We start from the raw sequence: 54234 nt of genomic DNA, 5'->3' as shown, positions 1-54234 counted from the left end.
CGGCAGCACCCAGTCCGGCTCCTCGTACAACCTCACCGACGCCGGACGCGGCAACCACCGCACCAACAATCTGAACCGCGGCACCTCCGGCACCGGCACCCTCTTCTCCGGCACGGACGACGTCTGGGGCAACGGCCTGCCGGCCAACACCGAGACCGCGGGCGCGGACGCCGCCTACGGAGCCGGGGCCACCTGGGACTACTTCAAGAACGTCCTGGGACGCAACGGCATCCGGAACGACGGGATCGGCGCGTACTCCCGGGTCCACTACGGCAACAACTACTCCAACGCCTTCTGGACCGACAGCTGCTTCTGCATGACCTACGGCGACGGCGCGGGCAACGCCAAGCCGCTCACCTCGATCGACGTGGCCGCGCACGAGATGACGCACGGCATCACCTCGGCGACGGCGGGCCTGGTCTACAGCGGCGAGTCCGGCGGCCTCAACGAGGCGACCTCCGACATCTTCGCGGCGGCCGTGGAGTTCCACGCCAACAACACGCAGGACCTGGGCGACTACCTCGTCGGCGAGAAGATCGACATCCGGGGCAACGGCACCCCGCTGCGCTACATGGACAAGCCCAGCCGCGACGGCTCCTCCAAGGACGCCTGGTACTCAGGCATCGGCAGCATCGACGTGCACTACTCCTCGGGCCCGGCGAACCACTGGTTCTACCTCGCCTCCGAGGGCAGCGGCGCGAAGACCCTCAACGGCGTGAGCTACGACTCGCCCACCTCCGACGGGCTCCCGGTCACCGCCATCGGCCGTGAGAAGGCCGCGCTGATCTGGTACAAAGCGCTGACCACGAAGTTCACCTCGACCACCAACTACGCCGCCGCGCGCACCGGCACCATCGCGGTGGCGACGGAGCTGTACGGGGCGAACAGCGCCGAGGTCGCGGGCGTCACCAACGCCTGGGCCGGCGTCAATGTGGGCGCCCGTCCCGGCGGCGGCAACCCCGACCCGGGCACCAGCTTCGAGAACACCACGGACGTCTCCATCCCGGACAACGGCGCGGCCGTCACCTCCTCGGTGACCGTCACCGGCGTCGCGGGCAACGCCCCGTCGAACCTGCGCGCGGCCGTGGACATCGTCCACACCTGGCGCGGTGACCTGGTGGTGGATCTGGTCGCACCGGACGGCAGCGTCTACTCGCTGAAGCCGTTCAACTCCTCGGACTCGGCCGACAACGTCCAGGAGACGTATGTCGTCAACGCCTCCTCGGAGGTCGCGAACGGCGTCTGGCAACTGCGGGTCCAGGACCGGGCCTCGCAGGACACCGGCTATGTGAACAACTTCAAGCTCACCTTCTGACCCTCCTCTCTTCTCCTCCGGTTTCCCCGGCTCCGCCCGGGAGGAGCTTCGGCTCCTCCCGGGCGGAATTGCCATGCGGGCGGCGGGCCTTGTCGGGCAGACTCCCGGGGGTGAGCCACGATCCCGATCCCGTATCCCCGGCGAACCCGGCCGCCGAGCACTACGCGTACCGCGTCAGGAGGACCCCGGCGGAGCTGACCCTGATCTGGCGGGGCGGGGAGGGGGACGGCCCCGACGAGTTCGCCGTCGACGGCTCGGGACGGCTGCTCACCTTCCGTGAGACGGCCGCCGCGCGGAAGTACTGCGAGCGCGCCGGACTCGCCCTGGCCCACGAGGACGAGTCCGAGGACACCGCCGCCCTCGATCTGGACCCGGCCGCCGAGTGGGCCGCCCATGGCGGCCCCGTGGCGGAAGGTCTGCTGCTCGACGCCTGGAACCTCTTCACGGATCTCGCCCAGGCCCTGCCGGACGGCCCCCCGCTCCCTCCTCGGGACCCGGTCCAGGACAGCGCCTACGAGAAGTTCTTCGGCCTCGCGGCGCTCGACCCGGACGGCGGGGACGGCGCCTGGGACCAGCGGGAGACGGAGTCCGTACGCGAGGTCCTGAACGCGGGGCTGCGCCTCTGGGAGACGGCCCTGGCCGACGCGGTGATCCAGTAGCACCGGCCCCCGGCGTCAGGCGGGCAGATAGCCCCGCTCCCGGACCACGTCCTCGACGAGCCGGGTGAAGGCGCGCGCGGCGGCGCTGCGGTAACCGCTCTCCCGGCGCAGCAGCGCGACCGTGCGGGCCGGCAGCGCCGGTTCGAGGGGGATCGGGCTCAGCCGGGGGTGGTCGTGGGTGACGGCGTCCGGCAGCACCGTGGCGAGCGGGGTGCGGCGGACGATCTCGATGAGCGCCTGGATCGAGTTCGCCTCGACCATGATGCGCGGGGTGACCCGGTGCCGGGCGAAGTAGGCGTCCGTATGCCCCCGGGTGGCGAAGTCGCCGCTGAGCAGCGCCAGTTCCCGGTCGGCCACCTCCGCCACGGGCAGCGCCCGCTCCGCCGCCGCTTCGGGGCGGTGCGCGCCGACGACCAGGCTGAGGGTCTCGGTGAACAGGGCGGTGGCGGTGATGCCGGGCAGATGGGAGCCCGCGAAGGCGATCCCGATGTCCAGCTCGTCGGCGAGCAGCCCCGCTTCGACGCGGTCCTGGGTCATCTCCTCCACGTCCAGGGTGATGCCGGGGTGGCGGGTGTGCAGCTCGGCGATGAGCGGCCCGATGAGATAGGCGGTGAAGGTCGGGGTCACCGCGAGCCGCAGACTGCCCCGGGAGAGATCGGCGACATCGAGCACCGCCCGCTCGGCGGCGGCCAGATCCCGCAGGGCGCGCCGGGCGTACTGCACATACGTCTCCCCCGCGTCGGTCAGCCGTACGCTGCGGCCCGTGCGGTCCAGCAGTTGCACGCCCACCGCCCGCTCCAGCTGCTTGATCTGCTGGGACAGGGTGGGCTGGGAGATCCGCAGGTCCTCGGCCGCGCGGGTGAAGTTGCCGTGTTCGGCGACGGCGAGCAGATAGCGCAGATGACGCAGTTCCAGGGCCATGGAACCAACCATAGATCAGATCAATAGAAGTCATGGGTATTGCGTCTTGGACTCTATAGATACAGCTCATGCATGGTGGATTTCGTCAGCCCAGCGGGGCCGGCCCCATCGAGAGGAGTGACCCATGCATGACCTCGCCCACGGTCTCGCGCGTTTCCGGCGGGAGGTCTTTCCGGCCAAGGCCGAGCTCTTCGCCCGGCTGGCCGCCGTCCACCGGCCGACCACCCTCTTCATCGGCTGCTCCGACGCCCGGGTGGTGCCGGAGCTGATCACCCAGAGCGAGCCGGGCGAGCTGTTCGTCATCCGTACGCCCGGCAATCTGGTCCCCGCCCACTCCCCCGGCGTGGACGGCATCGCCGCCGGTGTGGAGTACGCGGTCGCCGTGCTCGGCGTCTCCGACATCATCGTCTGCGGGCACTCCGCCTGCGGCGCGATGACCGCCCTGGCCGAGAACCACGACCTCAGCGGCGCCCCCGCGACCGCCGACTGGCTGCGCCACGCGGACACCTCCCGCGCCCTCGCCGCCACCGCCACCGCCACCGCCGAAGACCCGGTGGCCGCCCTCGTACGGCAGAACGTGCTCGCCCAGCTGACCAACCTCACCACCCACCCCTCCGTGGCCCGCGCCCTGGCCAACGCCTCGCTCACCCTCCACGGCTGGGTCTTCGACATCCCCTCCGGCACCGTCGACCCCCTCGACCGCACCGGCCGCCCCGCCTGACCCTCCCCCACCGAGAACAAGGACCCCTCATGATCCACTCCCAGTTCGACCCCACCGCCCGCCAGACCCTCGCCATCACCGTCGTCGACGCCAAAACCCGCAAAGACCTGACCTGGCAGCAGATCGCCGACGCCACCGGCCTCTCCGTCGCCTTCGTCACCGCCGCCCTCCTCGGCCAACACCCCCTCCCCAAGCCCGCCGCCCTCGCCGTCACCGACCTCCTCGACCTCTCCCCCGACGCCGCCCTCCTCCTCCAGACCATCCCCACCCGCGGCCCCGCCACCGGCAACGCCCTCCCCACCGACCCCACCATCTACCGCTTCCACGAGATGCTCCTCGTCTACGGCACCACCCTCAAAGCCCTCATCCACGAGCAGTTCGGCGACGGCATCATCAGCGCCATCAACTTCAAGCTGGACGTGAAGAAGGTCTCCGACCCCGACGGCGGCGAGCGCGCCGTCATCACCCTCGACGGCAAGTACCTGCCGACCAGACCTTTCTGACCGAGCCCGCCGGGGGTGAGGGCCGGGGGCGCGCTCGCCGGCCCTCAATGTCTTCTCCACTCATGAGTTGGCGACATCAAGGTGACCCATCCGGCAGGTCCGGACGTGCCGACCGTGATCGTCGCCACGTTCGAGACGCGCGGCCTGCACACCGAGGTCGTGTCGATGCCGACTGGCAACCGTGCGACGCTCCGGGTGGGCGACGGGCTCGTACGGATGAGCCGCAACCGGTGGGCGCCGACACACTGGGGCCGTTCCCTTCATATGACCTATCTGGGCGACGCGTACAGACTCACCGCGATCAACCGCCGGGCCTACCGGCTGTCCCGGCAGCCCGATGCCGAAGACCCCGGTTCCGTCATCACGATGCGGCGGTCCGGCCTCGGAAGCGGCAAGAGGGTGACAGTGCAGGCGGCGGGCAGCCGGGTACTGCCCTCCGATGTCTCCCTCGCCGTCCTCTTCTGCGGAGTCGACCGAGCCGTGCTCACGCGACGGGGTGCCGTGCGGGCGGGCTTCTCAAGGATCTTCAACTTCTGGGCCGAGGCCCGGGCGGGTAGAGGAATACCAGTGACCTGATGGGTTAACCGGGTTCGGCAGTGTTACCCACGCGCCAGTGCCCTACGAGATCACGGTAGAGCGGCGAGGAGACCAGCAATTCCTCATGGCCTCCGAGCTCCGCGCGAGTGCCGTCGAGAACGAGGATTCGGCGGGCGCGCAGTGCGGAGCTGACCCGATGCGCAATAACCACCAGTGAACCTGGTCGGTGGGCGAACGCTTCCTCGGCGAGAGCCTCGGCGACCGGGTCCATATGACAAGTTGCTTCATCAAGGATCACGAGCCGGGCAGCCGACAGATGGGCGCGGGCCAGGGCGATCTGCTGCCGCTCACCGGCAGAGAGTTCGGATGGCCGCACAAGGGCCCTGTACCCACCAAGCCGCTCCATCAACGGGTGTAGTCCCAGCGCTTCGACAGTGGCTTCCATCTCGGCCCTGGAGGCCTCAGGACGGAGATAGCCGAGATTCTCCTCAACTGTTCCGGAGAAGATGTACGCCTCCTGGGGGATCAATACTCGGCGCTGGGCCACCAGGTGCGGGTCCAGTCTCTTCAGGAGAACCCCGCCGAGCCATATGTCTCCCCTCATGGGTTCGATGAGACCGGACACCAGGCCCGCCAGTGTGGACTTGCCGATGCCACTGGGACCGACGATGGCCAGATGGTCGTCCTGCGGGATCTCCAGATCAAGTCCGCGAATCACCGGCACGGCGTGTTCCCCATACCCGAAGGTGATGTTTCGCAAGACGACGCCGTATCCGTCTGGCAGCCGGGCCGACTTCGGTCCGGACAGGAGCGCGGGGCACGATGTATGGGATCCGGACGTCTCGTTGATCCGTTGCAGGGCGACCGAAAGTCTGATCCCGCTGCCGCCCAGACCCTGGATGAGCGTCTGCAGAGCAGGCAGCAAAGCCTGGGTGATGTAGACCAGCGCGCCCATAACAGTTCCAGGAGTGGCCCCGTTGCGGAGCAGCCAAGGTGCGGCAGCGATCACCATCAGGAGCGGCGTCCAGCCGCCGATCGCAACGGCGCAGAAACGAGCGGTGCCGATACTCGCCAACCTGGCTCCTGCCAAGGCCTGTTCATCCACCCGACGGCCCAATGCGTCGGCGGCCCTGCCCTCCGCGCCGAAGGCGACGATGTCTCGTAGCCCGCCCGCAGCGGTACTCGCGCCCTCGGCAAGTCGCTCATCAGCCATGATCAGCTCTCGCTGCCGGTCCTTCATCCTGCCGACGAACAGGAAGAAGAAAACCAGACCGACAGCGAGCGGGGGCAGCACGAGAACAAGGAGAAGCGAGTCAAGCCAGAGCATCCCCAGGAGAGCCCCACCGACGGTGAACACGAAGCCGCGTACAACCATGAGGAGGCCCGCGTAGGCTTCCCGCGCGATCTCGACCTGTTGGGTAAGCCGTGCGACCCCGGAGGCGTCGTCGCCGAGATGCTCTCCGGAGGCGGACCGGGCAAGGGCCCCCCGCACCACCCGTCGCAGCAGATCGTCCCGAAAGGGCTCGACGATCGCAGCCAGCCGTGGGTAGACCTCCCGGGTCCCCCACGCACCCACGAAGACAGTGATACCCAGCAGTAGCAGCCAGGCCAGGCCGGCCAGGGGACGGTCGACCGCGAATCCGGCGTCCACAGCGTGCGTGACCAGCAGCCCACCGAGGAAGGCCGGCAACGCCTCGACCAGGGACCAGAGTCCCAGGAGAACGAGGACACCGCGCTTCCCTCGCAGCGACTCCCGTACTTCGCGCAGCGCACTGCGGGAGGCTGGTTGGGCGTCGTTCATGACGTTTCCTCAGCAGCGATCCGGTCAACCGGACTGGCAGAACCCGCTGGGGGGACTCCTGGGGTGAAGTTGGCCCGGTAAGCAGGATTCCGCCACAGATCGCGATGGGGACCGATCGCTCTGATCCTTCCCTCATCCAGCCAGACTACGAGGTTGGCCAGAGCGGCCGTCGACGCGCGGTGGGCAACGATGATCCGGGTACGGTCGCTCAGCTGACCGGTAAGAATGGAGCTGATCTGCAGCTCGGTCGCGGTGTCGAGACTGGAAGTGGCGTCGTCGAGAATGAGTACCCGGCCGTTGTGCGCGAACGCACGGGCCAGGCCGAGCCGCTGAGCCTCACCGCCTGACAGCGGAGCCTTCTGGAGCCTGGTGCGATAGCCCTGCGGCAGACGCTCGATAAAAGCGTCCGCCTGCGCCGCGCGGGCCGCTTGTTCGATCAGGTCGGCGGACGGCTGGTGCAGGCCGAGGCCAATCACGTCCGCCAGAGTCTCTCCGACCAAGGCCGGACGCTCGAAGGCATAGCCGATCGCGTCTCGGATCTCCTTGCGGTTCAATGTGCTCAGTGGTACGCCGTCGAGTACTACGTCCCCGACGTCCGGGTCGAGGAGTCTGCCGGCGATCGCCGCGAGCAGCGACTTCCCTGTGCCGGACCTTCCCACCACGGCGAGCGACGAACCTGCGGGCACCACCAGATTCAGCCCGTCGAACACCTGCTCCTGAGCGACCACGAGGGATATATTCCGGAACTCCAGCTCGCCGGGCCCCGCCGGCAGTGAGGCGGTTCCATAGCGCATAGCCGGCTCGGTAAGCACCTCGTGGACTCGTCGACCGCCGCCCCGTGCCCGAGCGAGGCGGGCCAGCAGCATCGCGGGCATACCGAATCCGGTGCCAAGCGCGACGTACCGCCAAGCCGCGATCATCTCACCGTGAGAGATATGGCCGGCGGAGAGCGCGAATCCCGCCACGGAAAGTACAGCGACTTCGAGCAGGGGGACGATAAGGGCTCCCTGCGCGGAGATCCTGGTCTGGGCCCGCCATGTTCCGTGTCCCAGCTCGCTCAGCGCGGGCAGTTCCCGCAGAACCCGACCCTGTTCACGATCGAGAGTCGCTGCGGCCCTGATCGTACGAATACCACCCAGCGCATCCATCAGAGCGGCGGCGATACGGCCCTGGCTCCTCTGATAGCGGGTGATCAGGTCGGTTGTGTCTCGGGCGAAGGAACGGAGCAGTACAACGAGAATGGGCAGTCCGGTGACAAAGGCAACGGCGAGCCACGGATAAATGAGCCAGAGGGCGACGAGGCTGCCGATCGAGGGAACGAAGGAGAGCGTTGCCCAGACCACGACAGCGGCCGCGTTACCGGCTTCCGCAGCACTGCTCACCAGGCGGCTGACGAGATCTCCGCGGGAGAACCGCTGGGTCGCTCGGTCGCCCAGCGCCAGCATGTGCTGAATCATGGTATGCCGAAGCCATGCGGTACCAGCGGCCGAGCCGCGCCCCGCCGCCAGCCCTCCGAGGGTGTCGCAGAGCACCAGCAGGACGACGACGGCGACGCACCCGATCACCCAAACCAGGGACGACTGGGCGAAGACCAGCGAGTCCACGGTGCGGCCGAGCAGCGCGGGCAGGGCAATCTCCGCGACAGTTCCAAGAACCGCGGTGACGGCCAGGAGCAGGGTCCATACCCTCCCGTGTCGGGAAGCTTGTAATAGCAGGTGATCCGCACCCCGGACATCGGATACAGCGGTGGCCTGGTCAGCGGTCGATTGCGTGACCATGCTCACTTCCCTCCGGGTAAACGAGTACGGGACTGGCATCACAAGTGGATTCGTGCTGCTCTTGGACGGTGGCTCGGCTGGACGAACTGAGACTTCGTCCAGCCGAGCCACGTCTATGCGATGAAGCTCATTTCACCAGCGGCTGTCTGTGGTGTCAGTTACAGAAGATCCAGCTGGAGTTCGAGCAGTCGGTGCTGCGACCACTCGCGAACGGAACGGCCTCCTGGGCCTCTGCGGGGAGCTCCATCGACTGAAGGTCAAGCAGGAACATAGAAATTCACCTTTTCTTTGTGTGTGGGTTGATATGCAGTGCCCTTGCGGGCCCCCTTCATCTCTGAAGGGGAGTCTGGGGATGCGACTGGCTGGTGTCGCCAGGTCTGCCGGACCGTTGGGGCAGGATCACCAGGGACACAACCGCTGGTGGAATACACCGCGCCAAGGCCGTGGCGACCAACCGGGTAACCGTCAGGCAGCGCCGTCCGCCCCGGCAAGCCGGGCCGCGTATGGCCAGGCCGGCCCCAGGAAGGGCAACGATGCCGGGGAGTCGTGCAACGCGGCTCCCAGGGCCAGCAGAACGCCTGCGGAACCGGTGGCCAGGTCCATGGAGAGCCGAACCAACTGGTCTCCGGGGAAGGCGAGATGTCCTTGGTAGGAGAGGGCGTGCCAGGACAGAGCCTGGAGGTGGGCCCTCACCTCGGGGTCCTCGCCCGGGGAGCGGAACTGTGAGATGGAAGCCGCGTGGGCGATGATCCCAGCACGCCCGTTGAAGAGTCCGGACTGCACGTAATAGGACGAGGCGGAGGAACGTCGGACCCCCTCGGCCGCCGTGGTGAAGCGTTCATCGGTGCGATGGCGCAGATACGCCTGAAGAGCAAGTGCCACTCCCGCGCTACCGGTGGCGAGATACGGCATGGAACGCCAGCCTTCGTTGACGTGAAGGGCTCCACTCTCACGGGTGAGGCAGCGGCGCAGATCCTGTCGTAGGGCTGTCTCCGCGAGATCGAGAAAAGCCGTGTCAGTGGTGTCTTCGTAGAGTCGCACGAAAAAGAGCGCGGGCCCCGAAGACCCCTGCAAGAGCCCTGAGTGCGGATGATCGCCGCCGCTGATCGTGCCGACATCGCTCTCGCCGCCCAACCGGCCCGCAACCAGCTCGGCCGCTCGCAGAGCGGTGTCACGCAGAGTGGTGCTACCTGTCTGGCGGGCGAAGTGGAGCAGATTCAGGCCGATACCGGAGAGCCCGGAAAGGAGATCCGTTCCCAGCGACTGCCACTTCTCCTTCAGCAGCAGGTCCAGTAGCTCCAAGGCACTTGAGTGGTGACCCAGTTGGTCAAGGGTGTAGGCCACGCCGTGCAAGCCGTCGTAGAAACCGAGTCGAGCACGCTGATCCCTGCGCATGGCGTGATTCGCAAGCCACTCCTCATGTTCGGGAAAGCGGCCCGCACCAGTGACATCGAGCGCGTACAACACACCGGCCGCCCCATGAGCGAGGTTCAGCCCACCGCTTCTGAACTGAGCGATGTCGCCGGGAAAGAGCCGATCGTCGCGGTCCGGTGTGGCACTGGCCAGAATGGCGTCGGCCATCGAGCGTCGTACCAACTCCCAGGCCGCCGGGTCCACACCGAGAAGAGGCAGCCGGGCGAGGTGCTCTTCGTTCGCCGGGGCAGTGTGGCGCGGGCGCTGATCCGCCCTCGACTTCGCAGGTGAGGCATTCCCTGCTTCACCAGCAGATTCATTCCCCTCTATGTCCCGAACCGCCACATCCAGAAATTTCTGCGGCAGTTGCGGAAAGAGCCTGGAAATCTCACGAGCGAGATGACGAGCCTTGCCCGTACCGTGTCGCAGAAGAACAGTCATCGGCAGGAACATGAACAGGCGCAGACAACCGAGTGCATATCTGTCGATATCGAATCCGGTGCGATCACGGGGGGCCGCGAACGCGGGATTACCCAATGGCGGCCTGAGCCCTTCCTGCACCAGGGTGGCGACCTCGAAGTCAATCAGCGTAACATTATCATCGGCGCGGACCAGCACGTTGTACGGATGAAGGTCCCCAAAGATTACATCCCGCTCATGCAGGGCAGCCACTGCATTTTCCACTTGCCGGCATATCTTCAGCGCCCATTCGACGTAATCAGATATCTCCTGCGGATCCGGATCGGGCTCATTAAATGGATAACGCTCACCGAAGTACTTATTGAGCGGGCGCCCCTCGATGAACTCCTCAACAAGAAAGTGGTGTTCGCCGAGCTTGAAGGAGCCTCGAACCTCGGGAACGCTGGCAACGCCGGCGAGTTGCTCCAGTATTTTTCGTTCCCGAGCGAGCCTGGCCACCGCATCGGCACCGTCCGTCGACAAACCTGCATGCGGACGCGCTTCCTTCAATATCACCTGCTCGCCAGATCGAGTATCCGTCCCGGCATATATGCCACCGCCGTTCGAAAAATGCAGCACCCGCTCGACCCGATAGGGCAGATCAGCGAGGGGCGCGGTATTGCGGGCCTCCCAGTGAGGCTTCAAGAACTCCGGCAGCGTCACCCACGGCGGCAGGTAGAAGGCGGGATCCCTGCGATCGGGGACAAGGTTTCCAGCCGGATCCTCAATCGCCTGCTCTTGCGTCCCCTTCACCGACACCACGTGGCGCTCCACGAATCCGCCGTACCGCACATAGAGGGGGCCAGCGTTCCAACGCAGGTCACTGAGAATGTACGGACCCGGCTCACCGCCGATGCGCTGCTCCAGCGCTTGAAGGATCTCGTGGAACTGAGTCTCGTCAACCGGGTATATAGTGACGAGCTTTCCGCTGCTCCCGCGATCCGCGTACTTCATGTTCTGCGTGTGGTGAATCTGCTGACCCCGCAGGTACTTGAACGGAATCCGTAGCGGCGTACAGTAGTCCCATACTGCGCTGATTACCTTATCAGCGTTATCACGGCTGGCCGATACATGGATCTTCCAGCCCTGCAGGGGAAGCGTAACGCCGTCCGGGCGATAGACAAGCCAGATGTCCTGAGTGTGCCGCGTCCACCCATCAGGCATCGGGTAGCCGGAAGCCGTAAAATCCAGATCTTCCTCGTCCAGCTCGGTAGGAGAATCGTAAAAATCTGGATCCGCCATACAGTACGCATCGTAGCGCTGGTCCACCGCGCACTCCCCCTCAGGATTCTACTTTCTGTCGGCGACTCGACAGGACCGCCGTTGCGAATTTCCGCTGGACCTATCGTTCACATGCCACCCGCCAGTCCGGCAAGGCGATTCGCATCGCATGGCCGAAATCATCCCGCCTTCCACAGCGGCCACTCCTTGGGTGAAGCTCCCATCACCTCGACTTGTTCGAATTATCAACCGTGCAGGTGGACGGCGATATCACTCGCGTGAAACGAAGGCATGGCGACACGGGTCCACTAAGTCAGAAATCGGGCATAGTGTTGCAAAATTTCACCCTGAAATCCCTGGCACTGGCGCGATGAAACAGCCACTGCCACCAAAGCTTCGCGACCCTAACCACTCCCGCATCACTCGCACCATCCTTACCGGATAAGTTCCCGCGCTCACGCGACACGGGAAATGCTGACCCTCACGATCACAACCGGATGTTGATAGCTGACGTCACACGAACCACGAGTCAACAACGACTGCCCGGCGGACGGTGCGCTCCGATGCCGGGGGCCTGGATATGGACTGGCCAACTACGCGGGATTTCGAGCCATTACCGGGTTGGACAGACGGAGCTCGCGGGCTCCGCTCCGACCGTATGAACACTGCGCGACCAGTGGCCTTTGCTCCGCAGACGGCCGATGGACGCATGCTGATCACCGCACACAACGGTGATCGCGGGAGTCGCGTTGTGAGAATCTCAGCGTGACCATCAGGCTGCCGACAGCTCCGCAACGGGCCCTGGCAGCCGAAGCTTTGAGCCTGGTCCACAGTGCCGCGTCACATCCCTGGAGGAGGACGGCCGCCTGCGGCCGACAGGCGTAGAGCGACGTGCGGACAGGGAGAACCAAGTGCCGATGGAAGACCCGGGATCATCGCCCGGTCACAGCGCGGTGGGCGGGGCGGGGCAGGAGGGGCCGGCTGTCAGGTTGGAGGGGGTGAGCAGGGTCTATGGGAAGGGGCCGGGGGCCGTGCATGCGCTGCGGGAGGTGTCTGTCGCTTTCGGGAGGGGGGGTTTCACGGCGGTGATGGGCCCTTCGGGGTCGGGGAAGAGTACGTTTCTGCACTGTGCGGCGGGGCTGGACCGGCCGACGTCGGGGCGGGTGCTGCTGGCGGGGGCGGACATCGGCCGGCTGGGTGAGAACGCGCTGACGGTGTTACGGCGGGAGCGGATCGGTTTTGTCTTCCAGGCGTTCAATCTGCTTCCGTCGCTCACGGTCGAGCAGAACATCACGCTTCCCCTGCGGCTCTCGCGCCGCAGGACCGACCGTGAGTGGCTGGCCCGGGTGCTGGAGCGGACCGGGCTCGGGGAGCGGACCCGGCATCGGCCGTCCGAGCTGTCGGGGGGACAGCAGCAGCGGGTCGCCATAGCCCGGGCGCTGATCACGAGGCCGGAGGTGGTCTTCGCGGACGAGCCGACCGGGGCGCTGGACAGCACCACGGGTGCGGAGATCCTGGGGCTGCTGGGTGAGTCGGTACGGGCCCTGGGGCAGACGGTCGTGATGGTCACGCACGATCCGGTGGCCGCCGCGCACGCGGATCTGGTGCTGTTCCTGGCGGACGGCAGGCTGGTGGACACTCTCCCGGCCCCGACGGCGGACACCGTCGCGGAGCGCATGGCGCGCCTCGGGAAGAGGTGACCGGGATGCTCCGACTGGCATGGCTGACGGTCCGTGCCCGCACCGCGGGATTCGCCGGTTCCCTCACCGCCCTGGCCTTCGCGCTGACGCTTCTCACGGCCTGCGGGGTGCTGATGGAGTCGGCGCTGCGGGTGGAGAATCCCACCGAGCGTTACGCGGCGGCCGATGTGGTGATCGCGGGGCAGCAGCGCGTCTCCCCGGCGCAGCCGCTGCTGGAGCGGCTGCGCGCCCTCCCCGGGGCCGCCGCGGTGACCCCCGAGGTCTCCTTCCCCGCGTCGGTGGTCACCGCCGGGGGCGAGGTGCTCGGCGGCCCGGAGGGGGGTGCGTCGCTGGGTCACTCCTGGGAGAGCGCGGTGCTGGCCCCCTACATCCTTCGGACCGGCCGGCCGCCGGCCGCCGACGACGAGGTACTGCTCGACACCGGGCTCGCCCGCCGGGCGGGTGTGGGGCCCGGGGACCGGGTCGTACTGGCGACCGCGGAGACTCCCCGGCCCTACACGGTGACCGGTCTGGCGGAGTCCCCGCTCTCCCCGGCGCGCCAGTCGGCGCTGTTCTTCTCGGCGACGCGGGCCGCGCGGCTGGCGGGCGGCGGCGGGCGGCCCGTCGACGCCATCGGCCTGCGGGCCGGGCCCGGAGTCTCCCCCGGTGAGCTGGCGGGCCGGGTGGAGGAGGTCATCGAGGCGCTTCACCCGGAAACCGACACCGACACCCAGGTGCTGTACGCGTCCGACGTCCTGACCGGTGACCGGATCGCGGAGTCCGAGTTCGCCCACGTCCGGGGCCCCGGCGACTCGCTGAGCTCCTTCGCCGGGACCTTCGGCGCGTTCGCCCTGTTCGTCGCGGTCTTCGTGGTCGCGGGGACGCTGGCGCTCTCCGTGCAGCAGCGAATGAGGGAGATCGGGCTGCTGCGGGCCGTCGCCGCCACTCCCCGGCAGATACGGCGCATGATCGCGTCCGAGACGCTGATCGTGACGCTGGCGGCCGCGCTCATCGGCGGCCCGCTCGGGATCGGGCTGGCCGCACTGCTGCGGGCGGAGCTGGCCCGCCGGGGCGTGATCCCCGACGCCTTCCCGCTGCGGGTCGGGCCGACGGCCCTGCTGTCGGTGCTGGCTCTGGGCATCGTGGCCGCCCAGCTCGCGGTCCTGGTCTCCGCCCGGCGGGCCTCCCGGATCCACCCCACCCAGGTGCTGCGCGAGGCCGCGGCCCCGTCCCCGCGCCCCGGGTACGCGCGCGTGCTCGCGGGGGTCGCCGTCGTGGCCGCCGCCGGGGTTCCCCTGTTCTCGATCGCGCGCGACCGGGACCAGGACGGAGCGGGCGACGTGGAGAGCATGCTGATGCTTCTGATGATCGGTGTCGCTCTGCTGGGTCCCGTCCTGGGCCGCGTCGGCAGCGTCGTCCTCGGCGCACCGATCGCCCGGCTCTTCCCCGTCGGCGGTTTTCTCGCGGGCACGGGCACCCGCGCGCAGTACCGCCGGCTGGCCGCCGCGGTGACACCCTTCGTCCTGGCCATCTCCTTCACGGTCACCCTCACGGCCGTCCCCACGCTCAAGGCGGAGGCCGCCGAGACCAGGAACAGCCAGCGGCTCCGGGCCGACCATGTGGTCGAGAGCTCCGGCATCGGACTGCCCGGGCGGTACGCCGCCGAGGCCCGCCGCCTCCCCGGGATCACGGCGGCCACGGGGCTGATGCCCCTGCACGCGGCCCTCTCGGCGAACAGCGAGGACGGCGGCGACGGCGACGGCGGGACACGGACTCACGACGGCCCCGGGTACGCGGTGGCCGAGCGGGATCTGCCGGCCCTGCTGGACCTGGATGTGCGCGCCGGGTCGCTGGACCGTCTGCGCGGCCCGTCGATCGCCCTGGGCGAGGAATCCGCCGGTGAGCTCGGCGCGGCCGTGGGGGACCGGATCACCGTCTCCTGGGAGGACGGCACCCGGTCGCGCCTGCGGGTCGCGGCCGTCTACGCCCGCGACCGGGGATTCGCCGATGTCCTGCTGCCGCGCGGTCTCGCCGCGCCGCACACCCCGGCGCCCCTGGACGACACCGTACTGCTGCGTACCGCGCCGACCGAGGACCCCGGGGCCGTACGGGAGCGGCTCGACGCCCTCACCGACCGGTATCCCATGGCCCGGGTGACCGACCGGGCCTCCTACGACCGGGCCGTCGAGGACCGGCGGAAGTCCTCGGGCTCGATCACACTGCTGCTGCTCGCGATGATCGGTTCCTTCACGGCGATCGCGGTCGTCAACACGCTCGCGATGTCCACCATGGAGCGGAGCCAGGAGTTCGCCGCCCTCCGGCTGATCGGGGCGACCCGCCGCCAGGTGCTGCGGGCGATGCTCTGGGAGGCGGGCATCACGGTCGCGCTCGCGGTCGCCCTCGGGGCCCTGGTCTGCGCGGCCGTCCTGGTGCCGGCCTCCCTGGCGCTGACCGGATCGGCCGTCCCGCCGCTCTCCGTCGGTCTGGTGGCCGGGGTCCTGGGCGGCTCGGTCGGACTGGGCCTGCTCACCGTCCTGTTCACCGCCCGAGTCGCCCTGTCCCGCCCCACGGCCAAGGCGTAGGCGAGGGGCGGCCGTCGGCCGACGGCCGCCCCCGCTCACCGGGCCGGTGGCGGGCCCGCCCCCTCGCCCGTCGTCTCGCCGGGGAGGGCGACCAGGCCGAGGTCGGCGCTGGTGGCGAGGAGGGGGTGGGTGGGGAGGACGCGGACGGTGTAGCCGAAGGGGCCGGTGCGGTCGAGGGAGAGGGTGCCCTCGAAGAGGCGGTGGCCGTCGAGGTCGGGGCCGCCGGACTCCTTGAGGGGGGAGGTGTGGGCTTCGGCGATGATGTCGTGGCCGTCGACCCGGCCGGCCACGGCCTGGACCTCGACGTCGTCGGGGTGGAGTTCGCCGAGGGCGACCCGGGCGCGCAGGGCGAGGGTCGCGCCGAGTTCGGCGGTGCCGTCGGCGGGGGGCTGTTCCAGGGTCTCGACGTGGTCGACGGCGACCTGGGGCCAGGCCGCGCGGACGCGGGACTTCCAGGAGGCGACCTCGCGGGCGGTCTCCGGGTCGAGTGAGCGGTGGGCGCGGGCGGCGGGGGCGTAGAGGCGCTCGACGTACTCCCGGACCATCCGGCCCGCCAGCACCTTGGGGGCGAGGGTGGCCAGGGTGTGGCGGACCATCTCGATCCAGCGGTGGGGCAGCCCCTGGGGGCCCCGCTCGTAGAAGCGGGGCGCGACGCGGTTCTCGATCAGCTCGTAGAGGGCGGCCGCCTCCAGTTCGTCGCGGCGGGTCTCGGCGGTGGCGGAGCCGTCGGCGGTGGGGATCGCCCAGCCGTAGTCGGGCTCGTACCACTCGTCCCACCAGCCGTCGAGTACGGAGAGATTGAGGCCGCCGTTGAGGGCGGACTTCATTCCGCTGGTGCCGCAGGCCTCCAGCGGGCGGAGCGGGTTGTTGAGCCAGACGTCGCAGCCGGGGTAGAGCTTCTGCGCCATGCCCATGCCGTAGTCGGGCAGAAAGACGATCCGGTGCCGCACCCGGGGGTCGTCGGCGAAGCGGACCAGCTCCTGTACGAGGCGTTTGCCGCCGTCGTCGGCGGGGTGCGCCTTGCCCGCCACGACGATCTGCACCGGGCGGGTGGGGTGGAGCAGCAGTTCCCGCAGCCGGTCGGGGTCGCGGAGCATGAGGGTGAGCCGTTTGTACGAGGGGACCCGGCGGGCGAAGCCGATGGTGAGGATGCCGGGGTCGAGGACGCCGTCCACCCAGCCCAGCTCGGCCGCGCCCGCGCCGCGCTGCCGCCAGGAGGCGCGGAGCCGGGAGCGCACCTCGCCGACGAGCTGTTCGCGCAGTTCGCGGCGGAGTTCCCAGATCTCGGTGTCGGGGATCTTCCCCACGGCGTTCCAGAGGTCGGAGCCGCCGACGGTGAGGGCGTCCTCGGCGCGCCCCGCGCCGATCTGGCGCGCGCCGAGGCGGAAGACCTCGGGGGCGATCCAGGTGGGGGCGTGGACGCCGTTGGTGATGGAGGTGATGGGCACTTCTTCGGGGTCGAAGCCGGGCCAGAGGCCAGCGAACATGCCCCGGCTGACGGCTCCGTGGAGGGTGGAGACGCCGTTGGCGCGCTGGGCGAGGCGCAGTCCCATGGCGGCCATGTTGAAGAGGTGGGGTTCGCCGCCGGGGTAGTCCTCCCTGCCGAGGCGGAGGATCTTCTCGACGGGGACGGTGGGGAGTTCGGCGCGTTCGCCGAAGTGGCGGGCGACCAGTTCGCGGTCGAAGCGGTCGATTCCGGCGGGCACGGGGGTGTGGGTGGTGAAGACGGTTCCGGCGCGGACCGCTTCGAGGGCGGCGTCGAACTCCAGTGCGTCATCGCCTTGGCCGAGTTCGCGGATGCGCTCCAGGCCGAGGAAGCCCGCGTGGCCCTCGTTGGTGTGGAAGACCTCGGGGGCTCGGTGGCCGGTGAGCCGGCAGTACGCCCGGACGGCCCGTACGCCGCCGATGCCCAGCAGCATCTCCTGGAGCAGCCGGTGTTCGCTGCCGCCGCCGTAGAGCCGGTCGGTGACCTCGCGTTCGCCGCTCTCGTTCTCCTCGACGTCGGAGTCGAGCATCAGCAGGGGGACCCGGCCGACCCGGGCGATCCAGATGTGGGCGCGGAGCGATCGCCCGGCGGGCAGGGCCAGTGAGACCTGGGCGGGGGTGCCGTCCGCCTCCCGCATGAGGGTGACGGGGAGTTCGTTGGGGTCGAGCACCGGATAGTGCTCCAGCTGCCAGCCCTCGGGGGAGAGCGACTGGCGGAAGTAGCCGTGGCGGTAGAGCAGGCCCACGCCGATGAGCGGCACGCCGAGGTCGCTGGCGGCCTTGAGGTGGTCCCCGGCGAGGATGCCGAGGCCGCCGGAGTACTGCGGGAGGGCGGCGGTGACGCCGAACTCGGGGGAGAAGTAGGCGACGGCGGAGGGGAAGGGCGGGGCGTCGGCGGCGGTGGCCGCCGGGTCGTGGGTCTGGTACCACCTGCGGCCGTGCAGATAGTCGTCCAGGTCGGCGGCGGCGGCGGTCAGCCGGCGCAGAAAGCGCCGGTCCTCGGCGAGTTCGGCCAGCCGGGCGGCGGAGACGGAGCCGAGCAGCCGTACCGGGTCGGCTCCGGCCGCCCGCCATCCGTCGGGATCGACGGCCTGGAAGAGTTCACGGGTCTCGGGATGCCAGGACCAGCGGAGATTGCGGGCGAGATCGCTGAGTGGGCGGAGGGGCTCGGGGAGGACGGGACGGACGGTGAATCGACGAATGGCCTTCACGGGTCCCACCTTCGCAGGGGAGGCGCGCATCCGAGGGGACGCACGGCGGTGTGCGCGTCTCCGCGTCACCCGGTGACCGGAGGAGGACAGGGAGGGGCAGAGGGGGCAGAGGGGACGGGAGGGACGGCGGGTGGCCGGAAGTCGAAGGTCTTCGCGGGATCCGTTGGACAATCCTTCAATCTCCCGCCCGGCTCGCCGACCGATCCGCCAAAGCCGCGAGCCCGCGAGCCGCGAGCCGCCGCCGGACGGGAGGGACGGCCGCGAACGGAGGGACAGGGATGCGCCGCCGCGACGACGAGCCCAGCTGGGGCGCGTAGCGCGTACACCGGGCGCGGGACCGACCGCCCGCCCCCGGTGGCACCGGCACCACCGGCGACACCGGCGACACCGGTGTCATTCGGCCCAGTCCGCCCGCCGTTTCCGCCCACCCGGGTGACGCGTACGGGAGCGGCCGTGCCTGGCGGGCCGTCAACCGCCGACCAAGCGGTTACAAATATCGGGTAAACCGTTCAAACAACGACATTCTCCTCACCCCGCCCCACCCGTACAGCCCTCAGGTGAGCCCATGATCGGTCGCATTCCCGTCCTGGATGTCAGCCCCCAAATCGACTGCGGGAGGAGACCCGCGAAAGCGGTCGTCGGCGAGACCTTCCGGGTCGGCGCCACCGTCTTCCGGGAGGGGCACGAGGCCGTCGCCGCCAATGTGGTGCTGCGCGACCCGGGGGGCCGCCCGGGGCCCTGGACCCCGATGCGGGAGGAGGCCCCCGGCACCGACCGCTGGAGCGCGGAGATCACACCGGACGCCGAGGGCCGCTGGACCTTCGCCGTCGAGGCCTGGAGCGATCCGGTGACAAGCTGGCTCCGGACCGCCCGGATCAAGATCCCGGCGGGCGTCGACACCGCGCTGACGCTCGCGGAGGGGGCGCTGCTGTACGAGCGGGCGGCCGAGGGCGTGCCCAAGCGCGACGGCCGCGAGGCGGTGCTCGCCGCCGCAGACGCCCTGCGGGACCCCGGCCGCCCGCCCGCCGCCCGGCTCGCCGCCGCCCTCGCCCCCGACGCGGCGGGCGCGCTCGCCCGCCATCCGCTGCGCGAACTGGTGACCGTCTCGCGCCCGTTGCCGCTGCGCGTGGAGCGCCGCCGCGCGTTGTACGGATCCTGGTACGAACTCTTCCCCCGCTCCGAGGGGGCGGTCCTCACCCCGGGCGGACCGCCGGTGTCCGGCACCTTCCGCACCGCCGCCGAGCGGCTGCCCGCCGTCGCCGCCATGGGCTTCGACGTGGTCTATCTGCCGCCCGTCCACCCCATCGGCACCACCTTCCGCAAGGGCCCCGACAACTCCCTCTCGGCGGGCCCGCACGATGTGGGCGTGCCCTGGGCGATCGGCTCCCCGGCGGGCGGCCATGACGCGCTCCACCCCGATCTGGGCTCCTTCGCGGACTTCGACCACTTCGTGGCGACCGCCCGCGCCCTGCGGATGGAGGTCGCCCTCGATTTCGCGCTCCAGTGCTCCCCCGACCACCCCTGGGTGCGCGAGCACCCCGAGTGGTTCCGCAGACGCGCCGACGGCAGCATCGCCCATGCCGAGAACCCGCCCAAGAAGTACCAGGACATCTATCCCGTCGCCTTCGACGAGGACATGCGCGGACTGGTCGGCGAGGCGGTGCGGCTGCTGCGCTTCTGGATGGCGCGGGACGTCCGGATCTTCCGGGTCGACAATCCGCACACCAAACCGGTCGTCTTCTGGGAGCGGGTGATCGCCGAGATCAACCGCACCGATCCGGACGTGATCTTCCTGGCGGAGGCGTTCACCCGGCCGGCGATGATGCGGGCGCTGGCCGCCGTCGGCTTCCAGCAGTCGTACACCTACTTCACCTGGCGCACCGGGAAGCAGGAGCTGACGGAGTACCTCACCGAGCTGGCGGGCGAGTCGGCCTCGTACATGCGTCCCAACTTCTTCGTGAACACCCCCGACATCCTGCCCGCCCATCTTCAGCACGGCGGCCGTCCCGCCTTCGAGGCGCGCGCGGTGCTGGCCGCCACCCTCTCGCCGAGCTGGGGGATGTACGCCGGGTACGAGCTGTGCGAGAACACCCCGGCCGGGGCGGGCGGCGAGGAGTACGCGCACTCGGAGAAGTACGAGCTGCGCCCGCGCGACTGGGAGGCCGCCGAGCGCACGGGGCGCACCATCACCCCTCTGATCACCGCTCTCAACCGGATCAGACGGCGCAATCCGGCGCTCCAGCAACTGCGCGACCTCTGCTTCCACCGGACCGACGACGAGGCCGTCATCGCGTATTCAAAGCGCTGCGGCTCGAACACCGTCGTCGTGGTCGTGAACCTGGACCCCCACCACACCCACGAGGCCATGGTCTCGTTGGACATGCCGCGACTCGGCCTCGCCTGGCACGAGACCGCGCCGGTGCGCGACGAGCTCACCGGCGAGACCTATCACTGGGGCAGATCCGCGTATGTGCGTCTGAAGCCGGGGCGCTCGCCCGCGCACATCGTGGTTCTGCGACCGTCCCCGCCGATCGGAGGGTCACCCACATCATGATCGTCAATGAACCCGTCCACGACCTGTTCGAGGACACCCCCGCCAAGGACCGCGATCCCGACTGGTTCAAGCGGGCGGTCTTCTACGAAGTCCTCGTGCGGTCCTTCCAGGACAGCAACGGCGACGGCGTCGGAGATCTCAAGGGCATCACCGCCAGGCTCGACTACCTCCAATGGCTGGGCGTCGACTGTCTGTGGCTGCCGCCGTTCTTCAAGTCACCGCTCCGGGACGGCGGTTACGACGTCTCGGACTACACCTCGGTACTGCCGGAGTTCGGCGATCTCGCCGACTTCGTGGACTTCGTGGACGCCGCCCATCAGCGCGGCATGCGCGTGATCATCGACTTCGTCATGAACCACACCAGCGATCAGCACGAGTGGTTCCTCCAGTCCCGCAGCAACCCCGACGGGCCGTACGGGGACTACTACGTCTGGGCCGACGACGACAAACGGTATCCGGAGGCCCGGATCATCTTCGTCGACACCGAGACGTCCAACTGGACCTTCGACCCGGTGCGCAAGCAGTACTACTGGCACCGCTTCTTCTCGCACCAGCCGGATCTCAACTACGAGAACCCGGCGGTCCAGGAGGAGATCGTCTCGGCGCTGCGCTTCTGGCTGGATCTGGGCATCGACGGCTTCCGGCTGGACGCCGTGCCCTATCTCTACCAGGAGGACGGCACCAACTGCGAGAACCTCCCGGCCACCCACTCCTTCCTCCGCCGGGTCCGCAAGGAGATCGACGCCCACTACCCCGACACGGTGCTCCTCGCCGAGGCCAATCAGTGGCCGGAGGACGTGGTCGACTACTTCGGCGACTTCCGGGCCGACGGCGACGAGTGCCACATGGCGTTCCACTTCCCGGTGATGCCCCGCATCTTCATGGCGGTGCGCCGGGAGTCGCGCCATCCGGTCTCGGAGATCCTCGCCAAGACCCCGACGATCCCCGCCGGCTGTCAGTGGGGGGTCTTTCTGCGCAACCACGACGAGCTGACCCTGGAGATGGTCACCGACGAGGAGCGCGACTACATGTACGCGGAGTACGCCAAGGATCCGCGTATGCGGGCCAATATCGGCATCCGCCGCCGGCTCGCCCCGCTGCTGGACAACGACCGCAATCAGATCGAGCTGTTCACCGCGCTGCTGCTCTCCCTGCCCGGCTCGCCGATCCTCTACTACGGCGACGAGATCGGGATGGGCGACAACATCTGGCTGGGCGACCGGGACGCGGTCCGCACCCCGATGCAGTGGACACCCGACCGGAACGCGGGATTCTCCTCCTGCGACCCCGGACGGCTGTATCTGCCGACCATCATGGACCCCGTCTACGGCTACCAGGTCACCAATGTCGAGGCGTCGATGACCAGCCCCTCGTCGCTGCTGCACTGGACCCGGCGGATGATCGAGATCCGTAAGCAGAACCCGGCCTTCGGACTCGGCTCGTACAGCGAACTGCCCTCCTCCAACCCCGCTGTGCTGGCCTTCACCCGGGAGCACAAGGACGACCTGGTGATGTGCGTCCACAACTTCTCCCGGTTCGCCCAGCCCACCGAGCTGGATCTGCGGCAGTTCACCGGCCGTCACCCCGTCGAGCTGATCGGCCAGGTGCGCTTCCCGCCGGTCGGCCAGTGGCCCTATCTGCTCACCCTGGCCGGTCACGGCTTCTACTGGTTCCGCCTCAGAAAGAGCGCCGCGACGGCCTGAGGACCGGGCGGGGGGCTTCCGTCCCCCTGCCGGCACGCCCCGGGCCCGGCGCCGCGACGGACCCGGGACACACCCCGCACGGGACGGCCCCCACCGTCCCGCACCGGGGGACTCGCCCGGCATCCCCGCGCGCCGCCGGACAGGAAACGTCACAATCCGGGACACTCTGCGCATTAATCGCAAGAGGCGCACACCCGGGGAAAGGACGCGATCCCATGCCGGAGGCTGCATCCATCCGGACGTCCGCCGGTCTTCTCCCGTCCCTCGCCCCACTGCTGCACGGCTGGCTGCCGCGCCAGCGCTGGTTCGCCGGGAAGGGACAGCTCGTCACCGGCTTCTCCCTGGTCTCGGCCACCGAGCTGCTGCCGCTCACCGGCCCGGGGCCCGGACTCCTCCATCTGCTGCTCGGCGTCCGCCGCCCCGCCGCCGGGACCTCCGCGCGGGACTGCTACCAGCTCCTGCTGGGCGTACGCCACACCCTGCCGCCGCCGCTGGCCCCCGCGCTCATCGGCCGCCCGGCGGACGGACCGCTCGCCGGACGGACCGTGTACGAGGGGCTGCGCGACCCCCGGCTCGCGGAACTGATCCTGGAGCGGCTGCGGACCCCCGGCAGCTCCGGGGCGCTGCGCTTCGACCGCTTCGACGGCGCCCCCGCCGTCCCCGGCGGGCTGCGGGCCAGACCGCTGGAGGCCGAGCAGTCCAACTCCTCCCTGGTCTACGGGGACGCGTACATCCTCAAATTCTTCCGGCGCGTCCAGCCCGGCCCCAACCCCGATCTGGAACTTCCGCTGGCACTGGCCAGGGCCGGCTGCGCCCGGGTGCCGACCCCCGTGGCCTGGTACGAGTCGGCCGACCCGCTGCCGTACACCCTGGGTGTGCTCCAGCCGTTTCTGCGCGGCTCCCGGGACGGCTGGGTCCTCGCGCTGGACGCGCTGGCGGCGGGCTCGCCCTTCACCGATGAGGCCCGGGCGCTGGGCCGGGTCACCGCCGAGGTGCACACCGCGCTCGCGGACGGACTGCCCACCGTGGAGCTGCGCCGCCCGCACACCGAGCGGCTGGCCCGGGCGATGAACCGCAGGCTGGACGAGGCCGCGCGGGCGGTGCCCGCGCTGGGGCCGTACGCGCCCCGGCTGCGGGCCGCCTTCGACGCGATCGCCGGTCTCGGGCACGCGGGGCGCGGCTGGCGGGCCCAGCGGGTGCACGGCGATCTCCATCTGGGCCAGGCGCTCCACCAGGCCCCCCCGCCGGGGGCCGGGGCCCCGGGCGGCGGGGACCGTTGGTCGCTGATCGACTTCGAGGGCGAGCCCGCCCGCCCGCTGAACGAGCGCCGCCGGCCGCAGCCCCCGGTCCGGGACATCGCCGGAATACTCCGCTCCTTCGACTACGCGGCCCGCACCCACCGGCCGTGGAACCCGGACTGGGCCGAGCGCTGCCGGGCCGCCTACTGCGAGGGGTACGCCGAGGCCGCGGGATCCGACCCCCGCGAGGAACCCGAGCTGCTGCGCGCGTACGAGACGGACAAAGCCGTGTACGAGGCCGTCTACGAGGCCCGGCACCGCCCCGACTGGCTGCCGGTGCCGATGGCGGCCATCGACCGGCTCGCCGCCGCACCGCTCCGACCGCCCGCGCGCTGAAGCTCGAAGCTCGAAGCAAAAGCCGAAGCCCGAAGCCCGAAGCCCGAAGCCGAACAAGCGCGCCGGACACCGCGTACCACCGCACCGCCGAGGAGACCCGTGACCGCCCGCCCCCCGTCCCCCGCCCCCTCCACCGCCGCCCGGCGGCCCAGGCCCCGGCCCCGCTCCGGCGGCGGCCGGGAGCCGCGCCCGGAGCCGCGCCCGGCCCGGCCGCTCGACCCGGGCGAGCGGCACCGGCTGCTGAGCGGGGGCCACCACGACCCCCACTCCCTCCTCGGCGCGCACCCCGAGCCCGGCGGCCTGGCGGTACGGGTGCTGCGCCCCAGCGCCCGGGCCGTGACCGTGGTCGCGGACGGGGTCCCGGACGGGGCCCGGGTGAAGCTGTGCGACGAGGGCGACGGGCTCTTCTCCGGGGTGCTGCCGCCGGGGACCGACCCCGGGTACCGGCTGCTCGTGGCCTACGGCGAGGAGGGCGAGGAGGGCGAGGACGCGCCGGGGGCCGAGGCGCACGACCCGTACCGCTTCCTGCCCGCCCTCGGCGAACTCGATCTGCATCTGATCGGCGAGGGCCGCCACGAGGAGCTGTGGCGGGCGCTGGGCGCGCACCCGATGACCCATCAGGGCGTGGCGGGCACCCGGTTCACCGTGTGGGCCCCCAACGCGCTCGGGGTGCGCGTCACCGGCGACTTCACCTACTGGGACGGCACCGGCTTCCCCATGCGGTCGCTGGGCTCCTCGGGGGTGTGGGAGCTGTTCGTGCCGGGGATCGGGGACGGCACGCTCTACAAGTTCCAGATCATGCGCCCGGACGGCTCGCACACCCTGCGCGCGGACCCGATGGCGCGCCGCACGGAGGTGCCGCCCGCGACCGCCTCCGTGGTGACCGAGTCGCACCATGTGTGGCGGGATCAGGAGTGGATGGCGCACCGGGGCGATCTCCCCGTCCACGAGTCGCCCTTCTCGGTGTACGAGGTGCATCTGGCCTCCTGGCGGCCGGGGCTGGGCTATCGGGAGCTGGCCCGGCAGCTCCCCTCGTACGTGAAGGATCTGGGCTTCACCCATGTGGAGCTGATGCCGGTCACCGAGCATCCGTTCGGCGGCTCCTGGGGGTACCAGGTGACCGGCTTCTACGCGCCCACCTCGCGGATGGGCACCCCGGACGACTTCCGCCATCTGGTCGACGCGCTGCACCGGGCGGGCATCGGCGTGATCATGGACTGGGTGCCGGCCCACTTCCCGCGCGACGACTGGGCGCTCGCCCGCTTCGACGGCCGTCCGCTGTACGAGCCGGAGGACCCCTCCCGGGCCGACCATCCCGACTGGGGCACGCTGGAGTTCGACTACGGCCGCGCGGAGGTGCGCAATTTCCTGGTGGCCAACGCCGTCTACTGGTGCGAGCAGTTCCACATCGACGGGCTGCGGGTGGACGCCGTCGCCTCGATGCTCTATCTGGACTACTCGCGCGAGGAGGGCGGCTGGACGCCCAATGAGCACGGCGGCCGGGAGAATCTGGACGCGGTGGCCTTCCTCCAGGAGATGAACGCCACGGTCTACCGGCGCTGTCCGGGCGTGGTGACGATCGCCGAGGAGTCCACCGCCTGGGACGGGGTCACCCGGGCCACCCACCATGTGGGGCCCGGCGGCTTCGGCGGTCTGGGGTTCGGGCTGAAGTGGAACATGGGGTGGATGCACGATTCGCTGGGGTACGCGGCGCACGAGCCGGTGCACCGCAGATTCCACCACCACGAGATGACCTTCTCGATGGTGTACGCGTACAGCGAGAACTATCTGCTGCCGATCTCGCACGACGAGGTGGTGCACGGAAAGCGGTCGCTGGTGAGCAAGATGCCCGGCGACTGGTGGCAGCGGCGCGCCAATCACCGGGCGTATCTGGGCTTCATGTGGGCTCATCCGGGCAAACAACTGCTCTTCATGGGGCAGGAGTTCGCCCAGGGGGCGGAGTGGTCGGAGGGGCACGGCCCGGACTGGTGGCTGCTGGATCCGTCCTACGCGGCGGAGCCGGACCACCGGGGCGTCCGGCTGCTGGTCCGCGATCTCAACGCGGTGTACGGGGCGACTCCGGCGCTCTGGCAGCGCGACTGCGTCCCCGAGGGTTTCTCCTGGGTGGCGGGCGACGCCGCCGACGACAATGTCTTCGCCTTTCTGCGCTTCGACGCCTTTGGCGCGCCGGTGCTGTCGGTGAGCAATTTCTCGCCGGTGGTCCGCGAGGATTACCGGCTGGGTGTGCCGGGCTCCCCGGCCTGCTGGGAGGAGATCCTGAACACCGACGCGGCGCGGTACGGCGGCGGCGGGGTGGGCGGCGGCGCGGATCCGCTGAAGTCGGAGCCGGTGGCGAGCCACGGCCAGGGCACCTCGGTACGGCTGACGCTGCCGCCGCTGGCGACGGTGTGGCTGCGGCCGGTGTGAGCGCCGCTCAGGGCCTGAGCGCTTCGGGTAGTTCGCCGGTGTGGACGACGGTCAGCCGCTGGGTGGCGCGGGTCAGCGCCACATAGAGGTCGCTGGCTCCGAAGAGCGCGGGTTCGACCACGATGACGGAGTCGAACTCCAGGCCCTTGGCCTGCCGGGGTTCGAGCAGGACGACATCGCGGGTGAGGTCGACGGGGCCCTGGAGGGCGGCCAGTCCGCCGTGCAGCCCGGCCGGGGCGATGACCGCGAGGCGGGCGTCGTCGGAGCGCTCGCGGGCGACGGCCGCGAGCACCGTCTCGGCGAGCCGGGCGGCCGGCTCGGCGCGCTCGGCGCGGGGCGGGACGCCGGTGGAGCGGACCGAGCGCGGCGGCTCGAAGCCGGGCCGGTTCGCCCGGAGCACGGCGGCGGCCAGCTCCATGATCTCGGCGGGGGTGCGGTAGTTGACGCCGAGTCTGGCGAGCCGCCAGCGGTCGCCGACGTACGGCTGGAGGATCTTCTCCCAGGAGCCGAGCCCGGCGGCGTCCCCGGTCTGGGCCGGGTCGCCGACCAGGGTCATCGACCGGGTCGGGCAGCGGCGCATCAGCAGCCGCCACGCCATCGCGGACAGCTCCTGCGCCTCGTCCACGATGATGTGCCCGAAGGCCCAGGTGCGGTCGGCGGCGGCCCGTTCGGCGGCGGTGCGGTGGTCGGCCTCGTCGTGGCGTTCGGCCATCCGCTCGGCGTCGATGACGTCGTGCGCGGCGAGCAGCTCGGACTCCTCGTCCTCGAACTCATAGGTCTGGGAGCCCTCGGAGAGATCGAGGACGCCCTGCGCGTAGGCGATCCGCTCCTGGCGTTCGGCCTCGGCGGCGGCGCGCTCGGCGCTGTCGTCCGTGCCGAGGAGTTCGGCGGCCTCGTCCAGAAGGGGGACGTCGGCGGTGGTCCACTCGCCGGAGGCACGGCGGATCAGCGCCGCGTCCCGCTCCGGAAGCTGCCGCTCCGGCTCGGCGAGCAGCCCCGCGACGAGCTGTTCGGGGGTGAGGACGGGCCACAGCTCCTCGATGGCGGCATGGACGTCGGCGCTGGTGGCGATCTCCTTGCCGAGCTGGGCGAGATCGTCGGGGCCCAGCAGGTTGGGACCGCCGTAGGGGTCCGCGCCGATGCGGTCGGCGAGCTGCCGGGTGAGGGCGTCGATGATCCGGAAGGCGAAGTGGGGGCGGGCGAGATTGTGCGGCAGCCCGGTGGACCGGGCGCGGTCGCGGGCCTCGTACGCCATCTCGCGGTGCAGCAGAAGGGTGCCGTACTGCTCGTGGTCGATCTCCAGGGCGGCTTCGGGCACCGTCCCGGTGTCCTCGAAGTCGAGGTCGGGCACGGTCTCCGGGAGGGTCTGCCGGTCGGCGAGGGCGCGGGCGAGCACCTCGGCCATGGCGGCGCGGCCCTTCACCTCGGCGGCGGCCGGGGTGTCCGTGCCGGTGGCCCGTACGCCGGGGAACAGCTCGGCCATGGTGGCGAGCAGCACACCGGTCTCGCCGAGCGAGGGCAGCACCTCGCCGATGTAGCCGAGGAAGGCGGGGTTGGGGCCGACGATGAGGACGGCGCGCCGGGCGAGCTGCTCCCGGTGCGCGTAGAGGAGGTACGCGGCGCGGTGCAGCGCGACGGCGGTCTTGCCGGTGCCCGGGCCGCCCTCGACGACGAGGACGCCGTGGCGCGGGGCGCGGATGACGCGGTCCTGCTCGGCCTGGATGGTCTGGACGATGTCGGCCATCCGCCCGGTGCGGGCCGCCCCGAGCGCGGCGAGGAGGACGGCGTCGCCGCCGGGGTCCTCGTGCCCGGTGCGGGTGGCGTCGCCGAGATCGAGGATCTCGTCGTGGAGCGCGGTGACGGTGCGCCCCTCGGTGGTGATGTGACGGCGTCGGCGCAGCCCCATCGGCTCGTATCCGGTGGCGAGGTAGAAGGGGCGGGCGACGGGCGCCCGCCAGTCGACGAGCAGAGGGGTCCGCTCCGCGTCGTCCTCCCGGATTCCGATGCGGCCGATGTGGTGGCGGGCCCCGTCGCGCATGTCGAGCCGGCCGAAGCAGAGTCCGGAGTCGACCGCGTTGAGCGCGGTGAGGTGTCCGGCGTACTCGGCCATGCTCACATCCCGCTCCACCCGGGCCTGGCGGCCGGTGCCGGTCCGCGCGGCCGTGGTGCGCACGGCGTTCTCGGCCCGCTCGCGGAGCGCGTCGAGGCGCTGATAGAGAAGGGAGACGAATCGCTGTTCGCCCTGCAATTCCACGGTTGACAATTCAGCTCCAGAAGCGTTATGGTGTAACCAGTGAGTGTTTCCATGTTCTTTATTCAGGCAGACATGGAAACGTCAAATATACTCAGAGCGCAGGCCCTTCCGTCAATTCGGTGGGGCTATTTTCATGCCCTCATACGGGCACTTCGACGGCCAGGCCCGGCGGGCCCGCACCCGCACCGGCGAGGCCGTCACGCGGTGATAACCGCTCGCGGCGGCGGGCCCCGGGAGCCGCCGGTCACTCCCCCGCGCACCGGCCCAGCGACACTCTTGGCCCGCCAACTCGCTTGAGGGAAGCCCGTGTTGACAGCGGCGACCCGAAGGGCTTCACCCACGCCCCGGCGACCCGCCGCACAGGCCCCGGCCCCACGGAGCGCGAAACCGCTCTACAACCATTCCGGGCCGCCGGGCATCAAAGGTGCGACGCGGTGCCACAGAAGGCCCCGCTATGAACACTTCCATCCCGAAGAGGTCGTATGCGCCACAAAGAGCAGCCAGCACCGGGAGCCGGGGCGGTGCCGAAGACCGTTCGCACCGCGGAGCGGCTCGCCCGGAGCAATCCCGAATCGTCCTGGCCGGTCACGGCATATCGCCGGGCCCTGCCGGTGCGGGTGCGCCGGGGAGTGGCGCGCGTGGTCTCCCGGGAGGTCCGCTCGCAGACCAAGCAGCTCCTCTCCGTCTGGCCGAGCGTCGGCCCCGGGCTGAGCACCGCCCGCGCCGAGCGGGAGATACGGCGGCACCCGCGTCCGCTGCTCGGCGCGGGCCGGCGCGTCGGCAGGGTGCGCGGAGTGCCGAAGGTGCTGCTCACCGGTGCGGGCCTCACCCCTCTCCAGGCACGCAACGACAACGCGGCGGCGGTCTGCGAGGCGCTGGACGGCGCGGGGGTGGACTACTTCTGGGTACGGGGGCGGCGCAATGACTCGGCGGTGATCGCCGTACCCGCGAAGGAGCGCGCGCGGACCTGCACGGCGCTGGCCGGGCTCTGCGAGCGGCTGCCCGGCTATGTCTCCGCCATGGACGGCCGCACGGCGACCCCGCGCGAGTCCGCACCGGGGTTCGCCCCCGCCACCTGGCGGCGGCTGGCGACGGCCGGGGTGATCCGGATGACCTGGTACCGCAGCGATCCGACGGGACGGCTGACACTCGGCCCCAAGTACGGCTGCGACATCGAGTTCTGGACCGAGGAGGAGGGCCGCCTCCGCGCACCCCGGCCCCAGCCGGTGGCCGACGAGGTGCCGGTCGCGGACGCCCCGGTCTGGGAGTCCGGGGCGCTCTTCACCCGGCTCGCCGCGCCCGGCGCGGCACTCCCGCTCGTGCGCACCCGCCGGGAGTTCGCCTCGCCCCGGCCCGACGACATCCGCTTCCCCATCGATGTCGTCTACACCTGGGTCGACGGGCAGGACCCCGAGTGGCTGCGCCGGAGAGAGCTGGCCCAGGGCCGCCCGTACCACGAGGAGGCGGCGAACACCGCCCGGTTCGCCAGCCGTGACGAGCTGCGCTACTCGCTGCGCTCACTGCGGCAGAACGCGCCCTGGGTGCGCCGGATCTTCCTGGTCACCGACGATCAGACGCCGTCCTGGCTGGACACCTCGATGGAGGGTCTCACGGTGGTGAGCCACAAGGAGATCTTCACCGACCCCGGTGTGCTGCCGACCTTCAACTCGCACGCGATCGAGAGCCAGCTCCACCACATCGAGGGCCTGTCGGAACACTTCCTCTACTTCAACGACGACATGTTCCTGGGCCGCCCGGTCACCCCGCAGGACTTCTTCCACGCGAACGGGCTGACCAAGTTCTTCCCCTCCCCCGCGCTGATCCCCATGGGCGACCCGGGCGATCAGGACGTGCCGGTCTCCGCCGCCGGGAAGAACAACCGGACGGTGCTCGACTCCCGCTTCCAGACCGTGATCACGCACAAGATGAAGCACATCCCCTACGCCCTGCGGCGCAGTGTGCTGGCGGAGATAGAGACCGTCTTCGCCGACCGCCACCGGGCCACGGCGGCGGCCCGCTTCCGCAGCCTGGACGATCTGTCGATCGCCTCGTCCTTCCACCACTACTACGCCTACCAGACCTCCCGGGCGGTCCCGGGCCAGGTCAGTTACGCCTATGTCGACCTGGCCCACCCGGACACCGCCCGGCGGCTGGGTCAGCTCCTGGCGCGCCGCAACCGGCAGGCGTTCTGCGTCAACGACACCATCTCCACCGACGACGAGGTGGAGGGGCAGCGGCAGCTGCTCGAACCCTTCCTGGAGGCGTACTTCCCGGTGCCCAGCCTCTTCGAGCGCGCCCCGGAGACCACGGGGAGCGGGACCGGGACCGGGACCGGGACCGGGACCGCGGGGCTCAGCGGCTGAGCGCCGAGTCCAGCTCCTGGAGCAGTCTGCGCCGGGGCCGGGCACCGACCATCGAGGCCACCGGCTCCCCCGCGCGGAACACCATCAGGGTGGGCGTCGACAGCACCCCGTACCGCACCGTCGTCTCCGGGTTGGCGTCCACGTCGAGCTGGACCACCTTGAGCCGGCCGGCCTCCTCGCGGGCGACCGCGCCGAGGACCGGGGCCAACTGGCGGCAGGGTCCGCACCAGTCGGCGGTGAACTGGACCAGCACCGGGAGCGGCGCGCCCAGCACCTCCGTACCGAAGTCCGTGTCCGTCACTCCGGCGATCCCGTCCGTCTTGATCATCATTCCGTCCCTCCGAATTGGCACCGTGGCACCGGACCGGCGGCGAACTCCGCCTCGGCCCGGGCGAGTTCCGTTCCCACCTGGGCGCGGACGGACCGGAGCCGCTCGATGAGCGCGTCCAGTTCGGCGACCTTGGCCCGGTAGACGGCGAGCGAGGCGGGGCAGGAGTCGCCCGCGGGATGGCCCGCGCGCAGACACTCCACGAACGGACGGGTCTCCTCCAGCTCGAACCCGAAGTCGCGCAGGGTCCGGATCTGCTGGACCAGCAGGAGATCGCCGTCGTCGTAGTCGCGGTAGCCGTTCACCGCGCGCCGCGCGGGCAGCAGCCCGCGTGCCTCGTAGTAGCGCAGGGTCCGGGTGGTGGTCCCGGCCCGTCGCGCCAGCTCGCCGATTCGCATGCCGCCGACCGTAATCCTTGACGTCGGCGTCAAGGCAAGGAGCAAGGAGGGAGGAAAGGAAGGGCGCGGGGTCAGGGGTTGACGAGCGCCTCGTGCGTGCTGGACCAGTCATCGGCCGCGTGGCCCAGCGCGATCGCCCGGTCGGTCATCTTCTTGATGCCCGCGAGCTGGGCCACGTCCAGCCCCCGGGCCTTCGCCGTGTGGAGGATGTGGTCGACGGAGACGGCCATCACCCCGAGGTTGGCCTGCGCGCCCGGGTAGGCGCCCGCGTCGATGTTGGCGGCCGAGCCGTCCACCACCCACGGCAGGATCTGGGTGATGGTGCCCATGTACGGGGCGACGTCGGAGGCCTTCACTCCCTCGGACGCGGCCAGCGAGAGCCCGTGCACCAGGCCGGAGATCGCGCCGTAGAAGTAGTCCAGCAGGGACAGGTCGTAGACGGCGGCCAGGCCCGCGTCCTCGCCGACGTAGGCGGACTTTCCGCCGAGCACCTTCAGGGCGGACTCGTGCCGCTCGAAGGACTCGCGGGAGCCCGCGTAGAAGAGCAGCGAGTCGGGGGCCCCGATGGCGTGGGTCGGGACCATCACCGCGCCGTCGAGATAGGCGATCGAGTGCTCCGCGGCCCAGGCGGCGGCGGTACGGGCGCGCTCCGGCAGGTCGGAGGTGACATTGACCAGGACCCGGCCCTGGAGGGCGTCGGTGAGCGGGGCGAGGACCGACTCCGAGGCGTCGTAGTCGAAGACGCAGACGACGACCAGTTCGCCGGCGCGCACGGCCTCCTCGGCGGTGGCGGCGACGGTCGCGCCCCGGGCGGCCAGGTCGTCGCCCTTCCCCGGGGTGCGGTTCCAGACGGTGGTGGGGTGGCCCGCCGTGAGGAAGGCGCCCGCCAGGGCGCTGCCCATCGCGCCGAGGCCGATAACGGTGACAGAGGTCTTCTCAGAGGTCGTTGCCATGTCCAACATCGTTTCCCGGCGCACCCGTTGCCACAAGTACCTACTAAAAAGTCAGGTACTTACCAAAAGGTAAGTGTCAAGCTCCTGGCTCCTCAGGGGAGATCGCTCCGGCCGCCCAGATTGTCGATCATCCGGCGCAGCACATTGAGCGCGGCGGTGTACTCCTCGGTGCTGATGCCCTCGTGGATCTGCCGGGTGGCCTCGGCCGTCCGGACGGCGGCCCGGGCGCGGCCGGCGGCTCCCGCCTCCGTCAGGGTCAGCCTGCCTTCCGCGGGCTCGGAGAGCCAGCCCCTGTCCACGAGATCGTCGAAGACTCCGCCGAAGTCGGTGTCCTGGTCGTCGAAGGTGACCAGCCAGTCGGCGAGCGGTCCGCGCTCCCAGTGGCCGGGGCGGGCGGCGGCCTGGTTGAGGATCCACCAGTGCGGCTGGGTGAGCCGCTCCTCGGCCAGCCCGGCGCGGATGCGGGCGACGATCGTGCGGTAGGCCTCGCCGCTCCAGTAGCCGATGGGCTGGGTGGCCAACTGCTCTTCCGTGTAGGTCTTCATGGGACGACCGTAGAAACTCAAGCGGACTTGAGGTCAAGGGGGTCAAGGGGTGCGGCACGAAGACCAAGGGGTGCGGCGCGAAGGCCCCGGAAACGCGGAATCCCGCGCCCGCCCTCCCCAGTGGGGGAAGGGGAGGGAGGCGCGGGTGTCCCGGCGTCGCGGGTGCCCAGGTGTCAGACCCTGGCCTTCGCGTCCGTGTCCGTGTCCGTCTCCGTGCGCTGCGAGGGCACGGCCGCGGACTCGGCGGCGGCGTCCGGGGCCTCGGGGGCGGGCCCGCCGTGCCCGTCGTCCAGCAGGGTCTTCTCATCGAACGGCAGCCGCCCGGCGAGGACCTCCTCCACCCGCGCCTTGTCGATCTCCTTGGTCCAGGTGCCGACCAGCACGGTCGCCACCGCGTTGCCCGCGAAGTTGGTCAGCGCCCGCGCCTCGCTCATGAAGCGGTCGATGCCGACGATCAGACCGACGCCGTCGACCAGTTCGGGGCGGTGCGACTGAAGACCGCCCGCGAGCGTCGCCAGACCGGCGCCCGTGACGCCCGCCGCGCCCTTGGAGGCGATGATCATGAAGATCAGCAGCGAGATCTGCTCGGACGCGCTCAGCGGGTCGCCCATCGCGTTGGCGATGAAGAGCGAGGCCATCGTCAGATAGATCGCGGTGCCGTCGAGGTTGAACGAGTACCCCGTCGGAACGGTGATGCCCACCACCGGCTTGCTGACACCCATGTGCTCCATCTTCGCGATGAGCCTCGGCAGCGCCGACTCCGACGAGGAGGTGGAGAGGATCAGCAGGAACTCACGGCCCAGATACTTCAGCAGCGCGATCAGATTGACCCCGGCGACCAGCTTCAGCAGCGCGCCCAGCACCACGAACACGAAGAGCGCGCAGGTGACATAGAAGCCGATCATGATGACCGCGAGCGACTTCAGGGCGTCGATGCCGGTCTCGCCCACCACGGCCGCGATCGCGCCGAACGCGCCGATCGGAGCCACCCACATGATCATCGCCAGCACACGGAAGACCAGCCGCTGGATGTGCCCGATGCCGCGCAGGATCGGCTCCCCCGCCGCGCCCATCGCCTGAAGGGCGAATCCGGCCATCAGCGCGACCAGCAGGGTCTGGAGCACCTCACCGCCGGTGAAGGCGGAGACCATGGTGGTGGGGATGATCCCCAGCAGGAAGTCCACGGTGGACTCGCCGCCCGCGCCCTCGGCGGCCTTGCCGCCCGCCTCCCGGGTGGCCTCGGTGATCTGGAGACCGGAACCCGGCTCCACGAAGTTGCCGACCAGCAGACCGATCGCGAGCGCGACCGTCGACATCACCAGGAAGTAGCCCAGCGCCAGTCCGCCGACCGCGCCGACCTTCGCGGCCTTGCGCACCGATCCGATGCCCAGCACGATCGTGCAGAAGATGACCGGCGAGATCATCATCTTGATCAGATTGACGAACCCCGTGCCGATGGGCTTCAGCTCGACGGCGACTCCCGGTGCCACGAAGCCCACGGTGATGCCGAGCACCACCGCCGCGATGACGGCGATGTACAGATAGTGCGTACGGTCCCTTCTGCCTGCCTCAGCAGCCACGGGGTCCCTCCTTCAAACCAAAAAGTGAAAACCGGTCCATGTCCCGTATGGAGTTCCGCGACTATCCATCACGTTTGTGACCCCGGTCACCCTTACGTGCGTTTCGTTCATACGAAACGCGACAGGCAGACTGTCAGCCATGCGCATACCCCGCCCCCGCAGCCTCGCGGGACAGCTCTTCGCGATGCAGGTCGTCCTGGTCGCCGCGGTGGTGGCGGGCTGCGCCCTCTTCGCCTATCTCACCGACCGCTCCCAGGCCGAGGAGACCGCCCGGCTCCAGACCATCGCGACCGCGACCGCCGTCGCCCGCTCCCCCTCGGTGATCGCCGCGGCCGGCTCCGCCGACCCCTCCCGGGCGCTCCAGCCGTACGCGGAGGGGCTGCGCCGCGCCGCGGGCGTCAACTTCGTCGTGGTGATGGCCCCGGACGGCACCCGCTGGACCCACCCCGAGACCGAGGAGATCGGCCGCGCGTATCTGGGCCACACCGAGCAGGCGCTGCGCGGCGAGACCTACAGCGAGAAGCACCTCGGGGTGCTCGGCCCCTCCATCCGCACGGTGGTCCCGGTCTACTCCGACGGCGAGGTGGTCGGCCTGGTCAGCGCGGGCATCACCATCCAGCGGATCAGCGAGCAGATGCGCAAGCAGGTCGCCGCGCTGCTCGCGGTGGCGGGCGGGGCGCTGGCGCTCGGCGGCGCGGGCACCTATGTGATCAACGCCCGGCTGCGGCGGCACACCCACGGGATGAACGCGACCGAGCTGAGCCGGATGCACGACTACCACGAGGCCGCGCTGCACGCGGTGCGTGAGGGGCTGCTGATGCTCGACGGGCGGCGCAGGATCGCGCTGGTCAACGACGGCGCGCGGGAGCTGCTGGGCCTGGACGGCGCGGCCGTCGGCCGCCCGGTGGCCGATCTCGGGCTGCCCGCGCCGCTGACCGGGGCGCTGCTGGCCTCCGAGCCCCGGGTGGACGAGGTGCATCTGACCGCCGACCGGGTCGTCGTCGTCAACACCAGCCCGGTGGTCGGCGGCGAGCACCGGGGCACGGTGGTGACCCTGCGCGACCACACCGAACTCCAGTCGCTCTCCGGGGAGCTGGACTCGGAGCGCAAGTTCAGCGAGGCGCTGCGCTCCCAGGCCCACGAGGCGGCGAACCGGCTGCACACCGTGGTCTCGCTGATCGAGCTGGGCCGTACCGACGAGGCCGTCGACTTCGCCACGGCGGAGCTGGAGCTGGCCCAGGTGCTGACCGACCGGGTCGTCGGCGCGGTCGGCGAACCGGTGCTGGCGGCGCTGCTGCTGGGGAAGGCGGCGCAGGCCAATGAGCGGGGGGTGGAGCTGGTGCTCGCGGAGGACAGCAGGATCGACGACGGGGTGCTTCCCCCCTCGCTGCCGGCCCGGGACCTGGTGACGATCCTCGGCAATCTCATCGACAACGCGGTGGACGCGACGGCGCGCGACACCGCCGTCCCGGGCCCCCGGGGCGGCGTCCCCGCGCGGGGGCGGGTCACCGTCACCGCCCGCGCCGACCGGGACGAGCTGCTGATCCGGGTCCACGACACGGGCGCGGGCGTCGATCCGGAGCGGGCCGAGACGGTGTTCAGCCGGGGCTGGTCCACCCGGGGCGCGGGCCGGGGCCTCGGCCTCGCCCTGGTCCGGCAGGCGGTGCACCGGAGCCGGGGCACGGTGGTGCTGGGCCGGGGCCCGGACGGCGGCGCGGAGTTCACCATACGGCTGCCCCTGCACACGGCGATTCCCGGCACCGGCCCCCAGACCACTCGTACCCCGACCCCGACCAGCGCGAAGGCCCCCGAATGAGCACCGACGCCGACTCCCTCAGAGTGCTGGTGGTCGAGGACGACCCCGTCGCCGCCGACGCGCATGCCCTCTATGTCAGCCGTATCGGCGGTTTCCGCGTCGCCGGGGTCGCCAACTCCCGCGCCGAGGCGGTCCGGGTGCTGGAGCGGACCCGGGTCGATCTGCTGCTGCTCGATCTCTATCTCCCCGACGGCCACGGGCTGCATCTGCTGCGGTCGCTGCGCGCGGCCGGGCATCCGGCGGATGTCATCGCCGTCACCTCGGCCCGCGATCTGGCGATCGTGCGCGAGGGCGTCTCGCTGGGGGTGGTGCAGTACGTCCTGAAGCCGTTCACCTTCGCCACGCTCCGGGACCGGCTCGCCCGGTACGCGGAGTTCCGCGCGGCGGCGGGCGAGGCCAGCGGCCAGGACGAGGTGGACCGGGCGCTCGGGGCGCTGCGCGCGCCGCAGGGCGGGGCGCTGCCCAAGGGGCTGAGCGGTCCGACGCTGGAGGCGGTGACCCGCTCGCTGCGGGACACGGCGGCCGGGCTCACGGCGGCGGAGGCGGGGGCGGCGGTCGGCATCTCCCGGATCACCGCCCGCCGTTATCTGGAGCACCTGGTCACCGAGGGCCGGGCGGCGCGGAGTCCGCAGTACGGGCAGATCGGTCGGCCGGAGCTTCAGTACCGCTGGATTCCCGCCAACCGCTGACCTCCGCCGTCGAGTTGGGGCGCGTACGCCTGGCCGATGGACGTACGACCGTGCCCCGCGCGGGGGATTGACCCTCCCGGCGGCCGGTCCTACGGTCGCACGGCAGCCCGCCCAGTGAGCCGGTGTCCGGCTCGGAGGAGGTCGTGCCCGTGCGTCCCACCGCCCCACTGATGCTCACCCTCTCGTTCACCCTCGCGGCGACCGCCGCGCTGACCGGCTGCGGCAGCGGCTCCAGCGGCGGTCCCGAGACCGTCAAGGTGGTCTACAAGCGCTCCACGGACAACGCGAACCGCTTCATGGACCGCCATCTGGAGGCGATGAAGCGGCAGTTCGAGAAGGCGCACCCGGGCCGGAAGGTGAAGCTGGTCCCGGTCCAGGCCCCGGACGACGACTACGCCGCCAAGACCCAGCAGATGATGCGCTCCCCCAGGACCGCGCCCGATCTGGTGTACGAGGACACCTTCCGGCTCGGCGCGGACATCGAGGCCGGTCATCTCAAGCCGCTGGACGACCGGGTGGAGCGGTGGAAGGAGTGGGGGCGGTTCGCCGAGCGCGCCAAGGATTCGGTCCGGGGCGCGGACGGCCGCGTCTACGGGGTGCCGGACGGCACCGACACCCGCGGCCTCTGGTTCGACAAGGCGGTCTTCGCGCGGGCGGGGCTGCCCGCCGACTGGCGGCCGGGGAGCTGGGCCGAGCTGCTGGACGCGGCCCGTACCGTCAAGCGGAAGGTCCCCGGCGTCATCCCGCTCAATGTCTACACCGGCAAGGCCCCCGGCGAGGCGGCGGTGATGCAGGGCTTCGAGATGCTGCTGTACGGCACCGGGGCCGATCCGCTGCTCGATCCCCGTACCCGGAAGTGGGTGACCGGCGGCCGGGGCTTCACCGACGCCCTCGAATTCGTCCGCACGGTGTACGCGGAGAAGCTCGGCCCCGACCCCTCGGACGCCCTCGATCCGCATATCGCCACCCGGGTCGCCACCGAGTGGCTCCCGAAGGGGAAGCTCGCGATCGCCCTCGACGGCTCCTGGATGGGCCAGCACTGGTCCCGCGAGGGCGCGGCCCGCTGGCCCGGGTGGAGCGGCGCGCTGGGCCGGGCCGCGATGCCCACCCAGTACGGACAGCCCCCCGGCAAGGTGTCGATGTCCGGCGGCTGGGCCTGGTCGGTCCCCGCGAAGGCCGCCAACCCCGATCTGGCGTTCGCGTTCGTCGAGACCCTCCAGACCAGGGCCAACGCGACCCGCTGGTGCGTGGTCGGCGCGCAGATCGCGGTACGCGAGGATGTGGCGGCCGATCCGGGGTATCTGGCCTCGATGCCGGGCGTCGGCTTCTTCACCGGGCTCGTCCGCCACACGCACTACCGGCCCGCGCTCCCCGTCTATCCGCAGGTGTCCTCGGCGATCGGGGAGGCGATGGAGCGGGTGACGACGGGCGACGCCTCGGCGGCCGGGGCGGCGCGAGCGTACGACGAACGGCTGCGCACCATCGCCGACGGCGCGGTCACCGGCGGGTGAGCGCCCGGACCCGGCGGTCGCGGCGCTGGGCGCCGATCGCCCCCGCCACCGCTCTGCTGCTGCTCTTCCTCGCCGGGCCGATCGGCTACTGCGTCTGGATCGCCTTCACCGACGCCCGGCTGACGGGCGCTTCCGGCGCCGGTTTCGTCGGCCTGGACAACTTCCGCCGGGCCTTCGCCGACGACGGTTTCCGCAACGCCGTCGCGCTCACCCTGGTCTTCACCTTCGTCTCCGCCGTGATCGGGCAGAACACCCTGGGGCTGGCGCTCGCCGGGCTGATGCGGGCGGCCTCCCGGCCCGTGCGCGCCGTCACCGGGGCGCTGGTGATCGCGGCCTGGGTGGTGCCGGAGATCGTCGCCGCGTTTCTGCTCTACACCTTCTTCCGCCGGGAAGGCACGCTCAACGCGGTGCTGGACCAGCTGGGGCTGCCCGCCCAGAACTGGCTGTACACCCTGCCGATCCTGGCGGTCTCCTTCGCCAATGTCTGGCGCGGCACCGCCTTCTCGATGCTGATCTACTCGGCGGCGCTGGCCGGGGTCGACCGCGATGTGGCCGAGGCCGCGAAGGTCGACGGCGCGGGCCCGGTGCGCCGGCTCTGGCACATCACCCTGCCGATGATCCGCCGCTCGATCGGCACCAATCTGATGCTGAACACCCTCTCGACCCTGTCGGTCTTCGGCCTGATCTGGGCGATGACCCGGGGCGGCCCGGGCGGCCGCAGCGAGACCCTCCCCGTCTTCATGTACGACCAGGCCTTCCTGAAGAGCCTCATCGGCTACGGCACGGCGGTGGCCCTGCTCCTCCTGCTCGTGGGAGCGCTCTTCTCCGTGGTCTATCTGCGGCTGCTCAGGGCCGAGGTCTGATGCGCCGCCCCTCGACCGGCCGGCTCGCCGCCGACGCCGCCCTCCTCCTGACCGCCGCCGCCTTCGCCCTCCCCCTGCTCTGGCTCCTCCTCGCCTCGGTCGACCCCTCCGCCGACTCCCGCGTCCGCGCCCCCTCCTCGCTCACCGCCGACCACTTCACCGCCGTCCTCACCGACGAGATCACCTTCACCCCCCTGCTCAACAGCCTCCTCCTCTGCGGCGGCGCCACCCTCGTCTCCACCCTCTGCGCGACCCTCGCCGCCTACCCCCTCTCCCGCCACCGCTCTCCCTGGGGCCGCGCCTACCTCCTCACCATCCTCTTCACCACCTCCCTCCCCATCACCGCGATCATGGTCCCGGTCTACGGCCTCTTCGTTCAGGTCAACCTGATCGACACCATGTACGGCACCGCCCTCTTCCTCGCCGCCACCCAACTCCCCTTCTCCATCTGGCTCATGAAGAACTTCATGGACTCCGTCCCCATAGCGCTTGAGGAAGCCGCCCGCACGGACGGCGCGTCCGGCCCCCAGACCCTGCTCCGGGTGGTGCTGCCCCTCATGGGCCCCGGGCTGACGGTCGTCACCGTCTACACCTTCATCCAGCTCTGGGGAAACTTCTTCGTCCCCTTCATGCTGCTCCTGACCCCCGAGCAACTCCCGGCCTCCGTCACCGTCTTCACCTTCTTCGGCAACCACGGCACCGTCGTCTACGGGCAGCTGGCCGCCTTCTCGATGCTCTACTCGACGCCCGCGCTTCTTCTCTACCTGCTGATCGCCCGCCGCCTCGGCAACGGGTTCGCCCTGGGCGGCGCGGTCAAGGGCTGAGCGGGCTCACATCACGACTGGCGCGAAAACACCGCGTCCCGCCCGGGGGATCCCCCTGGACGGGACACGGTGCACTCAGCGCGGCGGCAGGTGGCTCAGAAGACCGACTCGGCCTCGTACATGCGCTCTGTGGGGACGGTCTTCAGGCGGGTGACGGCGTCCGCCAGCGGGACCATCACGACGTCGGTGCCGCGGAGGGAGGTCATCTTGCCGAAGTCGCCGCGGTGGGCGGCCTCGACGGCGTGCCAGCCGAAGCGGGTGGCGAGGACGCGGTCGTAGGCGGTGGGGACGCCGCCGCGCTGGACGTGGCCGAGGATGACGGGTTTGGCTTCTTTGCCGAGGCGGTGTTCGAGTTCGGAGGCGAGGCGGTTGCCGATGCCCTGGAAGCGCTCGTGGCCGTACTGGTCGATCTCGCCCTTGCCGTAGTCCATGGAGCCCTCGGCGGGGTGGGCGCCTTCGGCGACGCAGATGACGGCGAACTTCTTGCCGCGGGAGAAGCGCTCCTCGACCATTTTGACGAGGTCTTCGACCTGGAAGGGGCGCTCGGGGAGGCAGATGCCGTGGGCGCCGCCGGCCATGCCGGACTCCAGGGCGATCCAGCCGGCGTGGCGGCCCATGACCTCGACGACCATGACGCGCTGGTGGGACTCGGCGGTGGTCTTGAGGCGGTCTATGGCCTCGGTGGCGACGGTGACGGCGGTGTCGAAGCCGAAGGTGCGGTCGGTGGCGGAGATGTCGTTGTCGATGGTCTTGGGGACGCCGACGACGGGCATCCCGGCGTCCGCGAGCATCCGGGAGGCGGTGAGGGTGCCCTCGCCGCCGATGGGGATGAGGACGTCGATGCCGTAGCGGCGCTGGAGCTCGCCGCAGTTCTCGGCGGCCTCGCGGAGGCGGTTGCGCTCCAGGCGGGCCGAGCCGAGGATGGTGCCGCCGCGGGCGAGGATGCCGCTGACCGCGTTGAGGTCGAGGGGGCGGTAGTGGCCGTCGAGCAGCCCCTTGAAACCGTCCTCGAATCCGATGACCTCGTCGCCGTGCCCCGTCAGGGCCCGGTGCACGACCGACCGGATCACTGCGTTCAGTCCGGGGCAGTCGCCCCCTGCGGTGAGAACTCCGATACGCATCGTGCTGTGTCTCCTGCTCTTCGGGTGGTACACGTGACCCTGGCGTCAATTGTTCCATGGGCCGTGTGGGGCTGCGCTCCCGCCCGCCGGGGTGCGGTCCCGGGGTGGCGCGGGGGCCGGTCGCCCCAAGGGCACAGGGCCCACCGGCCCCATCCGGCCCGGCAGGCGCATTAGCCACCGCCAGAGGTATTGTCAAGAGGTAAAGCCGCCGTCCAGCGGTTTTTTTGTACGGCCTTTTGTACGAGCTGTCACCGGGCAGATGTCGGACAACAGGGCCCGTTAAGCGAACACGGACAGGAGAGCACGCGTGACGCGCAGCGTGTACGTGACCGGCATCGACCGCGGGGACGGCCGGCAGGTCGTCGAGCTGGGAGTCATGGAACTCCTCACCCGCCAGGTGGACAGGGTGGGCGTCTTCCGCCCGCTGGTGCACGACGGTCCCGACCGGCTCTTCGAGCTGCTGAGGGCGCGCTATCGGCTGACCCAGGACCCGGCGTCCGTGTACGGCATGGACTATCACGAGGCCTCCGCGCTCCAGGCCGAGAAGGGCACCGACGAGCTGGTCTCCCGGCTGGTCGACCGCTTCCACCAGGTGGCACGGGAGTACGAGGTGGTGCTGGTGCTCGGCACCGACTTCGCGCACACCCAGCTCCCCGACGAGCTGGCGCTGAACGCCCGGCTCGCCAATGAGTTCGGCGCGTCCGTGATCCCGGTGGTCGGCGGCAAGGGCCAGACCGCCGAGTCGGTGCGGGCCGAGGCCCGCAACGCGCACCGCGCCTACGAGGCGCTCGGGGCCAATGTGCTCGCCATGGTGGTCAACCGGGTCGCCCCCGGGGACCGCGCGGTCATATCCGAGCGGCTCGCGGCCCGCCTCCCCGTCCCCTGTTACGTACTGCCCGACGAGCCCGCGCTCGCCGCGCCCACGGTCGCCCAGATCACCCACGCGCTGGGCGGCACCGTGCTGCTCGGCGACGACTCGGGCCTGGCCCGGGACGCCCTCGACTTCGTCTTCGGCGGCGCGATGCTGCCGAACGTCCTCAAGGCGCTGACCCCCGGCTGCATGCTGATCACCCCGGGCGACCGCGCCGATCTGGTGGTCGGCGCGCTGGCCGCCCACTCGGCGGGCACCCCGCCGATCGCCGGGCTGCTGCTCACCCTCGACGAGCGGCCGAGCGAGGAGATCCTCACCCTGGCCACCCGGCTCGCCCCCGGCACCCCCGTGATCTCGGTGCCCACCACCAGCTGGCCGACGGCCGCCGAGCTGTTCGGCCTGGAGGGCAAACTCAACGCCTCCACCCCGCGCAAGGCGGAGACCGCCCTCGGGCTCTTCGAGCGCCATGTCGACACCGGTGAGCTGCTCGCCCGGCTGGCGGTGGTCCGCAGCGGCCATGTCACCCCGATGATGTTCGAGCACGAGCTGCTGGAGCAGGCCCGCGCCGACCGCCGCCGGGTGGTGCTGCCGGAGGGCACGGAGGAGCGGGTGCTCTGGGCGGCCGATGTGCTCATCCGCCGCGACGTCTGCGACCTGACCCTCCTCGGCGACGTCGAGACGATCCGCAAGAAGGCCGCCGACCTCGGCATCGACCTCAGTGCCGCACAGCTCATCGACCCGAACACCTCCGAGCTGCGCCAGGGCTTCGCCGAGCGGTACGCCCAGCTCCGCGCCCACAAGGGCGTCACCACGGAGCTGGCGTACGACGTGGTCGCGGACGTGAACTACTTCGGCACCCTGATGGTCGAGGAGGGCTTCGCGGACGGCATGGTCTCCGGCTCGGTGCACTCCACGGCGGCCACCATCCGGCCGGCCTTCGAGATCATCAAGACCCGGGCGGACGCGGCGATCGTCTCCTCCGTCTTCTTCATGTGCCTCGCCGACAAGGTGCTGGTGTACGGGGACTGCGCGGTCAACCCGGACCCCAATGCCGCGCAGCTCGCGGACATCGCCGTGCAGTCGGCGGCGACCGCCGCCCGCTTCGGTGTGGAGCCCCGGATCGCGATGCTCTCGTACTCCACCGGCACCTCCGGCTCCGGCGCGGACGTCGACAAGGTGCGGGAGGCGACCGAGCTGGTGCGCGGCTCGCACCCGGAGCTGCGGATCGAGGGTCCGATCCAGTACGACGCGGCGGTGGAGCCCTCCGTGGCCGCGACCAAGCTGCCGGAGTCGGAGGTGGCGGGACGGGCGACCGTGCTGATCTTCCCCGACCTGAACACCGGCAACAACACCTACAAGGCCGTGCAGCGCTCGGCCGGCGCGGTGGCGGTGGGGCCGGTGCTCCAGGGCCTGCGCAAGCCGGTGAACGACCTGTCCCGGGGCGCGCTGGTGAGCGACATCGTGAACACCGTCGCGATCACCGCGATCCAGGCCCAGCCGCAGGCCGCGCCCGTCCCCTCCGCCTGACCCGCCCCCACACACGAAAGACACAGAAGGCCCCATGACAGCGACCCGAGTCCTCGTCCTCAACTCCGGCTCCTCGTCGGTGAAGTACCAGCTCCTCGACATGCGCGGCGGCGCCCGGCTGGCGGTGGGCCTGGTCGAGCGGATCGGTGAGGAGACCTCCCGGCTGGTGCACACCCCGCTGCTCGGGGACGCCGGCGGCAAGCGGGAGCGTACGGCTCCGATCGCCGACCACGCGGCCGCGCTGAAGGCGGTCGCCGAGGAGCTGGCCGCCGACGGGCTGGGACTGGACTCGCCGCGGCTGGCGGCGATCGGCCACCGGGTGGTCCACGGCGGGCTGAGGTTCACCGAGCCGACGGTGATCGACGAGGAGGTGCTCGCGGAGGTGGAGCGGCTGGTGCCGCTCGCCCCGCTGCACAACCCGGCGAACATCACCGGCATCCGCACCGCCCAGGCGCTGCGGCCCGATCTGCCGCAGGTCGCGGTCTTCGACACCGCCTTCCACACGACGATGCCGGAGTCGGCGGCGCGCTACGCCATCGACACGGAGACCGCCGACCGGCATCTGATCCGGCGCTACGGCTTCCACGGCACCTCGCACGCCTATGTCGCGCGGGAGACGGCCCGGCTGCTGGGCAAGGACCCCGAGGACGTCAATGTGATCGTCCTCCACCTCGGCAACGGCGCGTCCGCCTCGGCGGTGGCCGGCGGCCGGTGCGTGGACACCTCGATGGGCCTCACCCCGCTGGAGGGGCTGGTCATGGGCACCCGCTCCGGCGACATCGACCCGGCGGTGACATTCCATCTGATGCGGGTGGCGGGGATGTCCACTGATGACATCGACGTACTGCTCAACAAGAAGAGCGGTCTGGTCGGCCTCTGCGGCGACAATGACATGCGGGAGATCCGCCGCCGGATCGACGCCGGCGACGAGCGGGCACAGCTCGCTTTCGACATTTATATACACCGTTTGAAGAAATACATCGGCGCGTACTACGCGGTCCTCGGCCGGGTGGACGCGATCGCGTTCACCGCCGGGGTCGGCGAGAACGCGGCGCCGGTGCGCGAGGCCGCGGTGTCCGGGCTCGAAGAGCTGGGCCTGGCTCTGGACAGCGGACTCAACGCGGAGCGGTCGGACGGGGCACGGCTCGTCTCGACGCCGTACGCGAGGGTCGCGGTGGCGGTGGTTCCCACGGACGAGGAGCTGGAGATCGCGCGCCAGACGTTTGCGCTGGTGTCCGAAAATGCACTCGGCTGAGCGGGGTCCCGCCCACTTGTACATTCCGCCGGCCGGAATATTCCGACTCGAAACAAACCGATAGGATCCGCCTTATGCGCCGTTCCAAAATCGTCTGCACACTGGGCCCCGCCGTCGACTCGTATGAGCAGCTGAAGACGCTCATCGAGGCCGGAATGAATGTGGCCCGCTTCAACATGAGCCATGGCTCCCACGGGGAGCACGAGGCGCGGTACCACCGCGTCCGCAAGGCCTCCGCGGACACCGGCCGCGCGGTGGGCGTCCTCGCCGACCTCCAGGGTCCGAAGATCCGCCTGGAGACCTTCGCCGAGGGTCCCGTGGAGCTGATCCGCGGCGATGAGTTCACCATCACCACCGAGGACGTGGCGGGTGACAAGTCGATCTGCGGCACCACGTACAAGGGGCTGCCCGGCGATGTCTCCAAGGGCGACCAGATCCTGATCAACGACGGCAACGTCGAGCTGCGCGTGGTCGAGGTCGTCGGCCCCCGGGTGAAGACGATCGTGGTCGAGGGCGGTGTGATCTCCGACCACAAGGGCATCAATCTGCCCGGCGCGGCGGTCAATGTCCCGGCGCTCTCCGAGAAGGACATCGAGGACCTGCGCTTCGCCCTGCGGATGGGCTGCGACATGGTCGCGCTCTCCTTCGTGCGCGACGCCCACGACATCAAGGACGTCCACAAGGTGATGGACGAGGTGGGCATCCGTGTCCCCGTCATCGCCAAGGTGGAGAAGCCGCAGGCCGTCGCCCACATGGAAGACGTCGTGATGGCGTTCGACGGTGTGATGGTGGCCCGTGGCGACCTCGCGGTGGAGTACCCGCTGGAGAAGGTCCCGATGGTGCAGAAGCGCCTTGTCGAGCTGTGCCGCCGGAACGCCAAGCCGGTGATCGTGGCGACCCAGATGATGGAGTCGATGATCACCAACTCGCGTCCGACGCGCGCCGAGGCCTCGGACGTGGCGAACGCGATCCTGGACGGCGCGGACGCGGTGATGCTCTCCGCCGAGTCCTCGGTGGGCGCCTACCCGATCGAGACCGTCAAGACGATGTCGAAGATCGTGACGGCCGCCGAGAACGAGCTGATGTCCAAGGGCCTCCAGCCCCTGGTCGCGGGCAAGAAGCCGCGTACCCAGGGCGGTTCCGTCGCCCGTGCGGCCTGCGAGATCGCGGACTTCCTGGACGGCAAGGCCCTGGTCGCCTTCACCAAGTCCGGTGACACGGCCCGCCGTCTCTCCCGCTACCGCGCGTGTCAGCCCATCCTCGCCTTCACCACCGAGGAGTCGACCCGCAACCAGCTCTCCCTGAGCTGGGGCGTCGAGGCCTTCGTCGTTCCGCACGTGGCCAACACCGACGCCATGGTGGACCTGGTCGACGCCGAGCTGCACAAGCTCCAGCGCTACAACGACGGCGACACCATGATCATGACCGCCGGCTCGCCCCCCGGCGTCCCGGGCACGACCAACATGGTCCGGGTGCACCACCTGGGCAACGAGGCGTAGTCCTCCGTACCACCGCACCGCTGTCGGCCGCGGGCCGTGCTTCCCTTCGTACGAGGGAGCACGGCCCGCGGCCGTTCTCACTCCTGGGCGGTGTCCTCGGTCAGATGGTTGCGCAGCCCCGGCACCGAGAGCGTGCCGCCGAACTGGCCCGCCTGCGTCACCCTGGCGTCGGTGAAGAAGGCGAAGGGGAGGTTCACCGGGGGCGGGGTGCGGGGGGTGAAGGTGACGGGGATCAGGCCGAAGAGATTGCCCTTCATCTCCTCGGTGTACATCGTCACGGTCGCCTCGCGGATGGTCGAGGTGGAGCCCCGGCGGGCCCGGGCGTGGATGGTGGTGCCCTCGGGGCCCTTCACCAGCTGGTGGAGATCTCTGATGTCGACGCCGGTCGCGGTGAACTTCAGCGCCTTCTTGATCTTGCCGCCGCCGGTCCGCACCTCCACGATGCCGTGGTAGTTCAGACCGGTCAGGGTGAGCAGTGAACTCTCCAGCACCCAGGGGTCGTCCGGGAGCAGCGGGCGGCCGGGTTCGAGCTTCGCGGCGGCGAGCGCCTCGGGGTCGGGGGTGGCACAGGGGAAGCGGGGTTTGGCCCCTTCGGGGATGGAGTCGTCCTTCTTGGGGTCGAGGCCCTTGGCGTCCTCGTCGAGTTCCTCGACGGCCGCGCCCGCCTTCACCGCCGCGCTCTCGATGGCCTTCCGGGGCGTTCCGGCCGGAGCGCTCGATGCGGGCTTCGTCGGCGGTGTGGTCGTGGGAGCGGTCGTGGGGTCGGTCTCCTCCGGCCGCCCGGCGGCGGTGGGCTTCTCGGGCTCGGCGCTCCCGGGGTGCGAGGGGGGCGGCGTTGTCTTCTCGCCGACGCCGTCGAGAAGGTCCTCGATCGCGTCGCCCAGCCCCAGCGGGTCCAGTGGATTCCCGGTCTTCTCCTCGTCCGCGTCGGAACCCGGCTCCTGCCCGGGCTCCTGCCCGGGCTCGGAATCCGGCTCGGCGGGCTTCTCGGGGGCCGTGGACCGTGCCTGCGCGCTCCGCGCCGACCGGCTCGGGGTCGGGGTCGGAGAGGGAGGGGAGGGTGTGGAGGTGGGGGTCGAGGCGGCCGACGGCGAGGGGCTCGTGGAGGGTTTGGGCGACGTGGATCCGGACGGCTCGTCGGAGCGGGTCACACAGGGGCCGGGGGCGTAGGGGATCTCCTTGTCCTCCGCGATCGCCGGCCGGGGGGTGAGGCTGATGCCCATCAGCACGGCGGTCGGCATCGCGGCCAGGGCCATCGCCTTGCCCGCGGGCCCATGCAGCCTGGACAGCAGGGACTTCCTGGGGGCCGCGTGCCGGGGGCCCCTTCCGGGCGGCCGGGGCCTCTCGCCCCCGGTGTCCGTCAGCGGTGCGGCATCACCCTGCACGGTTCCTCCCGCCGTCGGCTTCGGTGGTGGTCTCGGGCGTGGCCCCGCCGGGAAGGTCCGCGGGAAGGTCCCATCCCGTGCCGGCGTCTCTCGCCTCCCCGGACGCCGGTTGGCCGGAGGGCGCGGGCAGCGGTTTCCCGGGCGCCCACGAGATGGAGAGCGCGCCGCCGACGAGCGACAGCAGGAAACCGACGACGAATCCGCCCAGATTGGCGATGGGGATCGAGATCAGGGCCAGCAGGATCGACGCCACTCCCGCGAACACCCGCACGATGTGGTGGAACCACATCGTCAGCCCGAGTGTGACGAGCAGAACGCCGATGATCAGCGATCCGGCGCCTGCGGTGGTGGACATGGAGAGGGTCAGATTGCCGAGCTTCATGCTCGCGTACGGGAAGTAGGCGATCGGCACACCGCCGAGCAGCGTGAACACCCCTGCCCAGAAGGGGCGTTGTCCCCGCCAGTCGCGGAACCGCCGCCTGAGGACGCGAAGGACGTGCTCGTTCTGCCCCGTGGCCATGGACTCGGCGTTCATGGAAAACAGCTCCCTGGAACTGGTGTTGCCGCGTGAGGAGTTGATCGGGTGGGCGGGGAACGGGGAGCGCTCCCGCCCACCCGGGACGGGGTCGCCGTCAGAAGCACTCGACCCCGTCGCCGCTGCCGCGCAGGAGCCGCATGTTCAGATCCTTCAGTTCAAAGGTTCCGGCCGTGGTCGCCCATGCCTTCTGCTCGACGTCCCACAGCTCGGCGCGCTCGGCCTGCTGGGCGAAGCCGTTCTCCAGGATCCGGTCGTCGCTCTTGACCGCGGGGCCCTTGCCGGTGGTGGGTCCCGGATCGCTCTCGGCGTTGTCCGTGTCCTTGGCCGCGACGCCGATGTCGATGTTGTGGAACTTGGCGTTCGCGTCCAGCTGGGAGATGTCCAGATAGAGATTGCCCGCGACGACGGGGCGGTCCTGCTTGGTGCCGGCCTTCAGCTTGAGGGTGATCTTGCCGAGGAACGGCACATCGGTCACCACCGACTGACACATGCCCTCGATCCTGGCCCTCTTGAACGCGGAGATGGCCACCGGGTGCTGGACGAGCCGCTCGCCCTCCATCTCCTCGTAGCCGACGTCGACCCCGCCGTACTGGGCGAAGCCCCGCCCGTCGAGGTAATCGGCCGTCACCTTGAACTCCTGGCCCGACACAGCGAAGGACGCCGCCAGCGCCCCCTGTGACAGACCGATGCCTATCGCGGCCGTCGCGGCCACGCTCGGCACCATGACCAGGGCGAACCGCTTCCATCTCGTTCCGCCACGAGCCACAGACTCCATGACTTTCCTCCTTCTCGGACGTACATCTCCGGTCCGGACACTGACCGGTCCGTCCGGGGATGGGAGAAGTGCTACGTCCTCGGGAAGGAGAGCGCCCGCGCTTTCGGCCATGTTCGGCATTCTGAACACCGGCGATCACCCCCGAGCGACAACCACTGGCCGCGCCTGACGCATCACGCGCGACACACATCGGACAGGTCCCGCCGCTGGGGCGGGAACCCCCCTGTCCACGGTCGGCATCGCTGCGCCGGCCGACCCGGTGGGGACCCAAGATCGCGGCGCGGCTGGGTGCCGGGCCGGCGCGTTGTTGGACCGAGCGTCGCCGATCGTGGTCCATTCGAGGCCGAGGCACAAGAGGGGTCGTTACTCACTGGTAACGGGCCGGTAACCACGCCGTCGGCGACAAGCGTCGAGCAGCCACACAGGGTGCAGCCGAGTGTGTCAGCAGAAGGGGTAAATGCCGTCGATAAACGGACAGAAGAAAGGACTTGATTTACTGCGAGTAACAGGCGTCGGAATTACCAAGTTTCGGCAAAGAGCGATCGCACACAGGCATCATCGCCAAAACGGCGGTGGCACACCCTCGGTGCCACCGCCGCAAATCACTGCATTCCCGGCGGAACGGAACGCCCGCTCCGGAACTCCGGAATATGGCTCAGAACAGCACCCTCGCGAGCGCCGAACGGGCCGATGACACTCGCGGATCGTCGGGGCCGATCACCTCGAACAGCTCCAGCAGCCGTACCCGCGCCGCGTCCCGGTCGTCGCCCGCCGTGCGGCGGACCGTCTCCACGAGCCGGCCGAAGGCGTCCTCGACATGGCCGCCGACCAGATCCAGATCGGCGGCGGCGAGCTGCGCGGTCACATCGGCGGGCTTCTCGGCGGCCTCCTGGCGCACCCGCTGCGGGTCGAGTCCCCCCACCCGGCCCAGCAGTTGGGCCTGGGCGAGGCCGAGCTTGGCCTCGGTGTTGGCGGGGTCGTCGGAGAGCACATTGCGGTACGCCTGGACAGCTCCGGCGAAGTCGCCCGCGTCCAGGGCCTGTACGGCGGCCTCCAGCAGGGCGTCGTACGGACCGGCCGGGGGCTCCTGGGCGGCAGCGCCCTCCGGGGCCGCGCCGGCCTCGGGGTCGACGGCGACACCGGTGAGACCGAAGCGCTCCTCGGCGACCTGGATCAGCTGGTCGAGCGTCTGGCGGATCTGCTGCTCGGGGGCCGCGCCCTGGAAGAGCGGCAGCGCCTGTCCGGCGACCACCGCGAAGACCGCGGGGATTCCCTGGATGCCGAACTGCTGCATCAGCATCTGGTTGGCGTCGACATCGACCTTGGCCAGCACGAAGCGGCCGTTGTACTCCTGGGCCAGGCGCTCAAGCAGCGGGCTGAGCTGCTTGCAGGGCTGACACCACTCGGCCCAGAAGTCGAGGACGACCGGGACCTCGGCGGAGCGCTGGAGCACCTCGCTCTCGAAGCCCGCCTCATCGACGTCGATCACCAGGCTGGCGGGGGAGACGGCGACGGCGCCGCCCTGGCGGGCGGCCTCGGCGCGGGCCTGCTCGGCCTTGACCTTGGCCTCTCCGGCCGCTTTCACTGCGGCGAGGTCGACGACGCCGCTCATGGACATGTTCCTAGGCTGCATGAGTACATCCTCCCCCTTCCGCGCGCGCATGGGAAAAGTGCGGCCGGTAAGACCGTGCCAACGGCGCTTCCGGTGCTCGGTGCCCGAGTGTTCCATCGTGCGGATGCTTCATCGGCGCGGGGTCCCCACCCCGCGCCCGTGGTCGTCGCTCAGCCCCTGAGGGCTTTCGCTACGGCCCGTAGCGTAACTCCGCGAACCCTCGCGGTGTGAGATTCCTCCGGTGAACTGGCTCACAGCGAAAGGCCTACCCGCCGGTATGGTCGCCGTCATGCCCAAGCAGCCCCCTCGTCCGGACGTCACCGACGGCGCTGTGCGCACCGGCCCCCGGGGGCGGCCCCGCAGCGCCGAGGCCGACTGCGCGATCCTCGAAGCCACCCGGGCGGCCCTGGTGGAGCTGGGGTGGTCCAAGCTCACGATGGGCGATGTGGCGACCCGGGCGAAGGTCGCCAAGACGACGCTCTACCGCCGCTGGGCGGGGAAGAGCGAACTCGTGGTCGACGCCGTCGCCCATCTCTTCGACGAACTCGAACTGCCGGATCTGGGCAGCCTCACGGCCGATGTCGAGTGTGTGGTGCTCAGATTCGCGGCGCTGCTGGAGCGGCCGGAGACGCGCACCGCGCTGATGGCGGTGGTCGCCGAGGGCACCCGTGACGAGGCGCTGCGCGGCCGGATCCGCTCGGCGATCGTGGACCGGCAGAAGGGGCTGGTGCTCCAGGGGCGGGCCCGGGCGCAGGCCAGGGGCGAGCTGCCGTACGAGGACGATCCGGCGACGGCGGCGCGCAACGCCGATCTGATCTTCGACGTGATCGCCGGGGCGGTCGTCCACCGGACGCTGGTCAGCGCGGAGCCGGTGGACGCGGCCTGGGCCCGCCGCTTCACCAGGCTGCTGCTGTCGGGGCTGGCGTCGCTGCGGAACTGAGCGACTGAGCCGGGGCCCGAGGGCCGGGCCCGGGGGCCGAGGGCCGGGGCCAGGGCCAGGGCCCGGGAGCCTGGGTCGGCCCCCGGGCGTACGGTCAGAAGCCCGGCGGCTCCGTGTAGGTGCCCCACTCCTCCCGCAGCGCGCCGCAGATCTCCCCGAGGGTCGCCTCCGCGCGCACCGCCGCCAGCATCGGGGCGATCATGTTGGAGCCGTCCCTGGCCGCGACGAGCATCGCGTCGAGCGAGACGCGTACGGCCTCGTCGTCGCGGCGGGCCCTGCGGTCCGCCAGCTCGCGCACCTGCTCGCGCTCGACCTCGTGGCTGACCCGGAGGATCTCCAGATCGCCGGTGACCGAGCCGTGGTGGACATTGACGCCGACGACCCGCTTCTCGTCCTTCTCCAGCGCCCGCTGATAGCGGAACGCGGACTCGGCGATCTCGCCGGTGAACCAGCCGTCCTCGATGCCGCGCAGGATCCCCGAGGTCATGGGCCCCACCGGGTGCCGCCCGTCGGGGTGGGCGCGCAGACCGCGCTCCCTGATCTGATCGAAGATCCGCTCGGCGTCGGCCTCGATCCGGTCGGTGAGCTGCTCGACGTACCAGGAGCCGCCCAGCGGGTCGGCGACATTGGCGACGCCGGTCTCCTCCATCAGCACCTGCTGGGTGCGCAGGGCGATCTCCGCCGCCTGCTCGCTGGGGAGGGCGAGGGTCTCGTCCAGGGCGTTGGTGTGCAGCGAGTTGGTGCCGCCGAGCACCGCGGAGAGCGCCTCGACCGCCGTGCGGACGACATTGTTGTAGGGCTGCTGCGCGGTCAGCGAGACGCCCGCGGTCTGGGTGTGGAAGCGGAGCCACTGGGCCTTGTCGCTCTTCGCGCCGTACACCTCGCGCATCCAGCGGGCCCAGATCCGGCGGGCGGCCCGGAATTTGGCGATCTCCTCGAAGAAGTCGAGGTGGGCGTCGAAGAAGAAGGAGAGCCCGGACGCGAAGTCGTCCACGTCCATGCCCCGGCTGAGCCCCAGCTCGACATAGCCGAAGCCGTCGGCGAGCGTGTACGCCAGCTCCTGCGCGGCCGTCGCCCCTGCCTCGCGGATGTGGTAGCCGGAGACGGAGAGCGGCTTGTAGGCGGGGATGGCGCGCGCGCAGTGCTCCATCAGGTCGCCGATGAGACGCAGATGGGGCTCCGGCTGGAAGAGCCACTCCTTCTGCGCGATGTACTCCTTGAAGATGTCGGTCTGGAGCGTGCCGTTGAGCACGGCGGGGTCCACGCCCTGGCGCTCGGCGGCGACCAGATACATGCAGAAGACGGGGACCGCCGGGCCGCTGATCGTCATGGAGGTGGTGACATCGCCGAGCGGGATGTCCTTGAAGAGGACCTCCATGTCGGCGGCGGAGTCGATGGCGACCCCGCAGTGGCCGACCTCGCCGAGGGAGCGGTCCTCGTCGGAGTCCCGGCCCATGAGGGTCGGCATGTCGAAGGCGACGGAGAGCCCGCCGCCGCCGGCGGCCAGGATCATCTTGTAGCGCTCATTGGTCTGCTCGGCGTTGCCGAAGCCGGCGAACTGCCGGATGGTCCAGGTGCGGCCCCGGTAGCCGGTCGGGTGCAGCCCCCGGGTGTACGGGTACTCGCCGGGCCAGCCGATGCGCTCGAAGCCCTCGTACACATCGCCCGGCCTGGGGCCGTAGACGGGGTCGACCGCGTCCCCCGAGAGCGTCGAGAAGTCCGCCTCCCGCTTGCGTGCCTTGTCGTAGCGGGCCTGCCAGCGTCGGCGGCCTGCCTCCATCGCTTCAGCGTCCATACATTGAATTTACTAGGACGTCCTAGTAAATGTCGATGGACCACGCCCCCGAGAAGGGGCCGGGACACACGAAACCGCCGCGAGCCGTGCGCTCGCGGCGGCTGGGGGGGGGCGGACGGCCCTGGGCCCCCCCCTGTCGGGGGTGTGACCCTCCGGGGTTAGGGGGCGGGCCCCCCGGGGGGGCTTTCG

39 protein-coding genes are annotated in these 54234 nt (G+C 70.5%); 21 read left to right on the top strand and 18 right to left on the bottom strand.

The features are described from left to right. On the top strand, positions 1 to 1315 hold a 1315-nt coding region (locus tag IE247_RS13895), incomplete at its 5' end, for a M4 family metallopeptidase (RefSeq protein ID WP_190123365.1). A 110-nt stretch (positions 1316 to 1425) separates the two neighbouring features. After that, a complete protein-coding gene (locus IE247_RS13890; protein WP_190123364.1) occupies positions 1426 to 1974 on the top strand; it encodes a hypothetical protein in 549 nt (182 codons plus the stop codon). 15 nt (positions 1975 to 1989) lie between these two features. Here the strand turns inward: IE247_RS13890 and cynR are convergent, their stop codons facing one another. Beyond that, complete coding sequence (gene cynR, locus IE247_RS13885) at positions 1990 to 2895, bottom strand: transcriptional regulator CynR (protein ID WP_190123363.1); 906 nt, start codon at positions 2893 to 2895, stop codon at positions 1990 to 1992. A 124-nt stretch (positions 2896 to 3019) separates the two neighbouring features. On the opposite strand from cynR, the gene IE247_RS13880 reads away from it, so the two are divergent. The 3 genes from IE247_RS13880 to IE247_RS13870 all read left to right on the top strand — a co-directional run bounded on the left by IE247_RS13880 (position 3020) and on the right by IE247_RS13870 (position 4695). After that, positions 3020 to 3616 (top strand): carbonic anhydrase, encoded by a 597-nt coding sequence (locus tag IE247_RS13880; protein WP_190123362.1) that lies wholly within the window; start codon positions 3020 to 3022, stop codon positions 3614 to 3616. A gap of 29 nt (positions 3617 to 3645) precedes the next feature. After that, positions 3646 to 4119, top strand: coding sequence for a cyanase (gene cynS, locus IE247_RS13875; RefSeq protein WP_190123361.1), 474 nt, complete (start codon positions 3646 to 3648; stop codon positions 4117 to 4119). 105 nt (positions 4120 to 4224) lie between these two features. Then, positions 4225 to 4695, top strand: coding sequence for a hypothetical protein (locus tag IE247_RS13870; RefSeq protein WP_190123360.1), 471 nt, complete (start codon positions 4225 to 4227; stop codon positions 4693 to 4695). 4 nt (positions 4696 to 4699) lie between these two features. On the opposite strand, the gene IE247_RS13865 is transcribed toward IE247_RS13870, so the two are convergent. The 4 genes from IE247_RS13865 to lanKC all read right to left on the bottom strand — a co-directional run bounded on the left by IE247_RS13865 (position 4700) and on the right by lanKC (position 11376). Beyond that, positions 4700 to 6457: an ATP-binding cassette domain-containing protein gene (locus IE247_RS13865; protein WP_190123359.1), complete on the bottom strand. Its 1758-nt coding sequence runs from the start codon at positions 6455 to 6457 to the stop codon at positions 4700 to 4702. Next, positions 6454 to 8235: an ABC transporter ATP-binding protein gene (locus IE247_RS13860; RefSeq protein ID WP_190123390.1), complete on the bottom strand. Its 1782-nt coding sequence runs from the start codon at positions 8233 to 8235 to the stop codon at positions 6454 to 6456. The genes IE247_RS13865 and IE247_RS13860 overlap by 4 nt, the downstream gene beginning before the upstream one ends. A 154-nt stretch (positions 8236 to 8389) precedes the next feature. Further along, positions 8390 to 8506: a SapB/AmfS family lanthipeptide gene (locus IE247_RS34985; protein WP_373305553.1), complete on the bottom strand. Its 117-nt coding sequence runs from the start codon at positions 8504 to 8506 to the stop codon at positions 8390 to 8392. 194 nt (positions 8507 to 8700) lie between these two features. After that, positions 8701 to 11376: a class III lanthionine synthetase LanKC gene (gene lanKC / locus IE247_RS13850; RefSeq protein ID WP_190123357.1), complete on the bottom strand. Its 2676-nt coding sequence runs from the start codon at positions 11374 to 11376 to the stop codon at positions 8701 to 8703. An 869-nt stretch (positions 11377 to 12245) separates the two neighbouring features. On the opposite strand from lanKC, the gene IE247_RS13845 reads away from it, so the two are divergent. Both IE247_RS13845 and IE247_RS13840 read left to right on the top strand, forming a co-directional pair. Further along, positions 12246 to 13028: an ABC transporter ATP-binding protein gene (locus tag IE247_RS13845; RefSeq protein WP_190123356.1), complete on the top strand. Its 783-nt coding sequence runs from the start codon at positions 12246 to 12248 to the stop codon at positions 13026 to 13028. A gap of 5 nt (positions 13029 to 13033) precedes the next feature. Further along, complete coding sequence (locus IE247_RS13840; RefSeq protein WP_190123355.1) at positions 13034 to 15589, top strand: ABC transporter permease; 2556 nt, start codon at positions 13034 to 13036, stop codon at positions 15587 to 15589. Between the two features lie 35 nt (positions 15590 to 15624). On the opposite strand, the gene glgP is transcribed toward IE247_RS13840, so the two are convergent. Continuing rightward, entirely contained in the window at positions 15625 to 18285 is a 2661-nt protein-coding gene (gene glgP, locus IE247_RS13835; RefSeq protein ID WP_190123354.1) for an alpha-glucan family phosphorylase, read from the bottom strand. 565 nt (positions 18286 to 18850) lie between these two features. On the opposite strand from glgP, the gene IE247_RS13830 reads away from it, so the two are divergent. The 4 genes from IE247_RS13830 to glgB all read left to right on the top strand — a co-directional run bounded on the left by IE247_RS13830 (position 18851) and on the right by glgB (position 26603). Next, entirely contained in the window at positions 18851 to 20839 is a 1989-nt protein-coding gene (locus IE247_RS13830; RefSeq protein WP_190123353.1) for an alpha-1,4-glucan--maltose-1-phosphate maltosyltransferase, read from the top strand. Further along, the gene (treS, locus tag IE247_RS13825; protein WP_190123352.1) at positions 20836 to 22542 is read left to right on the top strand and encodes a maltose alpha-D-glucosyltransferase; all 1707 of its coding nucleotides are present in this window, start codon (positions 20836 to 20838) and stop codon (positions 22540 to 22542) included. Before IE247_RS13830 ends, treS begins: the two co-directional genes overlap by 4 nt. A gap of 215 nt (positions 22543 to 22757) precedes the next feature. After that, a complete protein-coding gene (locus tag IE247_RS13820; RefSeq protein ID WP_190123351.1) occupies positions 22758 to 24176 on the top strand; it encodes a maltokinase N-terminal cap-like domain-containing protein in 1419 nt (472 codons plus the stop codon). A gap of 237 nt (positions 24177 to 24413) precedes the next feature. Beyond that, on the top strand, positions 24414 to 26603 hold the full coding sequence (glgB, locus tag IE247_RS13815; RefSeq protein ID WP_373305555.1) for a 1,4-alpha-glucan branching enzyme: 2190 nt from the start codon (positions 24414 to 24416) through the stop codon (positions 26601 to 26603). Between the two features lie 7 nt (positions 26604 to 26610). On the opposite strand, the gene IE247_RS13810 is transcribed toward glgB, so the two are convergent. After that, positions 26611 to 28851, bottom strand: a complete 2241-nt coding sequence (locus IE247_RS13810) for a HelD family protein (protein WP_190123389.1) — start codon at positions 28849 to 28851, stop codon at positions 26611 to 26613. 488 nt (positions 28852 to 29339) lie between these two features. Here IE247_RS13810 and IE247_RS13805 point away from each other — a divergent pair, with 488 nt between their 5' ends. After that, a complete protein-coding gene (locus IE247_RS13805; RefSeq protein ID WP_190123349.1) occupies positions 29340 to 31220 on the top strand; it encodes a stealth family protein in 1881 nt (626 codons plus the stop codon). Here IE247_RS13805 and IE247_RS13800 read toward each other — a convergent pair. From IE247_RS13800 to IE247_RS13780, 5 genes are all read right to left on the bottom strand, one after another. Continuing rightward, positions 31210 to 31548, bottom strand: a complete 339-nt coding sequence (locus tag IE247_RS13800) for a thioredoxin family protein (RefSeq protein WP_308433228.1) — start codon at positions 31546 to 31548, stop codon at positions 31210 to 31212. The two genes, IE247_RS13805 and IE247_RS13800, sit on opposite strands and share 11 nt — an antisense overlap. Beyond that, positions 31548 to 31946: a MerR family transcriptional regulator gene (locus IE247_RS13795; protein ID WP_190123348.1), complete on the bottom strand. Its 399-nt coding sequence runs from the start codon at positions 31944 to 31946 to the stop codon at positions 31548 to 31550. Before IE247_RS13795 ends, IE247_RS13800 begins: the two co-directional genes overlap by 1 nt. Positions 31947 to 32017: 71 nt before the next feature. Continuing rightward, complete coding sequence (locus tag IE247_RS13790; protein ID WP_444545282.1) at positions 32018 to 32908, bottom strand: NAD(P)-dependent oxidoreductase; 891 nt, start codon at positions 32906 to 32908, stop codon at positions 32018 to 32020. Between the two features lie 83 nt (positions 32909 to 32991). Beyond that, the gene (locus tag IE247_RS13785) at positions 32992 to 33444 is read right to left on the bottom strand and encodes a MarR family transcriptional regulator (protein WP_190123346.1); all 453 of its coding nucleotides are present in this window, start codon (positions 33442 to 33444) and stop codon (positions 32992 to 32994) included. 173 nt (positions 33445 to 33617) lie between these two features. Next, positions 33618 to 35024 carry a cation:dicarboxylate symporter family transporter gene (locus IE247_RS13780; protein WP_190123345.1) on the bottom strand — a complete coding sequence of 469 codons (1407 nt, stop codon included), beginning with the start codon at positions 35022 to 35024 and terminating at the stop codon, positions 33618 to 33620. A gap of 139 nt (positions 35025 to 35163) precedes the next feature. On the opposite strand from IE247_RS13780, the gene IE247_RS13775 reads away from it, so the two are divergent. The 5 genes from IE247_RS13775 (at position 35164) to IE247_RS13755 (ending at position 40727) form a co-directional block, all read left to right on the top strand. Then, entirely contained in the window at positions 35164 to 36840 is a 1677-nt protein-coding gene (locus IE247_RS13775) for a sensor histidine kinase (RefSeq protein WP_190123344.1), read from the top strand. Next, positions 36837 to 37529, top strand: a complete 693-nt coding sequence (locus IE247_RS13770; protein ID WP_190123343.1) for a response regulator — start codon at positions 36837 to 36839, stop codon at positions 37527 to 37529. The genes IE247_RS13775 and IE247_RS13770 overlap by 4 nt, the downstream gene beginning before the upstream one ends. 149 nt (positions 37530 to 37678) lie before the next feature. Continuing rightward, positions 37679 to 39040 (top strand): extracellular solute-binding protein, encoded by a 1362-nt coding sequence (locus tag IE247_RS13765; protein WP_229869099.1) that lies wholly within the window; start codon positions 37679 to 37681, stop codon positions 39038 to 39040. Beyond that, complete coding sequence (locus IE247_RS13760) at positions 39037 to 39903, top strand: carbohydrate ABC transporter permease (RefSeq protein WP_190123342.1); 867 nt, start codon at positions 39037 to 39039, stop codon at positions 39901 to 39903. Before IE247_RS13765 ends, IE247_RS13760 begins: the two co-directional genes overlap by 4 nt. Beyond that, positions 39903 to 40727 (top strand): carbohydrate ABC transporter permease, encoded by an 825-nt coding sequence (locus IE247_RS13755; RefSeq protein ID WP_190123341.1) that lies wholly within the window; start codon positions 39903 to 39905, stop codon positions 40725 to 40727. The genes IE247_RS13760 and IE247_RS13755 overlap by 1 nt, the downstream gene beginning before the upstream one ends. Before the next feature lie 95 nt (positions 40728 to 40822). On the opposite strand, the gene IE247_RS13750 is transcribed toward IE247_RS13755, so the two are convergent. Continuing rightward, the gene (locus IE247_RS13750) at positions 40823 to 41848 is read right to left on the bottom strand and encodes an ATP-dependent 6-phosphofructokinase (protein WP_190123340.1); all 1026 of its coding nucleotides are present in this window, start codon (positions 41846 to 41848) and stop codon (positions 40823 to 40825) included. 307 nt (positions 41849 to 42155) lie between these two features. Here IE247_RS13750 and pta point away from each other — a divergent pair, with 307 nt between their 5' ends. The 3 genes from pta to pyk all read left to right on the top strand — a co-directional run bounded on the left by pta (position 42156) and on the right by pyk (position 47000). After that, positions 42156 to 44246, top strand: coding sequence for a phosphate acetyltransferase (pta, locus tag IE247_RS13745; protein WP_190123339.1), 2091 nt, complete (start codon positions 42156 to 42158; stop codon positions 44244 to 44246). Between the two features lie 34 nt (positions 44247 to 44280). After that, complete coding sequence (locus tag IE247_RS13740) at positions 44281 to 45501, top strand: acetate kinase (RefSeq protein WP_190123338.1); 1221 nt, start codon at positions 44281 to 44283, stop codon at positions 45499 to 45501. 74 nt (positions 45502 to 45575) lie between these two features. Next, complete coding sequence (gene pyk, locus IE247_RS13735; RefSeq protein WP_190123337.1) at positions 45576 to 47000, top strand: pyruvate kinase; 1425 nt, start codon at positions 45576 to 45578, stop codon at positions 46998 to 47000. Positions 47001 to 47077: 77 nt separating this feature from the next. On the opposite strand, the gene IE247_RS13730 is transcribed toward pyk, so the two are convergent. The 4 genes from IE247_RS13730 to IE247_RS13715 all read right to left on the bottom strand — a co-directional run bounded on the left by IE247_RS13730 (position 47078) and on the right by IE247_RS13715 (position 51331). Then, the gene (locus tag IE247_RS13730; protein WP_229869098.1) at positions 47078 to 48385 is read right to left on the bottom strand and encodes a hypothetical protein; all 1308 of its coding nucleotides are present in this window, start codon (positions 48383 to 48385) and stop codon (positions 47078 to 47080) included. Continuing rightward, positions 48375 to 48920, bottom strand: a complete 546-nt coding sequence (locus IE247_RS13725) for a DUF6114 domain-containing protein (protein ID WP_190123336.1) — start codon at positions 48918 to 48920, stop codon at positions 48375 to 48377. Before IE247_RS13725 ends, IE247_RS13730 begins: the two co-directional genes overlap by 11 nt. 97 nt (positions 48921 to 49017) lie before the next feature. Then, the gene (locus IE247_RS13720; RefSeq protein WP_190123335.1) at positions 49018 to 49698 is read right to left on the bottom strand and encodes a DUF6230 family protein; all 681 of its coding nucleotides are present in this window, start codon (positions 49696 to 49698) and stop codon (positions 49018 to 49020) included. 655 nt (positions 49699 to 50353) lie between these two features. Then, entirely contained in the window at positions 50354 to 51331 is a 978-nt protein-coding gene (locus tag IE247_RS13715; RefSeq protein WP_190123334.1) for a tetratricopeptide repeat protein, read from the bottom strand. 268 nt (positions 51332 to 51599) lie between these two features. Here IE247_RS13715 and IE247_RS13710 point away from each other — a divergent pair, with 268 nt between their 5' ends. Next, on the top strand, positions 51600 to 52250 hold the full coding sequence (locus IE247_RS13710) for a TetR/AcrR family transcriptional regulator (protein ID WP_229869097.1): 651 nt from the start codon (positions 51600 to 51602) through the stop codon (positions 52248 to 52250). Between the two features lie 94 nt (positions 52251 to 52344). Here the strand turns inward: IE247_RS13710 and icmA are convergent, their stop codons facing one another. Then, the gene (gene icmA / locus IE247_RS13705) at positions 52345 to 54045 is read right to left on the bottom strand and encodes a coenzyme B12-dependent isobutyryl-CoA mutase large subunit (protein WP_190123333.1); all 1701 of its coding nucleotides are present in this window, start codon (positions 54043 to 54045) and stop codon (positions 52345 to 52347) included. Positions 54046 to 54234 lie beyond the last annotated feature (189 nt).

It is taken from the genome of Streptomyces inusitatus, assembly GCF_014651115.1.
In the GTDB taxonomy this organism is placed as follows: Bacteria; Actinomycetota; Actinomycetes; order Streptomycetales; family Streptomycetaceae; genus Streptomyces; species Streptomyces amakusaensis.
Note: the sequence above shows the minus strand (reverse complement) of the source record. Positions and strands in the feature narration are given on the sequence as shown.

Coding starts and splice junctions, on each gene's coding strand:
- cynR (WP_190123363.1), bottom strand. CDS start 2,895: ATGGCCCTGGAACTGCGTCATCTGCGCTATCTGCTCGCCGTCGCCGAA.
- IE247_RS13880 (WP_190123362.1), top strand. CDS start 3,020: ATGCATGACCTCGCCCACGGTCTCGCGCGTTTCCGGCGGGAGGTCTTT.
- cynS (WP_190123361.1), top strand. CDS start 3,646: ATGATCCACTCCCAGTTCGACCCCACCGCCCGCCAGACCCTCGCCATC.
- IE247_RS13865 (WP_190123359.1), bottom strand. CDS start 6,457: ATGAACGACGCCCAACCAGCCTCCCGCAGTGCGCTGCGCGAAGTACGG.
- IE247_RS13860 (WP_190123390.1), bottom strand. CDS start 8,235: ATGGTCACGCAATCGACCGCTGACCAGGCCACCGCTGTATCCGATGTC.
- IE247_RS34985 (WP_373305553.1), bottom strand. CDS start 8,506: ATGTTCCTGCTTGACCTTCAGTCGATGGAGCTCCCCGCAGAGGCCCAG.
- IE247_RS13845 (WP_190123356.1), top strand. CDS start 12,246: ATGGAAGACCCGGGATCATCGCCCGGTCACAGCGCGGTGGGCGGGGCG.
- IE247_RS13840 (WP_190123355.1), top strand. CDS start 13,034: ATGCTCCGACTGGCATGGCTGACGGTCCGTGCCCGCACCGCGGGATTC.
- IE247_RS13830 (WP_190123353.1), top strand. CDS start 18,851: ATGATCGGTCGCATTCCCGTCCTGGATGTCAGCCCCCAAATCGACTGC.
- treS (WP_190123352.1), top strand. CDS start 20,836: ATGATCGTCAATGAACCCGTCCACGACCTGTTCGAGGACACCCCCGCC.
- IE247_RS13820 (WP_190123351.1), top strand. CDS start 22,758: ATGCCGGAGGCTGCATCCATCCGGACGTCCGCCGGTCTTCTCCCGTCC.
- IE247_RS13805 (WP_190123349.1), top strand. CDS start 29,340: ATGCGCCACAAAGAGCAGCCAGCACCGGGAGCCGGGGCGGTGCCGAAG.
- IE247_RS13800 (WP_308433228.1), bottom strand. CDS start 31,548: ATGATCAAGACGGACGGGATCGCCGGAGTGACGGACACGGACTTCGGT.
- IE247_RS13795 (WP_190123348.1), bottom strand. CDS start 31,946: ATGCGAATCGGCGAGCTGGCGCGACGGGCCGGGACCACCACCCGGACC.
- IE247_RS13790 (WP_444545282.1), bottom strand. CDS start 32,908: ATGTTGGACATGGCAACGACCTCTGAGAAGACCTCTGTCACCGTTATC.
- IE247_RS13785 (WP_190123346.1), bottom strand. CDS start 33,444: ATGAAGACCTACACGGAAGAGCAGTTGGCCACCCAGCCCATCGGCTAC.
- IE247_RS13775 (WP_190123344.1), top strand. CDS start 35,164: ATGCGCATACCCCGCCCCCGCAGCCTCGCGGGACAGCTCTTCGCGATG.
- IE247_RS13770 (WP_190123343.1), top strand. CDS start 36,837: ATGAGCACCGACGCCGACTCCCTCAGAGTGCTGGTGGTCGAGGACGAC.
- IE247_RS13755 (WP_190123341.1), top strand. CDS start 39,903: ATGCGCCGCCCCTCGACCGGCCGGCTCGCCGCCGACGCCGCCCTCCTC.
- IE247_RS13750 (WP_190123340.1), bottom strand. CDS start 41,848: ATGCGTATCGGAGTTCTCACCGCAGGGGGCGACTGCCCCGGACTGAAC.
- IE247_RS13740 (WP_190123338.1), top strand. CDS start 44,281: ATGACAGCGACCCGAGTCCTCGTCCTCAACTCCGGCTCCTCGTCGGTG.
- pyk (WP_190123337.1), top strand. CDS start 45,576: ATGCGCCGTTCCAAAATCGTCTGCACACTGGGCCCCGCCGTCGACTCG.
- IE247_RS13725 (WP_190123336.1), bottom strand. CDS start 48,920: ATGAACGCCGAGTCCATGGCCACGGGGCAGAACGAGCACGTCCTTCGC.
- IE247_RS13720 (WP_190123335.1), bottom strand. CDS start 49,698: ATGGAGTCTGTGGCTCGTGGCGGAACGAGATGGAAGCGGTTCGCCCTG.
- IE247_RS13715 (WP_190123334.1), bottom strand. CDS start 51,331: ATGCAGCCTAGGAACATGTCCATGAGCGGCGTCGTCGACCTCGCCGCA.
- IE247_RS13710 (WP_229869097.1), top strand. CDS start 51,600: ATGCCCAAGCAGCCCCCTCGTCCGGACGTCACCGACGGCGCTGTGCGC.
- icmA (WP_190123333.1), bottom strand. CDS start 54,045: ATGGACGCTGAAGCGATGGAGGCAGGCCGCCGACGCTGGCAGGCCCGC.